Raw genomic sequence first — 56,683 nt, 5'->3', positions numbered from 1 at the left:
ACTTCGAACCCCTCGGGCTGGTGCATACGTACTACGCTACGACCGAAGCCATCGGCGGGCGGGGCTACCTGGCGGCACCGCACGACAACCTCAGCCCGCTCAATCTGGTGTTCCGGTACACCCAACAGCCTACCTATCCCGACACCATTACCAACATTTCGCGCCTGCCGTTCACAGGCGTGGTCTCGGCGGCTTACATGGCGGGCGGAATCGTGTCGAGTGTCGACGATCTGCTGACCTGGGGGGCAAGCCTTTACAGCGGACAGGTCACGTCGCGGGCGGTGCTGGATACCATGTTGCAGTCCATTCCCATTGCCGACTCGGCCGATGCGGTGGGGCGTCGCATGGGCTACGGCATCATCAGCGACGAGCGGATCAACCGGGGAAATGCCTATTTCGTGGGGCACGGCGGCACCTCACCGGGCTACCGGGCCCTTTTGCAGTACGCCCCGGCAGAGCAACTGACGATGGCGGTGCTGGCGAACGACGGCGGGGTCGATGCCTTTGCCGTGGGCCGTCGCCTGTACGAAGTGCTTTACGGTGTGCCCACGGCTGCTGAGGAGCTACGTGCCGACCTCGGGCAACTCACGGCCGTGCCGAATCCGGCGACCGATCAACTCCGCTTTTCTTTTACCCTGCCGCACCGCATGCCGGTTTCGCTGGTGTTGTACGACGCCCGGGGCGCGCAGGTCAGGGTGCTTTACGAGGGAGAAACACAGGCGGCGCAGGTGCAGCTTGCAGTACAGGCGCTGCCCGCGGGCATTTACGTCAGTCGGCTACAGACACCGGAGGGCGGGCTGATGCGGCGGGTCGTGGTGCAGTAGTCGCAGTGGCCGCCAGCAAGCCCAGCATCAACAGTACACATGTACGGCGCAGAAGCATACGAAACGCGTTAGATAACAGAGGTTCAGCGAATCCCTGAACATACAGAATTCTGACGTTTGTCGAAGCAGAGGCCCCCGTTGCCCGAACCTGCACCCCGGCTTGTGCGTACCCTTAGAGGCAGACCGTGTAGCATCTGCACATTCATTCACTTAAACCAACTGCATTCCATGGGATTATTCAGCTTCATTAAAGACGCCGGAGAGAAGATTTTCGGCTCGAAAGAAAAAGAAGAAGCCAAAGCCAAACTCGAGGCCGAAGCCAAAGAAGCCAACGAAAACGCCGTCAAGGCGCAGGTCGCCGCCAACTACGTCCGGAAATTCGGGCTGGAAGTCAACGGACTGGCCATCACGGTCGATGGCGAAAAAGCCACTGTAAAAGGCGAGGCCAAAGATCAGGCCACGAAAGAGCGGGTAGTGCTGGCCGTCGGCAACCTGGACGGCATTGCCCAGGTCGATGACCAAATGACCGTGGCGACTCCGCCCGAACCGGAAGCGCAGTTCTATACCGTCGAAAAGGGCGACACGCTGAGCAAAATTGCCAAGCAATACTACGGCAACGCCAATGCCTACATGAAGATTTTCGATGCCAACAAACCCATGTTGAAAGACCCCGATAAGATCTATCCCGGACAAAAACTCCGTATTCCGGCGGCGCAGTAAGGCCTAGGCGGCCACCCGGCGCATACGCAATAAGGCATGTGCCGGGTGGCCGATTTTTCGCCGTGGCTGCGGTTTCCGGAAATGCAGCCCTCGCAGGTAATCATGTCCATTGCGTGGTGTGCCCGGGCACCGGTGCGTCTGCACCGTTGCATTCGTGGTCGGGCGGTCGCCTTGAGTATGCACGGCGTTGCTGGCCTTCTGTTTTCCCGTAGCGTCGTGGTGGGAAAACCGGGATGATAACATAGCTCTGTCATCGAAACGTATCGAGTTTTCCACAAATCGGTAAGAATGCTGGGAGATCCGACCAACTCTTTTAAAATTTTGTTTGGTCTAAGTAAATTTTTGCGAAAATATATTTTAATATTCTCGCTTGGGATGTAGCTTCACCACGAACCTGCATCGACGCTGCCACCCGCCACCCTAGTTCTTCGATCTTATCATCTCAACATGTTACAAGAAGCCAATCTAGATGTTGCCTTTGCTAACTACCCGCAGGTCAATGGGCAGTTGGACGAAGTTTTTTCGCCGGACCGGAAAATCAAAAAGCACTACGAGCGGGTGTTTAACCACCTGTCGCAGTTCTCGTTACAGGAATTTCGTGATCTGAACGAATACGCCAAAAAGTCGTCGTTCGATCAGGGCATTACCTTCAACGTCTATTCCGACAAGGCACAAGGCGTGGAGCGGATTTTTCCGTTCGATCTGTTTCCGCGCGTCATTCCGGCGAAAGAGTGGGAGCACATCGAAAAGGGGTTGATTCAACGGAACCGGGCATTGAACCTGTTTTTGCAGGACATTTACAACGAAAAGAAAATTCTGAAGGACGACATCGTTCCGAAAGAACTCATCTTTTCTTCGAAGAACTACTCCAAAGAGATGGTCGATTTCGTGCCCTACGGCGGCGTGTACGCGCACATTTCGGGGACGGACGTGATTCGGCACAGCGACGGCGAGTACTACGTGCTGGAGGATAACATTCGCGTGCCGTCGGGGGTGAGCTACGTGCTGTCGAACCGCATGGCGACCAAGCGCATCCTGTCGAACCTGTTTTTCGAAAGCGCCGTGCAACCGGTGGTCGACTATTCGGAGGCCCTCTCGCAGGTGCTGAAGAGTGTCGCGCCGCAGGGGGTGGAAGAGCCCGTCTGCGTGGTGCTGACGCCGGGCGTGTATAACTCGGCGTATTACGAACACTCGCTGCTGGCCATGCTGATGGGCATGCAACTGGTAGAAGGGCGCGACCTGTTTGTGGACAAGAACTTCGTCTATATGAAGACGATCCACGGGCCGCAGAAGGTCGACGTGATTTACCGCCGCATCGACGACGTCTTTATCGATCCGCTGGTGTTCCGCCCCGATTCCGTGCTGGGCATTCCCGGCCTGATGGCGGCTTACCGCGAAGGCAACGTGGTGCTGGCCAACGCACCGGGCACGGGCGTCGCCGACGACAAAGCGGTCTACACCTACGTCCCCGAAATTATCCGCTACTACCTGGCCGAAGAGCCGATCCTGAAAAACGTGACGACCTACCGTTGCGACCGGGAGGACGACTTTAAGTACGTGATGGAAAACCTGGACAAGTTGGTGGTGAAACCGGTGGACGAGTCGGGCGGGTACGGTATCTTTATCGGCTCCCGGGCACCGGCCGAAGAACGCGAGAAATTCCGGGAGATCGTTAAGGCTCAGCGGCGTAAGTACATCGCGCAGCCGGTCATGTCGCTGTCGACCCACGCTACCTTCATCGAGGAGAGCGGTGGGTTCGAGCCGCGCCACATCGACCTGCGCACGTTTTCGCTGACGGGCCTCAACAAAGAGTACGTTTGCAAAGGCGGCCTGACGCGCGTAGCCTTGCGGCGGGGCGAATTGGTGGTCAACTCCTCGCAGGGCGGCGGCTCCAAAGACACCTGGGTGTTGCAGGACTAAGAAGCTGAAGGAGGGAGCGGCGTCGCGCGGGAGATAACCTTGGAAGGCGCCCGTGCACTCTTGAATGGGGCAGAGGGGCGTTTTCCGCGCGCTGTACGCGCATCCTGCCCCGGCGGGAAGTTCGACGTGAACGCTACGGCCCTTGTGGAGAAGTCGGAATGCTTCCCTTAAAAAGGACCTGATGCACCGTACAACCCTGCAACCGGACAACGCAATCGCTCCTGAACTCCTAACTTGCAACACAATGTTTTCGCCAATAACCGCTTTCAACGCTTAACTTTCCCAACCTGCAACTGCCAACCCAATCACTTCCCATTACGTTAACGCATGCTTGCACGAACCGCAAATAGCCTCTTCTGGATGGGGCGCTATGTAGAAAGAATTGAACACCTGTCTCGCTATATCAACGCACAGTACCTTTCTTCGTCCGATACGCCCGGCTCTCCGGATAAATCGCTCATGCTGGAGTCCATGCTGTACATGGCCTACGCGACCGCGAGTTTCAATGCGTACAGCGACACGCGTTCGGCCGACCGGGTCATTTTCTTCCTGACGCTGGAGCCGAATAACCCGGCCTCCATTCTCAACTACGTGGGGGCGGTGCGCGAAAACGCACGGGGCGTACGCGACCACATCACGACCGAGTTGTGGGAGAGCGTCAACCGCTATTACCACGACGTCAATACGTACACAAAAGAGCGCATTTCGCGGAAAGGGCCGTACGAATTCTGCAAAAGCACGATGGACACGACCATGCTGATCAAAGGCGTGGCCGACAGTACGCTGCTGCGCAACGAAGTGTGGTCGATGTTCCGGGCGGGGACCCACCTGGAGCGGGCGTTGCAGATCACCCAGATTTTACGCTCGAAACTGAACGACGCCAGCAAAACGCAGGGCACCATTGCCGAGTCGATGAACGGGCAGCACTGGACGGCCCTGTTGCGCAGCGCGGGGAGCCTGGACATGAGCCGCCACTATTACGGCACCACGCCCAACCAGGAAAAAGCCTACGACTTTCTGGTGCTGAACCGCAAATCGCCCAAGTCGGTGCTCTACAACCTGGAGCGGATTCGCTTCGACCTGGAAATCATCAGCGGCAACCGGCCCATCGTGCCCGAGTCGGTGGAATTTAGTGCCGGGAAGCTGGCCTCTAAAATCAGCTTTCTGACGGTGAAAGAGATTCTGAATGAAGGCTCCTCTTTTTTCGATCATCTTATCGATGAGCTGGTCGCAATCGGAGCACAACTTGAACAACAATACCTGACTTTTTAATGGTCACTTACCACATCAGTTACGAGGCCGAAAACCACTACGACCAGGTGGTGCAAGAGGCATTATTTTCTTTTCTAGTCATTCCCTGTTACGACATTACGCAGCAGGTGGTCGCCGAGCGAATCGAGAACTCGCTGGACATTCCGATGTACCGCAGCAAAAATGTGTTTGGTTTCGAAACCCTCAATTGCCGGGTGGCGCAGCCTTTCTCCGATTTCAAACTTCAGGTGACCTGCACGGTGTCGAAAGACGAGAAGCGCATCGTCCTGACGGGCGAGGAGAGCCTGCCGCTCGAAGAAGAACGGAAGATCTGGCAGTCGAGCGACTTTGTGGTCGACCATTACCTCTACATTCACCAGTCGGACCTGACGCACCTGGCGGCCGATCAAATTCCCCCGTCGTTTCTGTACCAGGGCCACCAGGGCCTGTTCGAGTTTGCCACCGCGCTGAATCAGGGCGTCTACGGCATGATGGAGTACGCCCCCGGGGCCACTACCGCGCAGACCAAAGCCACCGATCTGCTGACGCAGCCCACGGGCGTCTGTCAGGACTACGCGCACCTGATGCTGGGCCTGTTGCGCCACAATCAGATTCCGTGCCGGTACGTGTCGGGGTACCTGAATCAGGGGCAGGATTTTCTGGGCTCGGCCCAGATGCACGCCTGGGTAGAAGTGCGCATTCCGAAACTGGGGTGGGTGGGCTTCGATCCGACCAACAACCGCATGGCCGACGAGAACCACATCAAAGTGGCCGACGGCATCGACTACAGCGATTGCAGTCCCCTCCGCGGCTACATCAAACCGCCGGGCTCCAACAAAACCGAACACACCGTGCAGGTCGTCGTGCAGCAGTAACGCCGGGGCGGGGCGGTAGCCAATCCGCGCGCACGACGTCGGATTTTTCACAACTCTTTGGGTACGAAAGGAGTATACCTTAACAGAGGCGGCGCTGGTCGTGGCCTCGTATACTTTTTTGTCAATACAACCCTACGTACCATGTCACTGGAAAGAACCACACGCAATAATCCGTCGGAACCTGGCAAAGCCAACCCTTCGGATGCCGGAAAGTCGAAAGCTTCGGTGAAAGAGGCGCCCGATCAGCAGGAGCTGGAGCGGGAAGAAGAGATTCGCGAGAAGTTTATGGACGATCGCGGGGAGGTTGTGCCAGACGCCAAGCGGGGCAGCAATCCCAATCGCAATACCGACAAGCCTGATCTGAACAAACCGGCTTACAACTAACGAAGGGAAGCGGCACCGCCCCACGGCGTGTCTTTTCTCGAAAGCTTACTCCGGCCGCCGAACAGGCCAGGCCGGTTTTCAAGAGCGCGTCATGCGCTCTTTTTTTGTCTAATTTGCGCGCGTTTATGAATTCATTCGCGTTGATTACCGGGGCCAGCCACGGCATTGGCCTGGCGATGGCCCACGAATGCGCCCGGCGTGGCCTCCACCTGTTGCTGGTCGCCCTGCCCGGCTCCGAACTCGAAGACGCCACCGCCGAACTACGGGCCGCATTTCCACACCTCACCGTCCACGGTTTCGGCATCGACCTGACCGAGCCCGACGCGCCCAGCCGGGTGCTGGCGTGGTATCGGTCGCTGGACGTGCCGCTGCAAGTGCTGATCAACAACGCGGGCACCGGCACCGGGGGGCGGTTTGAGCGGATCGACTGGAAACGCTACGAAAACATCATGCGGCTGAACAACCAGGCGTTGGTTGGCATGTGCTACCAGTTTCTGCCCGAATTGCAAACGCAGTCGGAAGCTTACCTGCTGAACATGAGCAGCCTGGAAGCCTTTCTGCCGCTGCCGTACAAAGCGGTGTATGCAGGCTCCAAAAACTTCGTTTACGGCTTTACGCTGGCGCTGCGGGAGGAACTGAAAACGAGCTCGGTGAGTGCGACGGTCATCTGCCCGGGATCGGTGCTGACCAACGAAGAGGGGCTGGAGCGCATCAAAGCCCACGGAGCCCACGCCCGCATCATGGTCATGATGCCCGACGAAGTGGCGCGCATCGCCATCCGCGGTCTGTTCAAAAAACGGAGCGTGATTGTGCCGGGCCTGTTGAACCGTTCGTTTGCCCGCCTGGGACGCGTCATGCCGACCTCCACCAAAATGCGCATCCTCGAACGCCTCTTCCGGGTGTATCAGGAACATTGACCCATGCCTCGATATCCTCTTGGGTATCAGGACCGTACAACCAGCCAGAAAAGCGTTTTTCAACCAAACTACTTTTTACAATGGCTACGAACGTGAACAAATCGGCCGTGGCGCACGCCAGGCAGTTGATTCGGCAGGGACAGGTGGAGAAGGGCCATGGCGACTGGAGCGCTCATCAGCCGTCGACCGATCAGGAAAATACGTTCATTGATCGCGAAGGGATGGAGGCGTTCGGAAAATGGTACCTCGGCATCGAGACCGATCAGGCCGACCAGAACAAAGGACATTATAAATTTCCGTACGGTGATTTCAAGCGTGTGCACCGGGGCGGGCTGATTGCGGCCAAGCAACGGGCTGCGCAGAACCATTACGACGACATCGAAAAGGCCGCCGACAAGCTGATCGCACTGATCGGGGAGTGAGGCACCGCCGGGGCGGCCGTTTATGTGCATGAAACACCTCCTGATCGACCTGTACAAAACAAGGGATCTTTATTCCGGACTCGGGCAGTTTTCACTGAATTTTGTGCGTGCCCTGCGTGCTGCCGCCCCGGCCGACCTGCACGTTACCTTACTGGTGCCGCCCGGCTTTCCGCCTGCGGAGGCTGGGCCTTTTGATGTCTTACAGGCCAGCTGGCAGCACCGCTACGTGCCGGCGTGGACGCGTCGCTTCGACGGATGGCACAGCCTGCACCAGTTTCCGTCGCATCGGCCTTCGGGCAAAAGCCGGGCGATGCTGACCGTGCACGATCTTCATTTCCTGCTGGAAAAAACGCCTGCCAAAGCGGCGAAGTACCTGGCGCGACTCCAGCGAAACGTGGACCGGGCCGCGGTAATCACGGCCATTTCCGAGTATACCAAAGGCTTGATGGAGGAGCACCTGCACCTGCGAGGGAAGCCGGTACACACCATCCACAACGGGGTGGAACTGACGGATTATCCCGAAGCAACCCGTCCGTCGTTTGTCGACGACCGGAACTACTTTCTGGCCCTCGGGGTGTTCAAGCCGATGAAAAATTTCCATACGCTGGTGCCGATGATGCAGCATTTTCCGGACCATCGGTTGATTCTGGCGGGGAACCACGCGACCGACTACGGTGCGCAGGTGCGCCGGGAAGTCGAGGCCCTGGGGTTGAGCGACCGGGTGGTGTTGCCGGGCACCGTCAGCGATTCGGAAAAGTATTGGCTCTACACGCACGGCGAGGCGCTGTTGTTTCCCTCCCTGGCCGAAGGATTCGGGCTGCCCGCCATCGAAGCGATGAAAGCCGGCCTGCCGGTATTTCTCAGCCGGGCGACCAGCCTGCCGGAAATCGGTGGGGACGTGGCGTTTTATTTCGAGGCGTGGGAGCCGGAAGCAATGGCGGCCCTGATCCGCGAGAAACTGTCCTCAGTCCGGCACGACCGTGCGGCGTATGCACAACGGCTGCGCGCTCGTGCCGACCGTTTCGGGTGGGAGGCCTGCCTGCACCAGTACCTGGACCTGTACCGCACGGAGCTGTGAGGCCTAGCGTGTTGCGCCGTCCTGCTTTTGCATCCTAGCCAAAAGTTTGGCATTTTTCAGTTTTGTCGAGTGTATGACCGAAGAAGCGAGAATGAAGTTTGCCGAGGAGGCAGGGCTGTTGTTTGAAAACGCAGGACTGACGCGCATGGCCGGGCGCCTGTACGGATACCTGCTGGTGGCCGAACAGGAACAGGTGTCGTTCAACGCACTGATCCAGAAACTTCAGGCCAGCAAAAGCTCCATCAGTCTGAGCACGCGCATGTTGCAACAGGCCATGTTTATCGAAGCGGTTACTCTGCCCGGCGACCGCAAAACCTACTTTCGGGTGCGTAGCAACTTTATGGAGATGTTTCAGAAAAGCGCCGCCGAAACCGCCCGGTTCAAATCCCTGTTCGGCCGTGCCCTGGAACTGCGAGTCGATGCCACCGACGACGTGGGAAAGTACCTGAAAGAGGCCCATCATTTCTACAGTTGGATCGAAAACCAGATGCCCGACCTGATCGAACGGTGGAAGCGGGAACGCGAGCGGCTCTAAAATTTTTTAGTTTCATTGGTTCGATACTTGCGAAACTAAAGAAACTGCCTTACGTTTGTTTCGTCCTCATCGGCTTCCTATCTTGATCCGAACCCGAGGCCGACCTCTGATCCCCACGGCCATGCTGTACCGACGCTGGTTTCTTGTTGCGACTTTCCTGACCGTCTTCGTCTGTTTGGCTCCGCTGCGCGCGCAGGAGGCGAACCGCGCTCCGGATACGCTGTACACGCTCGACGACTGCCTGCGGTACGGACTGGCGCATCAGCCCGCCTTGCAGCAGCAACAGCTTCAACTGGAACGGACGCAGCTGGCCCGCAACCGGGCGCTGGCCCAGTGGCTGCCTGAAGTCGCGGCGAAGGCCTCGGCCGACCATTATTTCAAAATTCCGGTACAGGTATTTCCGGCCGAAGCCTTCGGCGGAGAACCGGGTACGTTCGTCACCATTCCGGTGGGAATTCCCTGGACGGCCAGCGGCGAAATCAACGCGAACCTGAGCCTGTTCAATCCGGCCCACTGGCAGGAAGCCCGCGCACAGGCGCTGGCGTTACAAATCGGCGTCGCTTCGCTCGATTCCGTACGCAGTGGCGTGCTGCGCGCCATCACCGAAGCGTATCGCCTCACGCTGGTACAACGGCAGGAGCGGGCCTTTGCGCGGGAGAACCGCGCGCTCTATGATTCGCTGCGTACCATTGCCGAAAGTCGCTACCAGAACGGGGCCATAGAACAGATGGACCTGAACCGTGTGGTATCGACCGCCCTGACGGCAGAAGATGCCGCCCGGCAAAGCGAACAGGCCTACCGCCGTCAACTGCTGCAACTGAAATTCTGGATGGGGCTGCCGCCCGAAACGCCGCTTGCGTTGGCCGAAACCGAAACGGCCCTTGCGGCAACGACCACGGCGGATTTTCAGGTCACACAACACCCGGCTTACCGTGCGTACGAACGCCAGCTGCAACGCGCCCAGCTGGCACGCCGCCACGCCCAATTGCTGCGCCTGCCGACGCTATCGCTTTATGGCAGCTACCGCCGTCAGACGTTTCGCAACGAATTCGATATTTTCAGCGATGAGGCGCAGTGGTACAACGTGGGGTTGGTGGGCGGTTCGGTGATAGTACCGCTTTTCCAGCGCTGGGAGATCAACCGCAGTGCCGCCGAAGCGCGGGTGGCCCAGCAGCAGGCCCGGCTGGCGTTGCAACAGTTCGAACTGGCGCAGGCGCACCACCACGCTACTCTCCAAACCGCCCTGGCACAGCAGGCGGCCCAGGTGCAAAGCGCGCAAAAGAACCTGACGTTGCTGCAAGAAAACCAGGAGATCGCCCGCTACAAATTTGAAGAAGGGTTTTACAGCACGGCCGATCTGAAAGCTACCCAGCGCGATCTGCTGGAAGCCCAGCGCGCCTACCTGCAAATGCTGGCGGTTTACTACCGCTCCCTGACGGAATGGGAGTACCTGACCGGTCAGTTGACACCTCCGGAAATCCGCTAATGGCCCGACCATGACAAACCGTATGTTTCGTTCTTCGTCCCGCTGGTGGTGGGGCAGCCTGCTGGCACTCGCCGCGTGTCGCAACGGCCAGGAAACGTCCCACCCGGCGTACAAGACCCTCACCGAAGCGGTCTATGCTTCGGCTACGCTCCGGCCGGTCGATGCCTATCAGGTCTATGCCCCCGTCAGTGGCATTCTGGATCGGAAAGAGGTACAGGTGGGCGATACGGTGCGCAGCGGAGAGGTGATGTTCGTGATCCGGAGCGAAGCCTCCGACGTACGGAGTCAACAGGCCAATCTGCAATTGGAAAGCGCACGCCGTGCCGCCACGCCCGGTTCGCCACAACTGACCGAACTGGAACTGGGGGTAGAAAATGCCCGGCAGCGTTACCGTGCCGACTCGTTGCAGTTGGTGCGCCAGCAGAACCTGTGGGACCACAACGCCACTTCGCGGCAAGCCCTGGAGCAGGCGCAACTGGCCGCCCAAACCTCGCAGAATCAGTACCAGGCCGCGGTGCAACGGCTGGAAGCGCAGCGCCGCGACTTGCAGCAACGGGTGCAGGACGCGCAGGCGCACTACCGCCTGACGTCGACCGAGCGGGGCGATGCCCTCGTGACCAGCCGCCTCGACGGACGGGTGTACCGCGTGTTTGTGGAAACCGGCGAACTGGTCGGTCCGCAACAGGCCATCGCGACGGTGGGCGACCGCGAACGGTTCCTCCTGGAAATGCTGGTCGACGAGCGGGACATTTCGCGGGTGCAGGTGGGGCAGCCGGTCCTGTTCACCACCGACATCTACGGCGACTCCGTCTTTCGGGCCGAAGTCACCAAGATTTACCCCGCCCTCAATGCCGAAAGCCGCACCTTTCGGGTCGACGCCGCGTTGCCCGCTGTCGCGGATCAGATCTACGCCGGGGCCTCGGCCGAAGCCAACATCATCATTCAGCAGAAGTCGCGTGCGCTGGTCATTCCCCGGTCGCTTCTGTTGGCGGGCGACAGTGTCCGCGTGGTCCGCGACGGCGAAGAACAAAAGGTGAAAGTGCAGACCGGCATTCAAAATTTGGAGCTGGTGGAAATCACCGCCGGGCTCGATACCACAAGCCAACTGGTGATGCCCAAAGAAGAGTAAGAGAAGGTTGAAAGTCAAAGATTTCAGGTCTCAAATCGCAGATCGCAGGTCCTTTGAATTGTCATCTCGAGTGATAGCGATCGGAGCGGAGATCTTCGGGCTTTTGAGACGAGATTTCTCCCGACGGTCGAAATGACAAGCGCAGAAACATCACCAATCCACTAATCCACCACGTCGCCACATCACCCATGAAAACGCTGTTTCTCATCGCCCGTACTCACCTGCTGTCGCGCCTGAAGCAGACCATCGTGGCCGTACTGGGCGTGACGTTCGGCATCGGGACGTTTATCTTCCTGATTTCGATCACCACGGGGAGCAACGATTTTTTTGTGGACGTGACGCTTAACAACTCGCCGCACATCCACATCTACAACGACATCCAGACGGATCGGGCGTCGGTGCTCGACCTGGCGCAGGAGGGGGAGGCGTATGCCAACGTGGTGCGGCACCAGCGCCCCCGTCAAACGAAGCCGAACCTGAAAGACGGCATGCGGATCGTGGAGCTGCTGCGGCAGGACCCGCGCGTCTACGACGTGGCGCCGCAGGTAAGTTCACAGGTGTTTTTTCAGTACGGACCGGTCAACATCAACGGGACGATTACGGGCGTGGAAGTGGAGGCCGAGAACCGGCTGTTCGACCTGGGCGAAAAGATCGTTGCGGGCGACATGAACGCGCTGCCCGCCGCTTACAACGGGGTGATCATGGGCAGCGGGTTGGCCAAAAAACTGAACGTAGGCGTCGGTGACCGGGTCAACATCACCACCCCGCGGGGCAGTACGCTGCTGCTGACGGTCGTCGCGCTGTTTCGTACGGGCCTGATCGACCTCGACAACCAGCAGAGCTACGCCACCCTGGCCACGGTGCAGAAGATCCTGGAAGAGCCAAACAGCTACATCACCGACATCAAGCTGAAGCTCAACGAGATGGACCGTGCCCGCACCATCGCCACCGAATACGCGCAGCAGTTCGGGTACACGGCCAAAGACTGGCAAACGGCCAACGCAGCGCTGGAAGCCAACCTGCGTGTCAACAACATCATCATTTACGGAGTCGTTGTTGCCATTTTGTTCGTGGCGGGTTTCGGCATCTTCAACATCCTGACGATGATGATTTACGAAAAAATGAAGGACATCGCGATTCTGAAAGCCATGGGTTTCTCGGGCGGCGACATCCGGCGCATTTTCCTGATCGAAGCCGTCAGCATCGGGATTGTCGGAGCCCTCTTCGGGCTGGTCTTCGGGTTTGTGTCGTCGTATGCCATGTCGCTCGTGCCGTTCGAAAACGACATTATGGTGCAAATGGATCACCTGCCCGTCAACTTCAAGCTCTCGTTCTACATCTCCGGGCTGGTTTTCGGCCTCCTCACAACGACCATCGCGGGCTACTCGCCCTCGCGCCGGGCCGCCCGTATCGATCCGGTAGAGATCATTCGAGGATGAGGAAATGGCGATGTAATGGTGTGGTGGATTAGTGGATTGGTGATGTTTCTGTGCTTGCCATCTCGACCATCGGGCTCGGGGTACGGTGCCCCGCTGGGTCTCGCCAGACCGGGTCTCGCCAGACCGGGACCCGTGCCAGATCTTGTTTCAAGTGTTAAAAAGATCTCTCCTTACGTCGAGATGATAAGGATGAGGCTGAAGATACGACCGGACCTGAGACCTGAAAATCCGAAACCAATGTGCAATCTGAAATTTGTCAATCTGTAATCCCATGATCCTCCAGGCGGAACATCTGAACAAGTATTTCTACGACCCGAAGAAATTTCAGGTGCTGAACGACATCACCTTCCGGGTGGAGCGGGGCGAGTTTGTCTCGATTACGGGGAAGTCAGGATGTGGGAAGTCGACGTTGCTGTACCTCCTCTCGACGATGGATACCGACTACGAAGGTCGGATCATCATCGATGATGTGCCCGTGACAGGGAAGAAGCAGAACGAACTGGCGCAGTTCCGCAACGAGCGGATCGGGTTCATTTTCCAGTTTCATTACCTCCTGCCCGAATTTACGGCCCTCGACAACGTGATGATTCCCGGTCTGAAGCTGGGCAAGTACAGCCGCAAGGAGGTGGAAGCGCATGCCTACCACCGGCTGGAGCAGCTCGGCGTGGCCGAACACGCAAAGAAACGGGCCAACAAACTATCGGGCGGGCAGCAGCAGCGTGTGGCCATTGCGCGGGCGCTGATCAACGAGCCGGCCATCATCATGGGCGATGAGCCGACCGGCAACCTCGACTCCGCCAATACAGAGATTGTTTTCGAGATTTTTCGCCGCCTGGCCGACGAGCAGCGCCAGACCATCATCACGGTGACGCACGACGAAGATTTTGCCCGCCGCTCCGACCGGATCATCGAAATGAAAGACGGCGCGATTGTGTCGTGAAAATACAACGTCAGAAGGCGGTAGGGAGCGACCTTTGCCCGCATCATGCTCCATGTAACTACCGCTATGCGTGCTTCTGTCAAGTTTCTGATCGTGGGATGGTTCACCCTGCTTTGGGGCAGGGCGGTTGCGCAAGAAATTGAGCAGCCTGCCCGCTTCCTTCCCCTGCGGATTTCGGTCTTCAACGAAACCACCCATCTGCCTTCGTTTTCCCGGCTCGGCCAGCATCTGAATCCCGGGGTGTTGGTCGGGAGTGAGATCCGCTATCGCGAAAGAAAACACCATGCCTGGGTGCAAACCTGGAACATCGGCTATGCTGCCCATCGGCAATTACACACGACGTTGCTGGTCACCAGCGAGTTTACCTACCGCCTGAAGGTCAGTCACTTCGTCGCCGATATCAAAGCCGGGCCAGGGTACCTGCTCCACCGTTCCTACCTACCCGTGTACCGTGCCTACGGAACGGGCTACGAAAAAGCCTCGGCGTACGAAAACCGACTGGCGCTGACCAGTGGCCTAAGTCTCGGGTACCGGTGGGCCGGGGTGACTCCTTTTGTTGGCTACAACGTGATGGTGGAAGCACCTTTCCTGCGTAATGCCTCTCTATTCCTGCCGCATCAGCTCTTGCTGTTGGGCATTGTATTTCCTGTTTTGTGATCGCACCGATGAAAAAATCAGCGTATGTTCCGCTTCTGTTCGCGCTTGGGATAGGAGCCTGTCAGGAACTCGAGGTGGAAGCACCTGCACTTCCGTGTGGTACCGGCTACGGCACCCATCCGAAGCACGCCACCTACCAGGCATATCTGGACACTTACCGTCAGGAGACGCAGGCACCGGGTGTGGTGCTCTTGGTCGCCCGACCCGATCAGCCGTTGTGGGTGGGCAGTAGCGGCCAGGCCAATCTGGCGCACCAGGCCCCTTTTTGTACGGAGACGCCCTTCCGGCTGGGGAGCATCACCAAAGTGTACGTAGCGACCCTGATCATGAAGCTCCAGGAAGAAGGCCAACTCGCATTGGACGACCCCCTGCACAACGTACTGCCCGAAGTCGCGACCCGGATTCCTTCGGCCGAAAAGATCACGGTACGGCACCTGCTGGGGCATACCTCGGGCCTGATCGATCCACCCAACCAAAGCCTGCAGTACCAGGCCGATATTGTAAACGACCCGACTTGGTTCGGCAATATGTCGACGACCGAGTTGCTGGAAAAATACGTGTACGGAAAGGCGTTGCTTTTTGAGCCGGGCACGGCCTACAGTTACTCCAATCCGGGCTACTGGCTGTTGGGCAAAATTGCGGAACGCGTGGGGCAAAAGCCGCTGGCCGACCTGCTGTCCGAAAAGATCTTCACGCCTCTGCACCTGACCCACACCTACCTGGAAAAGCATCATAATCCGGACGTGAGCCGTGGGTACGCGGCTTCGACCGGAAGTAAGGTGAAGGACGTAACGCCGTGGGACGAAGCCGAAGGCGACGGAAAAGCCGCGGGCGGCATGATCAGCACTGCCGAAGACCTCTACCGTTTCTACGACGCGCTGTTTTCGGGGGTGCTGGTGTCACCGGCGTCGGTGGAGGCGATGAAAACCCAGCAGCTTCCCGATTGCGACGGAGTCGACTGCGAGTACGGGCTGGGACTGGAAATCTGGCACCTCGGCAACCAGACCGGCTACGGCCACAACGGCGCGCTGATCGGCATCGAGGCCAACGCGCTCTATTTTCCCGAGCGGAATACGATGCTGGTGCTCTACAAAAATTTGGGAGGCGGGTCCGACAAGTCGTTCCTCGAAGACCTCCTGTAGGACACGGACCAGACGCTTCGTTAGGTCCTCAATTTAGGCCGCTGCACCCGCCCATTGCCGCGCTTGAGCGCGCTCTTCCGGCTCGAAAAATTTGACGTCGGCCGAAGTGAAGGGTTTCATCAGTTTCGTAAACCAGTCGTGCCACTTCTTGGCGCCGACCACGGCAATGCGTCGGAAGTCGCTCGCGTGCTTGGCATCGAATTGCAGGTCTTCCCAGATGCCGCCCGGCGTCCAGCCGTCGAACTCCTTGAACTCCCAGTAGAGGTTGGCTTCGCCGTAGGTCTCTATTTTATTTTCCAGCAAGGGCAACAGTTGTTCGTAGTCGTGTTGGTCGAGTTTGCCGCTGATTTGCAGGGCGAGCGTTTTATCGTTGGTGGTAGGCAGGGAAGTATACATCGTTAAAAAAATTTGTTTCTTACTTTGGGTACGCGCCGTACGGCGAGGCGTTTCATCAGGCTTCGCGCTGACGGCAGTCCTAATCCAATTTTAATATGATTCAGGTCGATCAATTGCGCTTTCGCTACCCCGGCGCCCCGGCCGACACGCTCCACGGCCTTTCGTTCGACATTGCGCCCGGCGAAATCTTTGGCTTTCTGGGGCCCAGCGGCAGCGGCAAAAGCACGACACAAAAGATTCTCTACAAACTTCTGGACGGGTACCAGGGTGAGGTCCGCATCGACGGGAAATCCTTACGACAGTGGGGGAAAGAATTTTACGAGTTCATCGGGGTGGGCTTCGAACTACCCAACCACTACGCGAAGCTGACGGCGCGCGAAAACCTCCGCTTTTTCGGAGCTTTCTACAGTAAAAAAGCCTACGACCCGATGGAGCTGCTGGCGCGGGTCGGGCTGGCTGACGATGCCGACAAGCGCGTATCGGACTTCTCGAAGGGGATGAAAATGCGCCTCAACTTCGTGCGGGCCTTGTTGCACGACCCGCAGGTGTTGTTTCTGGACGAGCCGACGTCGGGCCTCGATCCGGTCAACGCGCGGCTGATCAAGGACTGGATTCTCGACCTGAAAGGGCAGAGCAAAACCATTTTCGTGACCACTCACAGCATGTACGACGCCGATACGCTGTGCGACCGCGTGGCGCTGATCATCAGCGGGGAACTGATGGCAATGGACCGCCCCGAGGCGCTCAAGTACCAGTACGGACAACGGAAGGTGCGCGTGCAGGTCGACGGCGAGTCGGCACCGCGCGAGTTTGCGCTGGCCGACCTGGGGCAGAACGATCAGTTTCTGGCGATTCTGCAGCGCAACGGCATCAGGACGATCCACTCTGAAGAGGCTACGCTAGAAGATGTGTTCATCAAAATTACCGGCACGGCCCTGACATGACCGCCCACACGCCACCGCTGCTACCCCATCTGCTAAAGTGGGAATTGGTGCTGCTTCACCGGCAGCAGATGATCGTCATTTCCTTGGTGACCGCCGCCGTCTACCTCGGCCTGTTTTACCTGTTGCGCAACCTCGGCTCGCTCGACCGGGTGCTGGTGCTGATGATCTACAACGACCCGGTCATCATGAGTTACCTGTTCGCGGGGGTGTTGCTCTTGTTCGAGAAAAACGAGAATACGCTGGCCGCCTTAGCGGTTTCGCCGCTTCCGATGCGGCAGTACCTCTGGTCGAAAGGCGTGGCGCTGACCCTCGTGGCGACCGGCACGGCGCTGGTGATGGCCTGGGTGGGCCACGGCTTCCGGTTGCAGTACGTGCCGTTCCTGATCGGGATGATCGGCTCGTCGTTGCAGTTTGCCTGGGTGGGCTGCGCGATGGGGGCACGGGCGCGCGACTTCAGCCAGTTTCTGCTGCGTTCCATCGGCGGGATGATCGTGGGAGCGGTGCCGTTTCTGGCGCTGTTCGACGTGTGGGACCATCCCCTCGTCTACCTGCTGCCGACCTATCCGGGTGTGCTGCTGTTGCAAGCGGCGTTCGAACCGATCACCCTCGGGCAATGGCTTTACAGCCTCGTCTACCTGGGACTCGGGCTGGTGGGGGCTTATCGTTGGAGTCAACAAACCCTGCAAACCGTATGAACCGACTCCTGCTCCTCGGTGCCAACGACTTCCGGATGGTGTTTCGCGATCCGATGTTGCGTCTATTTCTGTTCCTGCCGCTGCTCATCGTGGGGGGAATCGGCTGGGCGTTACCGCCCGTCCTCGACCGCTTTCCCGTCCTCGGCGACTACGGCTACGTCATTCTGATGTGGGCCTGTATGCAAACGGCCACCATGTTCGGGTTCATCAACGGGTTTGTGTTTCTGGAAGAGAAAGACGACGGCGTCTTCACGGCGCTGCGCATTATGCCCATCTCGGCGGCGATGCTGCTGGGTTTTCGGATGGCGCTAGGCGTGGTGATGACCACGGCGGTCAACCTGATCCTGCTGCTGCTCAATCCCGTCCTGCCGCTCGATCCGCTCACGGGATGGCTCGTGGCATTTCAGTTCAGCCTGCTGGCCCCGCTGTTTGCGCTGCTGGTGGCGGTGTTTGCCAAAAACAAGGTGGAAGGGCTGGCGCAGTTCAAAATCTACAACCTGGTACTGAACCTGCCCATTCTGATCTACTTCCTGCCCTACGGAGCGCTGCACGCCTTCGCCGTGGTGCCGACCTACTGGAATTTCCGCACCGTCGAGGCCCTGCACGAGGGCGCCTCGTGGCTCTCGTTTTACGGCATCGGGCTGGCATTCTACGGAATCTACTTTGTGGGACTGATCAGGTTATTCGAACGGCGGGTGTTCTGAGGAGAGGTGCTGGGGCGTGACGGATTTTAGTGCGTTATGAACTTACAAAAGGCATTATTCCTATTTCTTCAAATGGTCATTAATCCACTTCGTGATCTCATCAAAAGAAGCATTACCCGAAGCAATGTTGATCACAAAATCGTATTTCTCATCCTCGCTGGCTTCGATATCTAGGCCATGCATCATTAACTGTAATCTCATAATCGTATACCCTATTCGCTTGTTTCCATCTTGAAACGGATGATTGTTGATGAGACTTTCAGCCAATGCGGCAGCCTGCTCTACCACCGAAGGATATAAAAGTTTTTGGTCAAACGTCTGATAAGGACGCTGAATCGCTGATTCCAAAAGAGCCCGATCCCGAATCCCTTTCGATCCTCCAAATTTTTCAATTAGTACTTCATGAATCCTGATTACTTCTGTGATACTGATCACTGAGCCAGTCGTTTAAGAAGTTCTTGATCTTCGTTGAGAATCTTCGCAAGATTCGTGGTCAACTTCACATGGTGAGCAGATTTATCAAGAACCCCCTTCAGGTAGATAAGTACCTCATCCGATACCTCATCAGGTAACCTATCGACTATCTTGTGTATCTCAGTTTTTACCTCTTCTTTGTTCATAAACTTTCCAGTACATTCTTTCGCTGAAAATACAATTTTTTAGCCATTCCGACGAGAGTTGATAAAGGTCTACGTTTCGCAGACGCTTGAAAAGTCAATCGGGGGAGAGTCCTCTAGCCATGCGAATCCGGCCGTTGAGGCGCGTAGACAAAAAGGAAGTTACGCTTTTTCACAGCTGTAGTAATGGTTTTCGCCCTCGTCGGCAAACTCGCCGACCACACGAATGCCGTGTTGTGCCAGTACGTCGCGGTACGTTTCCCTGCCCAGCGATGCGGACGGCCGCCCCGTCATCACATCTACCCATTCGACCGGCTGCGAGGGCGACGTGAACAGGAGTTTTCCGCCCGGCTTCAGGTGCCGGGCTATTTTTGCAAGCAGCGCAACTTGCGTCTCTGGAGGTAACAAAAACACCAACCCCCATGCGACGATCCCGTCGAAGATCAAGCCGTAAAACGAGGATGCTTCCACAGACTCACAGCGGATTTCGTGATGGGGAAAGTGCTTTCTGAATTGCGCGACCAGGGTAGGCGATGCATCAATGCCGTAGACGGTCAACTTCTGGTCGATCAAGGTTTTGGAGATCGGCATGCCGGAACCGCATCCCAGGTCCAGTACCGTAGCTCCGGCCGGGAACGAGGCGGCCCAGCTTTTTACTTCCGGCACGCCAATGCGGTTGGTGGCGTTTCCACGGACGTTGACAAACGCCCGCGCGACTTTCTCATACCCATTGGAAGAATCCATGCCTGTTTGCGTCTGGGCTTTTTTAGTGACGGGGAACGGTTCTATTGATGACAACAGGGACTGAGTCTTGTAGATTCCTTTCTGCTTTGCTCTCTTTTTGTCTGAATTTTAATGCTTCGGAATTTCGTTCATTTCGGTCAGGATGATGGGTGCCCCGTCGGTGACGATGAGGGTATGTTCGTGTTGCGCCATAAATCCACCCTTGTTGCCGACCATCGTCCAGCCGTCGCGTAGCGTCCTGGCGTATGTGGAGCGGGTCGAGATGAACGTCTCCACGGCGACCACCGAGTTTTTTTTGAAGCGCTGGCGGTTCGAGCGGTCAGGGTAGTTGGCAATTTCACTCGGCTCTTCGTGAAGACTCCGGCCGATGCCATGCCCGGTAAGGTTCTTGATGACGCGGTAACCGCGTTTCTTCGCTTCCGTTTCAATCAGCGCTCCGATGTGAGCGATGCGGACGCCACCTTTGATGTGGCTGATTGCCTTGTTCAAAATCGCGATGGAGGAGTCGACCAGTGCCTGATGACGATGGACGTCCTCTCCGAGAACGAAGGAAGCGCCGTTGTCGGACCAGAATCCATTGAGTTCCGCCGAGACATCGATGTTGATGAGGTCGCCTTCGCTTAAAATCCTTTTTTTCGAAGGGATGCCGTGGCAAAACTCTTCGCCGACACTGATGCAGGTCCACCCCGGGAATTGGTAGGTCTGGAACGGCGCGGAGGTTGCGCCGAAGCTCCTCAACAGGTCGGCCCCGTAGTCGTCAAGTTGTTTCGTGGACATGCCGGGTTGGGCGTAGCGCTTCATTTCTTTTAGGGTACAGGCGACCACGTCGCTTACCTTTTGCATCCCGATTACTTCCGCTTCTGTAGTGATTGACATAATTGGATTTTGTAGTTGAATCGTTACGCTTGCTATTGGCCAGCAATCATGCCTTCCAGTTCTTCTTGGTCTATGTCAGAGTCGTTCTTGAATTGAAGTAGTTCATCTAGCCACTCTTTCGCAAAATCTCTTTTTGCTATGCTGCTGGTTATCGGCCGATTGTAGGGCCTGTCGTCAAATGCGCTAATCAGTAAACTGTTCATCAGATCTACCGATATGTCTTTTTTTAAAGGATGAATTTTTCTGTTCTCTAAGCCTCTAAGTATACTCTCTTGTGTTGCCCGATCAGGAGTGATTTTGACTTTTTGAATGGCGTTTAGTACTAACACTGTGGGTTTGATATGCTCCAGTTCATAGGCCTGCATTCTACAATGCCCATCAATAATTACAAATGAGTCTAATGCGCTGATAAACCAGGCCAGCACAGGAGGACACGTTCCTTCTCTCACTTTTTTTCTCCACCATTTCGTTCTTCCGTTGTCTTCAGAAGGTTGACTTTTTAATGATAAAAGTGGGGAGGTATTTCTAAAATCCCAATCAATCCAAAGGGGTCTTTGCGGATAAAATACTTTCTCCGAATTAAATCTTTTCCAATGCTTTGAGCTGAAGGGAGAAACATGGCTCTCATCATGTAGAGCAACAGACAATTCCCATGTCCCATTGTAAAAAATGGTAGCGTTGGACTTGCTTAACGCATCTAGAAAAAACTTTCCCCAATACGTGAGCCTTTCTCGTTCGGTTTGATGTTCTAACGATCGTTCTACATCGTTTGAGGTTATCGGTGTTATGGGAGCTTCGACTTTGTTCCATTCAAATTGGTTTCGTAAGTACCAACAACCATAATAATCTGAAGCAACTCGGCCCCAGGCAATAGGCATGTTATCGTGCTGGATTTTAAATTTCAAACCACTGCCTGCCATGACTCGGATTGCTGGTTTGGTAGCTTCGCTGATCTCAATCTCTAATTGAGGCCATCTGTCTACATTAGTGTTGGTATCCTTCCAATAGAGCTTCATCGTAAGCACAACTTTTCGTTTCCACGTAAAAGTAACGCGTTGCCATTTGTCTTCGGTTGAACCCCACATGGTGTAACGAGTCTTTGTATAGAATAGGCACTCTTTCTGCTGACGAATTTCCTGAAAAAAGATACCCCCACACAAGAGGCGGACGGAAGCGCTCTTTCGTGGGGGCATATGCCTATGTTCTGAACAGACGGACGACGCGGCCACCGCCCGGTTCGTTCCGGTTTAGCGTGCGTATTGCGCTTCCGACACCTGTTCCATCCAGTCGACGACCTTGCCGTCCACTTCCTCCTGAATGGCGATGTGGCTCATGGCTTTAGTGGGGGAGGCGCCGTGCCAGTGTTTTTCATCCGGTGCAAACCAGACCACGTCGCCTGGACGAATCTCTTCGATGGGACCGCCTTCGCGCTGTACCCACCCCAGTCCCGACTGCACGATCAGCGTCTGTCCGGCCGGATGGGTATGCCAGGCGGTGCGGGCGCCCGGCTCAAACGTGACCAGCGCACCGGCAGCTTTGGTGGCTTCTTTTTTGGAGAATAGAGGATCGATGCGCACTGCACCCGTAAACCAGTCGTCCGGTCCTTTGACCGAGGGCTGTGCTCCGTTTCGGATAATTTCCATGATGGTAAAAAGTTGAAAGTTTCAGATAAGCGGCCTCAACCAGAAACGTAAGCTTCCCTGATCGAGGCCACTCTTATTTATTTGGCGTAGACCGGGAATTTGCTGGCCTCGCCGTAGTCTTTGATGGGTTCCAGGTTGATCAGGGTATGCATGTCCTCTTCGGAGATGACAAAATCGACCTCGGCGTTGGACCGCATGTGGTCCGGATTGGCCGTCTTAGGCAGGGGCAGAAGTCCCAGCTGCAGGTCATACCGAATGCCCAGTTGAGGTACCGAAACACCGTATTTTTTGGCGATTTCTTTTACCGCTTCGTTTTTCAGTAATTCCCCGTGCCCGATGGGCGAGTAGGCTTCCACCAGCATGCCGTTGTCCTGGCAGTGTTGAATCAGTTCGTGCGGGGTGTTGCTGATGTGCGCCAACACCTGATTGACCATGGGTTGGATGGTGCAGGACGACAGGATGTTGTCGACGTCCGCAATTTCAAAGTTGGAAAGCCCGATGGCCCGCAACTTTCCGGCCTGGTAGGCTTCTTCTAGTGCTCGCCACGCCTCCCGGTTACCTTCGAAGTACGGATCGCTGCCCTGGAACTCTTTCCACGGTTTCGGGCTGTGGATGATCATCAGGTCAATGTAGTCGAGTCCCAGTTTTTGGAGGGATTCATCGATGGCCGCCACGGCTTCTTTGTAGGATTTTATTTCGGCGGCCAGCTTGGTGGTTACGAACAACGCGTCTCGTTTCACCCCACTGGCGCGGAGGGCTTTGCCCACGCCGCTTTCGTTCTGATACGCCTGTGCGGTGTCGATGTGCCGATACCCCAGGGCAATGGCCCCTTTTACCGCCTCTACCACCGCCTCGTTATCGATCAACCAGGTCCCCAGACCTAGTTTGGGAATTTCCACGCCGTTGGAGAGCGTATAGTTCTCTTGTAATGTCATGATTGAAATTGTTTTTTTAGTTGACTAAAAAGTGGCCGCATCAATTACGTACCGATACCGGGCTTCTTTGTTCACCACCTTCGCCCATGCGTCGTTGATGTCTGCGGCCTTGATCACTTGAATCTCCGGCCGGATGCCGTTGTCGGCGCAGTAGTGCACCACTTCCTGCGTTTCGGGAATGCCGCCGATCAGCGACGAATTGAAGTGAACCCGGCTTGCCGCCAGGGCTAAATTGTTCAGAGTAATTTCGGACGCATTGGGCATGCCCACGAACGTGAAATGACCGAACGGTTTGACGCACGCCACATAGGGTGCTACGTTGAACTGATACGGAATGGTACAGATCAGGTAGTCGAGCGTTTTGCCATACGGTTGCAGGCTTTTGAACGACTCATCCACCACGATGACCTCTTTCGCGCCGAACGATTTGATGTCGTCTACCTTGTCTGGCGAGGTCGTAAACGCATAGACCTCCGCGCCTTTCGACACGGCAAGTTTAACGGCCAGGTGGCCTAGTCCGCCGATGCCCACCACGCCCACTTTGTCACCTACCTGGAAGTGCGCTTTCATCAGGGGCGAGTAGGTCGTGATGCCTGCGCACAGCAACGGCGCGGCTTCTGCGAAGCTGATGTGTTCCGGAATGTGGACCGCGAAATGGTCGCGTACCACCAGTTTGTTGGCATAGCCGCCCTGCGTGATGCCGGTAGGTTCAGCTTCTGCAGGAAACCCGTAGGTAAATTTGGTTTCACCACGGTCGCAATAATGCTCCTCGCCGTGGGTACAGCTTTCGCATTCCATGCAACTGTCGACCATGCAGCCGACCCCGGCGCGGTCGCCCACCTTGAACTTGGTGACGTTTTTGCCCACGGCCGACACGATGCCCACGATCTCGTGTCCCGGCACCTGAGGATACTGCTGTGGTCCCCAATGGCCTTTCTCCTGGTGGATGTCGGAGTGGCAAATGCTTGCGTATTTGATGTCGATCAAAATGTCGTCGTCGCCGACGGGTCTGCGCTCAAATTCCCAGGGACTCAAGGTTCCGGATTCGTCCAGGGCAGCGTAGCCTCTGGTTTTTATGTTCTTACTCATTGGTTTTGCGTTCGGATGGTGTGCAAAAAGGGGTAGCGTGGGCGTCAGAAGGATCCCTGTCCCGACGAGGGCCGATTGTTGCAGGAATTGCCTTCTGGATGAATTCAGGCTGGATGCTTCCATGATCTATGGCGTTCGTGTTACGTATGCGTTGTGTGCCCCGGTCCGGCTTTCGAAAGCGGCTCAGCCGCATTGGCCCTTCTCCCCGGAGGTATGCCCCGAGAGCCGAGGCTGTTGTCGCTTCAGAGCGGGGAAGTGGTCGTCTGCAAAAAGCGCCTGTCGGTGCCGGATGGAGCCACCGAACCGGTAAGTCGCCCCGGATTGCTTATTCCGATTTCCTTACAGGTAGCGTAAGAAAATCAAATAGAACAACTGGGACTTAGCCTATGAAAAAATTAGCTTTCTTTGCCGTTTCGGTGAATTAATTCGCAAAAGTGCCTGAATCCATCCGGAATGAAGTACTAAGATTCAAACCAAAATGTATGAAATTCAAACCAAGTAAAAAGTGGTAAACGCACCCCTTATGCGCTTACTCCGCGGCAGCGTACACCTCGTCCGTAACGGGCTCCATCCAGTCGACGATACCTTTATCGGTATTCGTAACGATGTAAAGTTGCTGCATGCCGGTGTCCGGACTCGCGCCGTGCCAGTGCCTCGTATTCGGCGGGCATTGCGCGACATCGCCCTTGCGGAGCGTTTCTCGCGGCTGACCTTCGATCTGGTGATAGCCCACCCCATCGGTGATGATCAGGATTTGCCCGCCCGGGTGGGTGTGCCAGTTGCTCCGCGCACCGGGTTCGAAGTAGACGTTCCCTACGACAGTGTTGTAGGTGGAATCGTTCGGCACCAGTCCGTAGTTCCAGGCTTTGCCGGTGAAGTTCTGCGTAGGTCCTTGCTCCCCTTTGGGGAAAATGGCTTCCGGCTGCGTGTCGCCCGCCGGAGATGTGCACCCGAGGGGCGCTAGAAACAAGAGCGTGAGAGAAGCAAGAAGGGCGGGGGTACTGCATTTTTGATTCATAATCCGGCTGATGTATGTGTAAACTGGTTTTTTCTACGTTACAGGGGGCTTGACCGACCCGCTGATTTTTGCGGGGGCATGAGCGGGCCTCTGTCATTACTCCAATGCCAGCGTAACCGGTACGTCTCCCGAACCCAGGGCGTCGGTCAGTCCCGTTACGTCGTCAAGCTTCCCGAGCCGCGTGTAGCGATACGATGTGGAAAAGGTTTGGTAAAACAGCACGACTGTATCATCGCCGTACAGCATTAGGTCGCCCGCTTGAATCGTACCGGGATGCGCGGCGTCGGTCGGCAGGGGAGCGGGGAGAGTACCGTACTTTTCGTTATGGTTCAGTTCGCGCATCGTGAGATGCAGCGGCAAGCGCGCTTTGAGGGTCGCAGTCGTGGCGTTGTCGTAGAGCGTGGCCGTAAACACAACCTTGCCTACCGTTATTTTCAGCTTCATGGTGTCCGTAGGGGGCGTTTGGTGTATAGCATCCGTCCCGTCGTAGTCCGTACAGTCCCCCAAGGGGACGCCGAACAAGCTGACAAAGAGGATCAGGAGGGCTTTCATGAGGCAGATTGCTCCGTGAGGTGTTTGAGTACCCGAGCCGGTACGCCCCCCACGACCGTATTGGCAGGGACATCTTTTGTAACGACCGCACCCGCCGCCACAACCGCATTTTCGCCGACCGTGACGCCGGGCAGAATGGTCGCGCCCGCCCCGATCCAGACATTTCGCTTGATGACCACGCGCTGAGGCACCAGCACTTTCCGGTTCGTGGGGTCCACCGGATGGTTCTCCGAGGTGAGGTTAACCCGGGGGCCGATCATCACCTCGTCTTCGATGGTGATGCCGCCCAGGTCCAGGAAAGAGCAGCCGTGGTTGATGAACACGTTCCGCCCCAGCTGAATAAAGCGCCCGAAGTTGGTGTGAAAGGGCACAAACAGGGTGGTACTGTCGTCTACTGGCGTGCCGATCAACTCGCTCAAACGCTTCCGGATCTGTTCAACGTTGGTAGAGGCATTGAGGGCCGCCGACAGGGCCATCGTTCGGGCAACGGCCTCTCCAATCCGCGTGTACTGCGGATCGTCCATCGGAATGGGAACGCCCGCCTGAAGGCGCTCAAAAATATCAGTCGTGTCCATACAGGTCTGGTGTTCGTCACATGATAGAAATACCCGGTGCCTTATCGGTACGCAGGCTTCTCCACAAAGGTGCTCGTTCAGACCGTGCGAGGGGTAAAGAAATTCAAATCAATGGATAAGAATTTCAAACGTGTTGGATGCGCAGGGCGGTGGGTGTGGTGCCGGTCAGGCGTTTGAAAAAGTTGTTGAAGTAGGTCGTGTACTCGAAACCGAGGGCGTAGGCAATGTCCGCCACGTTCCAGTCGGTGTGTTGCAGGAGGGCCTTGGCCTCGCTGGCCATGCGTTCGGTGATGTGGGCGGTAGTGGGCTTGCCGGTCACCTCCTTTACGGCCCGGTTGAGGGTATTGACGTGTACCGCCAGGTGTTGGGCATAGTCCTGGGCCGAGCGCAGTTGCAGCGGTTGGTCGGCACTTTCGATGGGAAACTGCCGCTCCAGCAGCTCCAGGAACACGGCCGTCAGGCGGGAGGCGGCGTTCTTGTGCTGGTCGTAGTGTTCGGAGGGCTCCATTTTCATCGCCTCGTGGAGAATCAGGTGGATGTAATTGCGGATCAGGTCGTCCTTAAACGAATAATCCGACTGCTGTTCCTCGATCATCTTCTCGAAAATGCCGTTGAGAAACAGGCGCTGCTGCTCGGTGATGTGTAGCACGGGCGTCCCACCCAACTTGAACAGCGGCGACTGTTGCAGGCTCTCGGAGCGCTCTGCCTGTTTCAGAAAATCTTCGGAGAAAAGGCACGTGTACCCCTTGTAGGTAGTCGAAAGCGTTTCCCAGGAGTAGGGAATGTGGGGGTTGCCGAAAAACAGAATGGTGCCGTCCATCTCGAAACTCCGGTCGGCGTAGTGGATGCTACTCTTCCCCGTCGTCAGGCAGATTTTGTAAAAATCCTTCCGGCTGTAGGTGCGCGTCGCGTTCCCGTCCGATTCAATCTGGAAGACTTTAAAGCCTTTTAACTTCAGTTCGTTGTTGAAGTCAGAAACCGAGCGTGCCATTTTGTTTTTCATTCTGCAAAATAAGAAAATCAAACGAAGATAATCGTAAGACCAATCATGAGCTCCGTTACGATGACCTACGCACAACGAACGTGTAGCTCCTGGTAAAGGAACATCGGCTGTTTTCCGTTGTACGAGCGATACACAAGACTCATGTTGCCCTAACTCATCCGTTCGCTTTTTACCCAATCTATCGTACCTTGTCCGCTCGAAACGACAACCAAGCGCTGTCGCTCCTGAGGGCCTGGGTCGTTTATAGTAGTGCGTGCTTGTATGCAACAACTCTTCCGTGAAGCCCATCGGGCCGACCTGCCACAACTCCACGAGGTACGTTGTTCGGTCAACGAAAATGTGCTGTCGAATCCGGCCCGGATCACGGATCAGGACTACGAAGCCTACCTGTGGATGCGTGGTAGGGGGTGGGTTTGCGAAGCAGATGGGCGGATCGTGGGTTTTGCTGTAGTCGACCTACAAGCGCACAACGTCTGGGCTTTGTTTGTCCGGCCCGCGTACGCAGGGCAGGGCATTGGCAAGCATCTACACCACCAGATGCTCGACTGGTACTTTCGGCACACTACGGTGCCGCTTTGGCTAAGTACCGCTCCGGGGACGCGTGCAGAGGCATTTTACCGTCGGCAGGGGTGGCACGACGTAGGCAGACATGGCGCGCACGAACTTAAGTTTGAGATGACGTTTGAGGCGTGGCAAACGCACAGGCGCTCCCCCGGAAAACCAATCCTTTCGCAAATCCCTACCCTTATGGCGAACGCTATTATCCCTTTGATGATCCTGGTGGCCGGGCCATACCGCTCCGGTACGAACGATGACCCGACCCTCATCGAAAAAAATGTACACCACATGGAAGAGACCGCCCTGGCCCTCTACCGGATGGGCCACCTGCCCGTGCTGGGCGAGTGGTTCGCGCTGCCGCTGATCAAGACGGCGGGTTCCACCGCCATGGGCGATGCCATCTGGAACGAGTTGTTTCATCCGGTGGCCATCCGGCTCATCGATAAGTGCGACGCCATTTTGCGCATCGGCGGGCCTTCGGGTGGAGCCGACGAAATGGTCCGCATCGGGCAGGAGCGGGGCAAGCGGATTTTGCACAGCCTCGACGAGCTGACCCCGGCATAAACCGAAGAAGGCGGTCTCTTTGTGGGGCAATTACTTGATCAGCGCGAAAATGTCGCCCACGGGAATCTGCTGCGCGTAGGTGTTGGCGTTCGTCTCCGAAACCTTCGTGAAGTTGAGCGTCAGCAGCGTTTGGTTGGACGGAATGCTGATGTTGATGGCGAGCGGGTCGGAGCCCTCTTCTTTTTCGTACATGCCTTTGTAGCCATCGACTTTAATCACCTTGTTTCCGGCGGCCACTGCGATCAGCGGACTGGCCAGGAAGGTGGTTACACCCGCCAGAAGGGGCGAGTCGTTCATCAGGTTCACTTCGATGCGTTCCGATTTGTCGGCCGATTCGTAGATGCGTTGAATGTAGATGCCCGTAAAACCGGCCGAGGTGTGGGAGTCCTGCGTCGTGACGGCCTGCAGATCGCCCAGCGCAGCGGGCAGCATTTCCAGAATCTGCTGACCGATGATTTTGTCGACTTCCGCCAGCGCCTGTTGCAGGGCCACGCGGGTGTTGTCCAGCTTCTTGCCGTTGTACTCCGTCTGCGCCGTTTTCAGGTAACGGTTGGCATCCTGGTTGGCCGTGGCGTTGCTGGTTTTGTCCATCAGAAGCGCTTCGAACGTGCTTAGCTGAAACGCTTCCATCGCCGCCATCACTTCGGCCTCGTCGCCGAAACCGTCGCATTCCAGCACAAAGGCCGACGACTGGGCAAACGGAATGCCCAGCCGGTACTCGTTGCCGCCGTCGAAAAACAGCGTGCCGCGGTTGCCCTGCACCGTGACCGATTTCTGGTTGTCGTCGTTGGTGGCGTAGTTTCCGCTCAGCATCATGCCGTAGGCACCCAGCGCCGAATTGTTTCCCACGGTCGCGGTGATTTGCCGGCTGCCCTTCTGGTACGTGCGGCTGATGACCAACCCCACGAAGCCAATGCCCGTGCTGACCACGCCGTCTTCGTCCGCTTCGTAGGCCAGGCCGCTGACCTGCGTGGGCATAGCTTCCAGAATCTGATAGCCGATTTCCAGCTCGACGCCGCGGGTCGCTTCTTTGATGTCGTAGCGCGCATTGGCGTACTGGCTGGCTTCCAGGGCGGTCAGGGCGTTGCTCAGGTTATCGGTAACGCTCGGGGGCGTCAACTTTTTCCCTTTGGTCGTGGAGGTGTTTTCGGACGATTCGGCGGGCGCATTTGTGTCGGATTCGTCTTCGCCCAGCATTTTGTCGACGATTTTTTTTTCGAGTCGGCGTTTCAGGGTGCCGAGTTGTGCGTGGGTCGTCGACGGAACAAGGAACAGCATCACGACGCACATCGCGAGAAATTGAGGTACTTTTTTCATGGGAGGGAGGTAATGATTAGGTAGATAATCCATTCCGGAAGTGCAGGAAAGAGGAGCTTGGAGGGCCTGCGCTTGCCAGCAGGCAAGTTAGGAAAAAGGGTGTTTCGTGGCAATATCAGCGGTTGCGTGCCCCACCGTATCCTCGTGCGACTGCCTGAAATTCAGTGCGATGGGCTCAGAAAAAGCGTTCGGTTAGGAGGTGAGATTCAGGTCGATTGTGTCGCAATTGGGCAGGAGGTGGCAGAACTACGAGAATCTCTGTACTTTGGCCCGCGCCTGACCCAAGGCGTTTTAACCCACCTCATGCCGTATACCGAATGAAACGCTACTTTTCCCTACTTTTTGGTTTGCTATTGACTACTTCGCACCTGATGAGCCAAGACCTGACACTCCCGCTGTGGACGGGCGCCATTCCCAACGCTAAAAAATCGAACGAAACCGAAAAGGTCGAGAAATCGGGCATCGCCTGGGTGACTCAGGTGCAGGAGCCAAACATCGCCGTCTACCTGCCTACCAAACAAAGTGCGACCGGGCGCGCTGTGGTGATCTGTCCCGGCGGCGGCTACGCCGGACTGGCCTACGACTGGGAAGGTACCGACATTGCCAAGTGGCTGAACGCCAAAGGCATCGCGGGCATCGTGCTGAAGTACCGACTGCCCAGTGACAAGACCAGCGAGGTGCGTTACAAAACACCGCTGATGGATGCAGAACGGGCCCTCCGCCTGACGCGGCAACACGCCAAGGAGTGGAACCTTGATCCCACCAAAGTCGGCATCATGGGCTTTTCGGCGGGAGGCCACCTGGCTTCTACCGTGGGGACGCACTTCGATCAGAATGCCTCGCCGGTGAAGGATGCTGCCGGGCAACTGAAATCACGCCCCGACTTCATGATCCTGATCTACCCGGTCATCACCATGAAAAAAACGTTGACGCACGGCGGCTCGCGCGATAACCTCCTGGGACCCAACCCCGACGAGGCGCTGGTTGAAACCTACTCGAACGAAATGCAGGTGAAAGACAACACCCCGCCGACGTTCCTCCTGCACTCTGCCGACGACGGCGCCGTGCCGGTCGAAAACAGTCTGATGATGTACCAGGCGCTCAAAGACAAAAAAGTCCCTGTCGAAATGCATCTGTTCCCCACGGGCGGGCACGGCTTCTCGCTGGCCATCGGGAAAGGGCACCTGCAAACCTGGCCGGAAGTGCTCTATGCCTGGCTCCAAAGCCTGGACGGTGAATGAGAACAGCGCCTGACGCGACCCATTCCCTTAATTCCAACCGGGTGCGACTGTACGAAACCGGGGCGGTGCTGGGGACGGCGCTCGGTAAGTTTGTGTTTCTGGATTACCTGCAATGGCGATTGGGGTTTGTGTTGGTCATCATCGTCGCCTGGACCGCGTACCTGTTATATCGCCGACAAAAGACGTCTGGTGTCCTCCGCCACTGGGGCTTCCGAACCGATAATTTGGGGGTGGTGCTCCGGCGCGTGCTGCCGTTCGGCCTGGCGGCAGTCGCTGCGTTTTTCATCGTGGGTTACGTTCGGGGCACGGTGCATCTGACGTGGCATGTCTTCCCCATTCTGGTGCTGTATCCGCTGTAGGGCACCATCCAGCAATTTTTGATCATTGGGTTGGTTGCCGGAAATGTACAGGACGTATACGGCGACCGACTTCCTCGCTGGAGGATTATCCTGGGAACGGCCGTGCTGTTTGGCGGGGTGCATTATCCGTCGGGGTGGCTGATGCTCGGCACGTTTGTGCTGGCCCTTTTTTACGGGTGGATTTACCTGCGCGAGCGCAACGTCTACGTGCTGGGCATCTTCCACGGCTGGCTCGGCGGTTTGTTTTACTACACCGTGCTGGACCGCGATCCGTTTCTGGAAACCTTCGGCAAACTAGTTGTGAGTCAGGGAATAAGCTCGCAAGCGTACATCGCACTGTGGCCGTAGATCGAGGGGTGTTCTGCCAATTTGTTCACCTGCGCAAAGCCGAGTTGATCGGCCAGCTTTTCCAGGCGGGCGAACGAGAGGGGATAGGGCACCCACCGGTTGGCATGCTCCGTGTCGTATTCTACCAACAGAAAGTGCCCCTGTGGCGTAAGGTGCGCCTGCGTACGCCGGAGAAATGCCGCCTGGTTGTGAACGTAATGCAGCGAATTGGCCATCAGTACACCTTCCAGGTCGGTCCAGAGCAACGGCTGGCGCACAAAATCCCGCTGAAGAAACTCCAGCGTCACCTCGCCCTCGGCAGAGGAACGCAGTGTTTGCCGCTCCTTGTCCACGCAGAAAATACGGCTCCCCGACGGAAGAAAAGAGGCCAGTGCCTGACTGAAAAGCCCGCTGCCGCAGCCCAGGTCGGCCCATTGTTGAGGAAAATCGGTTGGCAGGGTAGCGGAGGCAAGCAGGCGAATGGCTTCTTCGAGCGACATAAAAAAAGTGGATGCGTAGGTGCGAATCCCGAAAACTAAGCAAACCCCTGCGTATTGTTCCATTTTTTCTTTTTAAGGGGCAACTCGGAACAGAAGGGCGTAAGGGAAATATAACTCGCAGGACATCATCACGTTAAGAATAAAACGCTACTTTTCTTCTCACCTCAACCCGGCAATCCCATGCCCCAACGCATACAACTTCAGGTCAACGGCCAACGGCACGAGGCCGAACTGGAACCGGAAATGCCACTCCTCTACTTCCTACGCAACGAGTTGCAACTGAACGGACCGAAATACGGCTGTGGCCTGCAACAGTGCGGCTCTTGCATGGTACTGCTCGACGGCAAAGCGCAGCCCTCGTGTGTGCTGCCGGTGGTGGCGGCACAGCAACACAGCATCACGACCCTGGAAGGACTGGGCACCGCCGAGCGCATGAACAGAGTGCAACGGGCCTTTGTGGAAGAACAGGCGGCGCAGTGCGGCTACTGCCTCAACGGGATGATCATCTCGGCGCAGGCGCTCCTCGACGCAACGCCATCACCCTCGGAAGAGGAAATTAAAACGGCCCTGGCGCGGGTGTTGTGCCGCTGCGGTACGCATACGCGCATGATGCGGGCGGTGCAGCGGGCGGCCCGTCACCTTCAGTAAATCTTTTTTTCTGATGAAGCACGTTACTCCCTTTTCTGCCGTAGACCGGCGCACGTTTCTGCGGCAGTCGGGCTGTCTGGCCATCGGTTTCAGCCTGTTTCCTGCGAGTGCCTGTTCCTCCCACACGAACGAAGGCGATCAGACGCAGCAGGCGGAAACGTTGCAAGAAGAGCTCGCCGACGCCGATCACATCAACGCGTGGCTCCGGCTGCGCGAAGACAATTCCGTTACGGTCCTGACCGGAAAAATCGAGATCGGACAAGGAGTGCTCGTTGCCTTGCGTCAGATTGCGGCCGAAGAGCTAGACGTACCCCTGGCGCGGGTCGAGGTCGTGATGGCCGATACGGGACAAACCCCCGACGAGCGCTACACGGCCGGCAGTGCCTCCATCGAAAGCAGCGGCATGGCCATTCGGCAGGCGGCGGCCGAAGCACGGCAGCAACTTCTGGAACGGGCCGCCCAGCGATTCAACGTTCCGGTAGCGCAATTGTCGGTCACCGACGGCACGGTACGCGTCGCCCAGGGAACAGGCGAAGTGACGTACGGAGCCCTACTAGCTGGCGAACAGCTTACCGGCAAAATTTCGGGGAAGGCGCCGCTGAAAAATCCACAGACGTATCGGCTGGTCGGGACGCCGCAGCACCGCCCGGAAATCGTGGCGATGGCAACCGGCGCCCCGGGCTATGTCCACGACCTGCGCTTGCCCAACATGGTACACGCGCGCGTCCTGCGTCCGTCGGTCTACCGCGCCACATTGCAGTCGCTACTGGAAGACAAAATCAAGGCAATGCCGGGTGTGCTCCAACTGGTACGGGACGGAAACTTTGCGGCCGTTCTCGCCGAAGGCGAATACCAGGCCATTCGGGCGTGGCAGGTATTAAAGGCGGAAGCCACCTGGCAGGAACCGGAACCGTTGCCGGAGCAACAACACCTCTTTCGGGATATTCCAAACCGCGTCACGCGTTCCGAAACCGTAGAAAACGCCCCTGATCTGGACAAAGCGCTTGACCGGGCCACGACGCGCTGGGAAGCGACGTACGAACGACCTTACCACCTGCACGGCTCCATCGGTCCGTCGTGCGCGTTGGCTGAATGGAAAGACGAGCGTCTGACGGTCTGGACGCATTCGCAGGGCGTCTATCCTCTGCGCGATTCCATTGCTCAAATGCTGCAACTGCGCGAAGGTCAGGTCCGCGTGATCGGCGTGCGCGGTTCGGGCTGTTACGGCCACAACGGTGCCGACGACGTGGCGGCCGACGCGGCCCGCCTGGCGCTGGCGCTGCCCGGGCGTCCGGTGCGCGTGCAGTGGATGCGTGAAGACGAACACGGCTGGGAACCCTACGGTTCGGCGATGGTACTGCAACTGCGTGGCGGGCTGGACGCCACCGGGAAGATTGTCGCCTGGGAGACGCAACTCTGGACCGACGCACACAGCCACCGCCCCGGCGGCAACGCGGCCGAACTGCTGGCCGCGCAGTACCTGGAAAATGCCCATCTTCCCCCCGACGAAGGTGGTTACCTGGGCGGTGGCTACCGTAACGCCACGCCCTTTTACCAGATTCCGTCGGTACACATCGAAGCCCATCAGTTTGTCGGTCCGCTACGCGTCTCGGCATTGCGCAGCCTGGGGGCTTACGCCAACATCTTCGCCCTCGAATCGTTCATGGACGAACTGGCCGTGCGGGCCGGAGACGATCCGGTGGCCTTTCGGCTGCGGCATTTGCAGGACGAACGGGCGCGGGCCGTCATCGAGGAAGTGGCCCGGCAGGTACAGTGGCAGGCGCAACGCCCTGAACAGGGCAGGGGCTGGGGCGTTGCGTTTGCCCAGTATAAAAACCGGGCGGCTTACTTTGCCGTGGCGGCCGAAGTGGCCTACGATGCAGAAAAGCGCGACTTGCGGGTACTGCGGCTGGTCGGGGCCATCGATGCCGGGCAGGTGATCAACCCCGACGGCCTGAAAAACCAGACGGAAGGGGGCATGGTGCAGTCGACCAGCTGGACGACCTTGGAACAGGTCACCTGGAACGAGACCCGCATCACAAGCCGCGACTGGGAATCGTATCCCATCCTGCGCTTTCCGCACCTCCCCAAGGTGGACGTCACCGTACTGGACCGACCCGAACTGCCCCCGCTCGGCGCGGGCGAAGCCGCCCAGGGACCCACCGCCGCCGCCATTGCCAACGCCGTGTACCGCGCCACCGGCACACGCGTCCGCGAACTGCCCATCACGGCTGCCAGGTTGTGAGAAAAGATGCGCACAAGCCAGTGCGTAGAATGTCGGTTTTTTACAAGGGATTTTCTGCGCCCGTTCCGAAATTTAACACGCTCCTGGAGGTTCGTTCCTGAGACAACCCTCGGACACGGGTGCCGTCCATAGGTACCCGTGTCCGACGGCCCACTGCCTTGTATGCCTACTCAGATACAGGCGATTTCTGGCCTGCCTATGCTGTACTTCTCGGGTCGCTTTCTGCCACCGCCCGTGACCCTTTGGGGCCTCTTTTGCCACCAATCGTTTTCTTTTCTCCCCATCCTTATGAAAAAGCTCTTCTCTTTTCTCTTGTCAGGTGCTTTCGTTTTCGGCGTAGTCACTGCGACGTACGCCAACAACATTCAGGTTACCAACATTTCGCTCGAAAACCTGAACAATACCAACCAGACGGTCATGATCCAGTTCGATGTCAGTTGGGAAAATTCCTGGCGGGTCAGTGCCGGTCCGTCCAATTGGGATGCCGCCTGGCTGTTTGTGAAGTACCGCGCCAACAGCGGCGACTGGCAGCATGCCCTCCTGACCGGCACCGCACCGAATGTCGGCGGCGCTACGGTCTCCGTAGTGCCCGATAGCGTCGGGGCATTTCTGTACCGCAGCGGCAATGGCTCCGGCAACGTTGACTACACCGGCGTGCAACTGGAATGGGACTACGGCAGCGGCGGCGTGACGGAATCGGACGTGCTGGACGTGCAGGTCTTTGCTATCGAAATGGTCTACGTACCCCAGGGCGCTTTTTACGTCGGGGGCACCACGGGCAGTGAAGTGAATAAGTTCTACGCCGGAGGGGGGCTGTCGTCCGTCTCGTATCAGGTCACCTCCGAATCCGCCATTACCGTCGCAAATACGGCCGGAAACCTGTATTACGACGTAGAAAGCGGTAGCACCGGTGGCGACCAGACCGGTACGTTGGGTGCCGATTATCCCAAAGGATACGGGGCGTTCTATTGCATGAAGTACGAAACCTCGCAGGCGCAGTGGGTCGCGTTTTTCAATACACTGACCGCAGCGCAAAAGGCCAATCTGGACATTACCGGGGTAACTGGCAAGAACACAGATGCCGAATCGGTTCGCAACGGAGTCGCCTGGTCGGGAGGTTCGGCGAGTGCGACCACCACGTTCCCGGATGTGGCCGCCAATTACATCGCAAATCTCTACGTGGCGGCTTACCTGGACTGGGCAGGACTCCGACCCATGACCGAACTGGAATACGAAAAGGCGTGTCGGGGACCGGTGGCACCCAAAGCGGGCGAATTTGCGTGGGGTAGCGCCAACATCGGGACCGAAGCGTATACCCTGAGCAACCCGGGGCAACCGACGGAATGGATTACCAATCCCGCCGAAGGGGCCGGTAATGCTTGGTACCAATCGACATATGGTAGCACCTCAGGCCCGATACGGAACGGCATCTTTGCGGCTAGCGCGGTGCACAAGAACCGGGAAGAAACCGGGGGCAGCTACTACGGCATCATGGAGCTTACAGGAAACTTATACGAGCGGTGTATTTCTGTAGGGATTGTACAGGGGCGCGTCTTTACGGGACAGCATGGCAACGGAAGCCTGACCATCACGGGGAGTCACGACGTAGCTGCCTGGCCGGTTGGCAACGAAGGGATTGCCTACCGGGGCGGCTCTTACGCCAATGCATCGGAGTATTTGCGGCTTTCGGATCGTTACGATGCCGCTTCTGTCCTGACGGGTGGCAATTCGCGCATTGGGTTCCGAGGCGTGAGAACGGTTTTCTAAACGTCCGTTATGCAGGGATTCATACACTTGCTTTTGGGTCTGCTGTGGCTCATTCTCCCTGGCTTCGCGACGGCGCAGTTCGTGGGGAGCCAGGGCGACGGCGCAGCAGTGGCGCTTCGGGTCGGTGTGCAGTTGGATGGCACCGTCTATCCCGCCATCGTGCTGTACCAGGGAGGCGAGGGCGACGGCTTTTCTGCCCAACAGCGTGCAGCGGTGTTGAGCGGCGAAGCGCTGGTGGCATTTCGCGGTGGGCGTGGCGATGGGTTTACGGCGATGCAACAACCTGTGCTGGTAAATGGAGAAACGCTGGTCACCCTTTTCACCGGCGGCAATGGCGATGGATTTGCCCATCACCTGTCTCCGCTTCTCCTTGACGGCACCCAACTGGCGACGTTGTTTAGCGGCGGCGGGGGCGATGGGTTTTCTGTGTTCTCAGACCATGCGCTCCTCACCGGCGAGGCGTTTCTGGTGTACGTCGGCGGGGACGGCGATGGCTTTTCAAAAGAATATTCGGATGCGTTGGTGTTGACGGGCGAGGCGCTGGCGATGTTCCGGGGCCAGGGCGGCGACGGGTTTACGGCCACCCTTGCCAGCGAGCTGTACCTCGACGTGCTGCCCCTCCCGGTCGAGATCATCCACTTCGAAGCGCTGCAACAGGAACGCGCCGTGCTGCTGGTGTGGAACACCGCGTCCGAACAGAACAACGAGCGATTCGAGGTAGAACGCTCGGCTGATGGGTTTGCTTTTGCCAAGATCGACGAAGTGGCGGGTAGCGGCACCACGACCGCGCCGCAACAGTACCGGGTCGTCGACCCGCAACCGCTGACGGGCTGGAACTACTACCGCCTGCGGCAACTCGACTACGACGGAAGCGCGTCCTTCACCGACATCCGCTCCGTCCGTCTCGATCCGGCGCACGACGCCTTTGCCGTTACGATTTATCCCAATCCGAACCGCGACCGCCGGTTGCAGATCCGCCTGGAAGGCACCGAGGCCTCCACCGACGCCCTGTTGCACATCTACAATGCGGCGGGGGTGTTGCTGGACACGCGGGACATTCACGCAAACGAATCGCTGCAACTACCCTGGCAGTGGGCAGCGGGTACCTACTTTTTACAGATCACCACGGACGAAAAACAAATCACCAAAACGCTGATCATCGTGGATTGAACTTGACTCAGTTGAACGACTGCCGGAAGGCCAGTGGCGACAGCTGGGTCTTGTTTTTGAACAGCTTGCTGAACGACTGTGGGTACTCGAATCCCAACTGGTACGCGATTTCGCTGACCGACAGCGACGTGGTCGTGAGGGCGTCCTTCGCCTGTTCGATCAGCTTGTTGTGGATGTGCTGCTGCGTGTTCTGACCCGTCAGCGAGCGCAGCATGTCGCTCAGGTAATTCGGTGAGACGTGCAGTTGCTCGGAAAGGTACTGCACCGTCGGCAAGCCCCGCCGCCGCACCTGGTCACCGGCAAAGTAGTCGTCCAGGAGGGTTTCTAATTGCGCCAGCAGGTCGTGGTGCGCCGTTTTGCGCGTGAGGAACTGCCGATTGTAAAAGCGGTTGCAGTAATTGAGCAGCACTTCGACGTACGAAATAATCACGTCCTGGCTGAACGTATCGATCGGCGAGCGGTATTCCTGCGCAATCTGCTGCATGATGCCCGTCAGCACACCCTCTTCCTTCTCGGACAAGTGCAGCGCTTCGTGCACGGCGTAGGAGAAAAAGCCGTACTCCTTGATTTTTTTCGCCAGGGGGTAGGGTTGAATAAAGTCCGTGTGAAAAACGATCCAGTAACCGGACAGCTCCATGCACGGGTTGGGATCGACCGAAAGCACCTGTCCGGGAGAGAAAAACGTCATGACGCCGTGGTCGAAATCGTAATACTGCTGCCCGTATTTCAGTTGCCCGTCAAAATCTTTCTTGATGCAAACCGAATAAAAGCCGTAAGAAAAGGTCGGGTAAGGGATCGGCGTCGCGTCGCGCATGCATGCCATGTTGATGACGCTGATGAGCGGATGTTCGGGCTTCGGCAGGCTGAGCAGCCGGTGCAACTCCGCCACCGAGCGGATCGGGTACGGACTGCGGGTTGATTTTTTCATACGTTGAAAAAGAAGAACAGGGAAACACCCGGTTGAGTGCTTTCCTGTGGTCAAAATTACTGATCGATCCATTGCATCCCGGCTTCGTTGTAGCGCGCACCGGTCGAATGGCCCAGCGGCACGATCTCGTCCAGCCGGTCCAGTTCGGCGGGTGTCAGGATCACGTCGGCGGCCGCCAGGTTCTGCTCCACGTAGCGTCTCCGCTTCGTGCCGGGAATCGGCACCGCGCCTTTAGCGAGGGTCCAGGCCAGGGCCAGTTGCGCCGTGGTGATGCCTTTTTCCTGCGCCAGTTGTTCCATCGCCCGCAGCAGCACGAGGTTTTTGTAAAACTGCTCGCCCTGGAAGCGGGGAATGCCCCGCCGGAAATCGTCCTCGGCAAAATCGTCGGGGCTTTTCAGGTCGCCGGAGATAAACCCACGTCCGAGCGGCGAGTAGGCCACGAACCCGATGCCGAGTTCCTTCAGCGTGTCCAGAATCCCGACTTCTTCCACCGTCCGTTCGAACAGCGAATATTCCGTTTGGATGGCCGTCAGCGGATGCACCGCGTGAGCTTTGCGGATCGTCGCCGCCGACACCTCCGACAGCCCGAGGTAGCGCACCTTGCCTTCCCGGACCAGCTCGGCCATCGCCCCCACGGTTTCTTCGATGGGCGTGTTCGGGTCGAGGCGATGCAGGTAATAGAGGTCGATGTAGTCGGTTTTCAGGTTTCGCAGCGACCGTTCCGCCGCTTTTCTGACGTAGGCCGGCGTGCCGTTGAACTGCCAGGTCATCTGTTCCTGGTCGTCGATCTCAAAGCCAAATTTAGTCGCGATCACGTACTGGTCTCGCTTGCCCTTGCCCTGAATGGCTTTGGCAATCAGCCGTTCGTTTGCTAACGGGCCGTACAAGTCGGCGGTATCAAGAAAATTCCCACCCAGTTCCAGCGAACGGTGGATGGTGGCGATTGCTTCGCCTTCGTCGGCCTTGCCATAGGTATCAGCACCAGCCGTTTGGGTCATGCCCATGCAGCCCAGTCCCATCGGCGGCACCACGAGCCCCTGGCTGCCCAGTTTCGTTTTTTTGAGCGTTGTCATGTCTGTCGTCTTTGTGTGAATCAAAAAATGAACAACGCAAAGGTCTGTCAACCCAAAAAGGAAAAAGGAATCAAATCCCCGGGAGTTGTATCCAAAACGGGGCGGCGCATCAGAAACCCGCAACGGTGAAGGGTATAAGTGGGGCAGGGCGTTCACTTTCTGACAAAGAAGTATTTCTTCTTTCCGTTCACCTTAATCATTTCCACCATGCGAAAAGGGTTACCCTTGTTTCTCCTCCTCACGCTTCTGGCGTTTGCCACGCAGGCACAGCACCTGATCATCGAAGAAAATGCCGTGGGCTTCTGTTCTGTCGATGGCATCATTGAGTCGGGAACGGGCGGCTATACCGGCGACGGCTACGCCAATCCGGGCAACGGCATCGGCATCAACATTCTCTACAACGTGCAGGCGGATACGGCTGGAACCTACTCGCTCACGTGGCGCTACGCCAACGGTGGGGGCAGTGGCGATTTGTTTGCACAGGTGTGGGTCGCCGACGAAGCGGCGGTCGACAGCCTGAACTTTCGGCACACGGGGAGTTGGGCCAACTGGACCTATTCGGATACGGTGCGGGTGGCGTTGCAGGCGGGCGAGAACAAAATTCGGCTCGTGTCGCAATCGCCGAACGGCTTGCCCAATCTGGATCATTTTGCGGTGCTGAGTACCACAGCGCAGGGAGCCGCCTGTCTGCCGTCGTATTCGGTGACTCTGACACAGAACACGACGGAAGGAGGGACCATTTCGTACGAGCCGGTGCAGGCGTACTACGATGCCGGGACCGAAATTACCCTCCATGCCGAGGCCGCGCCGGGCTATTTCTTCCAGAGCTGGTCGGGCGACGTGACCAGTACCGAGGCCGACTACACGTTTGCCATCGGGCAAAATTCGGCCATCGAAGCGCTGTTCTTCACGGAAGGCACCGCAGCGTTCGAAGGCGTGTCGGGTTACGCTTCCGTGCAGGACGACGCGGGAACGCCCTATCTGCTGACGGGCGGTGGCGCCGGCCCGACCGTACAGGCCACGACGTTCGAGGAGCTGAAGCAGTATCTGGAAAGCAACGAACCCTATGTGATTGAAGTGGCAGGGCTGATCGTCGGGGCCGATCCGCAAACTGACGGACCGCAGGTATCGGTGAAGTCGGACAAAACGTTGCTCGGTACCTCGCCGGACGCGCGCCTGCAAAACGTCCGGCTGAAAGTAGGCGGTGCGCGGAACGTCGTCTTCAAGAAAATGAAGTTCTCGCTCGTGAAACGGTACGACGCCATGGAACTGAACGCTGCCCAGAACATCCTGATCGACAGTTGCGAATACTTTTCGGATCGTGAATCCGACCACGACAAAGATTACTATGACGGACTGCTCGACATCAAAAACGGGGCGCGGTTCATCACCGTCTCGCACACGGCCTTTCACGATCACCACAAGGCGATTCTGATCAGTTCGGGCGACGACAGCTACGGCGACACCACGATTCGAGTCACGTTCCACCACAATTACTTCTACAACATCAGCAGCCGGTTGCCGCTGCTCCGGTTCGGGCGGGCGCATATCTACAACAACTACTACCGCAACAACGACGGTGCGATCAACCCCCGACTGGGCGCGTGCGTACGGATCGAAAACAATTACTTCGAAAATACGCGGAAGGGCATCTTCATCGACCAGAGTAAGCCGGGCTATGCGTACCTGGCCGGGAACATCTGGGACGAAAGCGGGCAGGAGACCCTGGATTCCTGCGGCTTCACGGTGCCTTACCCGTACGAACTCGACGATGCGGAAGGGTTGCCCGCGCTGCTGGCTCCGCTGGCGACAGACACCGACGCGTGGCTCGACCAAGCGTCGCTGACCTATTTCCCCAACCCGGCCACCGAATCGACCCAACTTCGGTTCACCCTGACACAACCGACGGCGGTGGCGTTGCGCGTGTTCGATGCCCTCGGCAAAGAAATCATGCACCGGCAGACGCAACAGCTTTCGCCCGGTGAACAAACGCTGACGCTTCACACACGGGGCTGGACGCCAGGCATCTACGTCTTTCATCTGCAAACGCCCGCCGGCCTGACCACACGCAAATTGGTGGTGCAATAACACGTTGGTTTTCGGCGCGCGTACCTACGACGCAAGTAAAAGCCTCCGGTCCTGCCGGGGGCTTTTTTGTGCCCTAACGCGTCCCGTCTGGTACCGGGAATCGGGCTGGAAAAGAGCTACTTCAGGTTGCGGTTTAATAAAAAGTGAATACAAAATATCAGAATGCATAATAATCTTATGTATATTGGTGTTATGTATTCAAACGAACTGATCAAAGGGACTTTACAGCCCATCATTCTGCGGTTGCTGGAGCAACACGGACGGATGTACGGCTACGAGATTACACAGAAGGTGAAGGAACTGACACAGGGGAAAATCGAGATTACGGAAGGGGCCCTGTACCCGACGCTCCACAAACTGGAAGCCGACGGGATTTTACAAACCGAAAAGGTTTATCTTGGGAAGCGGGTGCGCAAGTACTACACCCTGACGTCGGCAGGCACCACGGTCGTGACCGAAAAAGTGGCGGAACTGCGGGATTTCATGGCTACGCTCCACGCCCTTCTCACCCCTAAGCCTTCTCATTAATGGAATTGTCTTCAGATCAGATCGATTTTATCGGCCGGGACGTACGCCGGCGGGGCATCGTACTCGACGACCTCGCCGAAAGCCTGGTCGATCACCTGTGCTGCACGCTGGAAAACGGAACGGAATCGGATTTCGACCGTGCCTACGCAGCGGCGCTGGAGGCGTTCGGGCAACGGGGCCTGGTGCAGGTGCAACGAGAAACGTTCGTATTCCTAATTCTTAAACGAAAAATTGCGATGAAAAAAGCCATGTATTTGCTGGGCTACCTTGCCACTTGCCTGACCATTATGGGCATGATGTTTAAACTCCTGCACTGGCCGGGCGCGAACGTCATGCTGGTAGTGGGTCTGCTGTTGCTGAGTTTCGGCTACTTGCCGCTGTACTTCTACGACCGCTACCAGCAGTCGAAAGCCGACCTGTTGCAGGAAGCGCATCGATCGTAGTCCGGCCGCCTCATATGCTGGCGTGACGCGCGAACCAGACCGTAGCTGTGCGCATTTGAAGTTGGTATGGTTACGGTTTTTGCTTGCCCCAGCGGGCCGTTCCATCCGCCTCCAACCCCGAAAAGACGAGGGTTTCCCGCTGGTTTTCCCAGTCGCGGCCCCGCGCCACGTACACCTTCGTGGTCCCGGCCGACGTGGTCAGGGTCAGCCACGGCGCTTCGTAGGTCCAGGCACTGCCCGTTTCGCCGTTGATCGTGCCGCCTGCCTCCAGCGTCAGGGTGACGGCCGTTTGCAAATCGGGTGAGGTCTGCTCTTCCGCGTAACCGGGCACCACCCGGTACCCGAAAGCGATCTGTTCCCAGTTTCCTGCCAGCTCACTCGTTTCGATGGCGGTTTGCGCCACGCCCGCGTACCGTTCCGGCGACACGACCGGCCAGCCGTCTTCCGTCCAGAATACCTTGCGGACGTGCAGCACCATGTAAAAGGCGTTCTCGACGGGGCGACCCTGGTGGGCCAGGTAATACTGCCCGTCACGGTGCCATACCGCGCAGTGCGACACGCCCTGCCAGCCCGGATGGCCTTCGAACTGGTACGGCGCGAGGATCATTGGCCCGTTGTCTTCTTCACCATTCAGGTCCACGCCATTGAAATCCAGAAAGGGCCCCTCGGGCGAATCGGCCCGCCCAACGCGCACGTTGTACTTGGTTTCCAGCCAGTCGTAGGCAATGAAGAGGTAGTATTTCTGCTGTTCGGGATGGTAAATAATCTCCGGTCCTTCGATGTTGCCGTTGATGCGGCCGCCCGTAAAGCCGCGCTGCGCAATGCGATGGCCCTTGTCGTTCTGCGTCTTGGCGAGGCCGGTTGCCGGGTCGAGTTCCACCACGTAAATGCCGTCGTAGGCGGAGCCGTAGTACATCCACTGCCGCCCGTCGGGGGCCGTCAGCACCGACGGATCAATGGCGTTGGTCATTGGTAGGGAAGTGCGTGAAGTGACCGCCAGCCCGCGCTCCGTCCAGGGACCTTCCGGCGAAGTGGCAGTCAGCAACCCGATGGCGCTCAATTTGTGCACTTCCGACGAAAGCGAGTAGTACAATCGGTATTCGCTGCCGACCTTCAGGATGTACGGTGCCCACAAACTCTGGAACGGTTCGGTGCCCTGCCCGCGGATGTAATTGGCGCCCTGCGGCGGCAATCCGTTCCACGCCCAGCCAACAAACTGCCACTCGATCAGGTCTTTCGACCGGCGGATCTGGAGGCCGAATCGCTCCGACGTGTTCCCGAACGAGGCGTCGGTGCTGTAACAGTAGAAGTACTCGCCGTCGTCGAGGATGGAGGGATCGTGCACGTTGTACGGCCCCCACTGGCGGTAAAACTGAAAGTCGACCAGGTTCGGATATGTGTCTGTGATGTCGTTGATGTCGAACGTATCGGGTGGCGGATTGGGCGTAGGTGTGGGTGTCGGCGCGGGCTCTTCCGGTTTACACGACCAGACCATCCCCAGCAAGAGCACAGAAATCCAGAAACGAAAGTAACGACTAAGCATAGCGGTGGGAAAGGGGTGAGGGCGGTTGAGACAGCACACGAACGACTCAACCGAACCGACTTATTTCAACTGTCCTTTGATCATCGTGAAGGAGTGAGCCGGGAACGTGTACGTCATCTTTTGTCCCTTGGCTTTGAGGTTGTCCTTCTTCACGGTTTTGACCGTCTCTTTGCCGAAATCGTTCTGTGCTTTCACGTCCGGGCCGTTCACCTCATACACCTCGAAATTGCCGGAGAAGTTGCCCTGTTGGGACAGGATGTCGGTCGTAATTGCTTTGTCTTTGTGGCGGTTCATCACGCACAGCACCACTTCGCCATCCTGATACGTAGCCGAAACATCGAGGTACGGCACGTCCGTTTGCGTGGTCGTCGATTCACCCAGCCCGATGAAAAACTCGTTGGTGTCGTACGTGTCGCAATCCACAAACACGTCGAGCGAGGTGCCCCTCACGTGGTTGGCGAACAATGCCAGCGGGTAGAAAATCGTCTGTTTGAACATGCCCTGTTCGTTCGTAAAGATCGGCGCGATCACGTTGACGAGTTGCGCCATGTTGGCCATCTTCACCACGTCGGCGTTGCGGACGAAGCCGTTCAGGAACCCGGCGATCACCAGCGCATCTTCCAGGTTGTAGTGCTCTTCCAGGGCGCGGGTGCCCTGCATCGACTCGTCGGTGCGGGCGCGGTACCAGACGTTGTATTCGTCCCAGGCGATGTAAATCGGGTCGCGGTCGCCGCGTTGGGCGCGGTCCATTTCCCGGTCGATCATCCCCTTCACCAGCTTGGTGCGTTGTTCCATCACCAGCGGCGTCGACAGAAAGTTATAGTAGTTGTCGCTCGGGTTGCCGACGTAGATGTGCAGCGCAATGTAGTCGACCACGTCGCGAAGCTCGTGCAGAATGGTAGCGTTCCACTCGTTCGGGTCGGCTTCGGGGCGGTAGTTCGACGAGCCGGCCGCAATTAGTTTGATATTGGGCGACGTCAGCTTCATCAGCTTGGCCGCCTCGCGTGCCTTTTTGCTGTAATCCTCTGCGTTCAGGTGGCCCATCTGCCAGAAGCCGTCCATCTCGTTGCCGAGGCTCCAGTAGGTGATGTTGTGCGGATCGGGATAGCCGTGCTTCTTGCGCAGTTCGGCGAAGTAGGGGCCTTCTTTCACGTTGCAGTATTCCACCCAGTGCTGCGCCTCTTCGATGGTGCCGGTGCCCATGTTGACCGAAAAGTAAGGCTCCGTGTTGATCATCTTGGTGTAGTCCATAAACTCGTTGGTGCCGAACTGGTTGGTTTCCAGCCGACTCCAGGCCAGTTCCATGCGGGGCGTCCGCTCCGGTCCCACGCCGTCGAGCCAATGGTAGTTGGAGACGAAGTTGCCGCCGGGATACCGGACGATGGTGGGACGGAGTTCTTTCACCGCCGCCAGTACGTCTTTCCGAAACCCTTGGTCGTCTGATAAGGGCGAGCCGGGTTCGTAAATGCCACCGTAGACGCAGCGGCCCAGGTGCTCTACGAAGTTGCCGTACAACAGCGGGCTCACTTCCCCAATGGTGCGGTCGGTATCGATCTTGATCCGCGCGTTTTGCGCGAACAGCGGGGGCGTAAGCAGGGAAACGGAAAAGAGAAAAACGGGAAGAAATCGGGAGTGGTTGTTCATAGGATTGCAAATGGCAGATTGCTGATTACAAATGGGTTGCAGGGTTAAAGGTTACAAGTTGCAGGTCCAATTATTTTGTCATCTCGACTGAAAGGAGAGATCTCTTTCCAAATGTTAGAAGATTTCTCCTGACGTCGAGATGACAGACATAGTGTAGTAAAAGAGAATACAGTAAGCTCCTTATTCACTGCCCGCGACGACAGGGGCCAGCGGCTTTTTCTTGAGTTCGGGCCAGCCGTCGGCCGACCAGGAGAGGGGATAGATCCGCAGCTTGGAGCGGCCTTTGTCGGCGGCATCGTAGCCGTGGAAAACCAGGTAGTCCGTTCCGTCGAAGGTGTAGACCGAGTTGTGCCCGACGCCGTACCAATCCTGATTGCCTTCCATCACCAGCGTGCCACCCCCCGCGATCAGCGGTTTGCCGTCCCGATCCACATAAGGGCCGGTCAGCGTATCCGACCGTCCCACCACCATTTTATAGGTACTGTTCTCGCCCCGGCAGCAATAGTCTGTCGAAACGAAAAGGTAGTAGTGTCCGTCCTTGCGAAACAGAAACGGCGCTTCGATGGCCCCGTTGCCCGGATCGCGCACGTCCAGTCCTGCGTCGCGCGGGCGACTGGCTAATGTGTACCAGACCTCGGACTCGGCGGGTTTCAGTAAATCGGGCTGCAACTGCACCAGCTTGATGCCCGACCAGAACGAGCCGAATGTCAGCCAAGGCGTGCCGTCCTCGTCCAGCATCAGGTTCGGGTCAATCGCATTCCACAGGTCCCGGCCGGGCACCGACTTCACCACGATCCCGTGATCGACCCATTTGAATTTCGGGTCCTGAGGGTGGAGGGTTTGATTGGTCACGACGCCGATGGCCGACGTGTTTTTGCCGAACGCCGAAACAGAGTAGTAGAGGTAATACTGGCCGTTGTGAAACGAGATGTCGGGAGCCCAGATGTGGTTGCGAAACTCCGGCACGACCGGATCGGTCCAGGTGGGTGCCTCCGGAAACACAGGTGCCTCGGCTTTCCAGTGCTCTAAGTCGGGCGACGACCAGACGGCGATGCCCCGGCCCGTACAAAACAGGTAATAGGTGTCGTCCTGCCGGATCATCACCGGATCGTGGACCGGAACTTTGTCGCCCGGCTGGGGCGGCGGTGGTTGCGCGTGCAACGCAGTGGCGACGCCCAGCCACAGCAGGCAGCCTTTCAAAAAGTAGGTTGGTTTCATCAATAGGGGGTAAAACGTTCGCAGGACGAGCCGGAGTCCGTCCTGCGAACACATGAGCAATTAGTAACTCGGATTCTGGTTCAGGTTCGGGTTGGCGTTCAACTCGCTCTGCGGAATCGGCAGGAATTCTTTGCCGGGCACCCAGTTGTTGAATTCGGGATCGTGCGCCCGCAGCATCGCCAGTTTGTCGGCGTCGTAGAGCCATCCCCACCGCAGAATGTCGTAGTAGCGAAGTCCTTCCAGCGCAAACTCCAGCGCCCGTTCGTGAGCCAGTTGCTCGCGCATTGCCTGTTGCCCCAGACCGGGTTGGGTAGTGGCCAGGTCGGGTAGGTGAGCGCGGTCGCGTACCTGCTGAATCAGCGGATAGGCATCGGCCGTGCGGCCCAGTTCGTTCAACGCTTCGGCGTACATCAGCAGCACGTCGGCGTAGCGCATCAGCCGGTAATTGATGCCCGACCGCCAGTCGTACTCGTTACCGCCCAGGTAGTCGGGCATGCCGTCGTTGGTAAACTTCCGTGGGTAGATGGCGCCGGGAGCCAGTGCCGGAATGGTGGTGCCGGCCCGCCCCAGCCAGGGGTTGCCGTAGATTGTGGTGTCGCCGCTGGCCGGATTGTAAAACGCGATGCTGGCCGAGGCACGCGGATCGAGCTGGTCGTCGGTGGTGCGTTCCTGTTGGTATTCCTGGTAGATCCAGGTGGTGGGCAGCACGTCGGAAAACCCGTAGCCGTCGGCCCCGTAGGTGATCGCCTGCGCGGAGGTCTGTCCCCAGGTGGGCGCGGGCTCGCCCTGCCAGCCGAGGTCGATGCCCCCGCCGGTTTCGCGCGAAAACTGGATCTCGAAAATCGACTCCACGTTGTTCTCGTTCAGGTACGTGAAGTTGTCGCGGTAGTTGGGAACCAGCTGGTAGACCCCGTACCCGATGATCTCGGCAAACTCGTCGGCGGCCCGTTGCCACTCCTGGTTGTAGAGGTACGCTTTGCCCAGAAATCCGGCGGCGGCGCCTTTGGTTGCGCGCCCGGCCTGCCCCTGGTCGGGACCGGTCAGGTTGGCGTAGGTGACCGGCAGGCGGTCTTTGGCCATCTGGAAATCGCTGTAAATCTGCGCCCAGATCTCTTCGTCCGACGCCTGCGACACGTTATAATTCTCGGGTTCCTGCAGGGTGGTGATGAGCGGGATGCTCTTGAACATCATCCGCATGTTGAAAAACGCCAGCCCGCGCAGAAAGTAGGCTTGCCCCAGCACGCGCTGTTTCAGGTCTTCCTCCATCTCGATGTCGGGCACGTAGGTCAGCACCTGGTTGGCCCGCCAGATGGCCTGGTAGTGGTTCGACCACATCCAGATTAGCGGTGCGGACGTGGCCGGGACGTTGAACGTCGAAATCTGCACGATGTCGATCCAGGGGCTGTCGCCCTTGTAGTCGTCGGCCCGGATGTCGACCGCCATCGGGAAAAAGCGCATGTAGGTGCCGTCCTGCGTAAAGGCGGCGTAGGCCGAACTCAGCCCCCGGATGGCCTCGTCTGACGTTTGCCAGAAACTTTCGGTGGTGGGCCGGTTGGGGTTGGTCAGTTCCAGTTGTTCTTCGCAACCGAACAGGAGTGCGGTGGTCAGAAAGAGTAAACCTTTTCGAAGATTCATGGTGGTTGGTATGCTTAAGACGCACAAGGGGCGTCGGAAGTGATCAATGGATTAAAACGTGAGTTGTGCACCCAGCATCAGCGTACGCGGCTTAGGGAACGAGCCCCAGTCGTAGCCGGGATTGAACACCCCCCCCGCGAAGTCAGGGTTGAACCCTTTGTAGGTCGTGAAGGTGTAGAGGTTCTGACAGGTGAAATACACCCGCGCCCGGTCGATCACGCCCAGCTGACTCAGCACCGCTTCCGGGAAATTGTAGCCCAGCGACACGGTGTTGACGCGCAGGTAGTTGCCGCTTTGCAGCCAACCGGCCCGATCGGAGTCGCGCATGTTGTTGTTGGGGTCGTTCAGCACCACCCGCGGAATGTCGGAATCGGGGTTGGCCGGCGTCCAGCGGTCGAGCATGTCGGTGTGGTAGTTGGTCATGCCCTGCACCTGCATCAGCGAGCGGTACAAGTTGTTGATCACCAGGTTCCCCGAACTGCCCGACGCAAAGAACGTGAAGTCGAAATTCTTGTACGCGGCCGAGAAATTGAACCCGTAGTACAGGTTGGGCAGGGCGCTGCCCAGGTAGGTGCGGTCTTCGTCGTTGATGATGCCGTTGGTGTCCAGGTCGGCAAAAATCAGGTCGCCGGGGGCGGTGTTGGCCGACTGAAACGCGTGGTTGTTGACTTCGTCCTGCGTCTGGAAAATGCCCAGCACTTGGTAGCCGTACTGCTGCCCGATTTCGCTCCCCACCTCGGTGATGGCCCCGGTACCGTAGATGGCCTGCCCGTTTTCGCCGAGCGAAAGCACTTTGTTGCTCAGCGTGTAGACGTTGGCCGAGGCCTCGAACGTAAAGTCGCCGGAGGTTTTGCGGTACGTACCCGTAAACTCGACGCCCGAGTTGCGCATGCTGGCCGCGTTGGTGGTCAGCACGTTGTCGATGGAGCCGACCGTGCCCGGAATCGGAATGGAGGTCAGCAGATCTTCACTTTTATTGTAGTAGTACTCGGCCGAGAAGTCGATCCGCCGGTTGAACAGCACGGCGTCCAGCCCTATGTTGCTCGTGATCTTCGATTCCCACTTGATGTTCGGATCGACCACCCGCGTCTGCGTGGCGCCCGGCGAAGTCACGTTGTTGAACGAGTAGCCGTGGTAGGGGTTGATAAAGCCCTGGAAGAGGTAGTCGCCGATCTCCTGGTTGCCCAGCACGCCGTAGCCGCCGCGCAGTTTCAGTTCGTTGATGAAGTCGGGCAGGTTCAGGAACGACTCGTTCTGGAGTTTCCAGGCCACCGCCACCGACGGAAAGTTCCCCCAGCGGTTGGTGGGACCGAAGCGCGAAGAACCGTCGCGCCGCAGCGTCGCCGTAATCAGGTAACGGTCGTCGTAGCTGAAGTTGACCCGCCCCAGAAACGACGCCAGCCGCGACTGGTTGTAGTAGCCCGACACGGCCTTGTCCTCACCGTTGTCCAGCACCGGAAAGTAAGGCTTGGTCAGGCGCTGGGCGTACCCGCGCAGGTAGTCGAACCGGAAGCTCTGGTAGGTCTGCCCGACCAGCACGTTCAGCGAGCTTTTTCCGAAGGTCTTGTCGTAGGTCAGCGTGTTTTCGACCAGCGCGGTCACGTAATCGCGGCGGATGTTGGTCAGGCGCGAAAAGGCGTTCTGGTAGAAATAGCCCAGGTCAAACTCCGGAATGAAGGTAAAGTCGCGCGCGTTGGTGCGGTCGTAGCTCAGGTTGAGGCGGTACTTCAGGTGATCCGTCGGTTTGTCGATCAGCTTCAGTTCGGTGTAGAAATTGGCAAACACACGATCCACGCCGGTTTTGCTGTCGACCAGGCTGTTTTGCCCGATCACGTTCAGCGTGATGGCTTCTTCGATGTCGGATGCCGAGCCACCGTAGCCGCCCAGGCGGTTGGGGTCGTAGACGGGCATGGTCGGAATGGCCTGGATCAGATCGACGATCTGCGGCGGCAGGGCTCCACCCGCGACGCCTTCCAGCCGGTTCAGCGTGTTTTCGTCCGAATGGGTGTAGTAGAACGATTCACCCACCTTGAGGATGCCTTTTTCGGTTTCGGAATTGACGCGGAACGAGTAGCGCTTGTAGTCCGGGCCTTTGCCCACCATCACGCCCACGTTATCGAAGTAATCGAGCGAAACGTTGTAGGACGAACTCTGGCCGCCGCCCGCGAAGCTCACGTTGTGGTTCTGGATGTGGCCGGTCTTCAGCCCTTCTTCCTGCCAGTCGGTGTCGACGTCGTTGATGAAGACGGGCGAAGTCGGGTCGTTGCCGCGCGCGGGCACGCTGCCCCCGTTGATGCGCATTTCGTTGTTGATGGCCTGGTATTGTTCGCGGTTGGTGACGGGGATGCGTTTGGGCACGTTCTGCGTGCCATAGTAGCCGTTGTAGGTGATGCTCAGCGGCTGGTCCTTCCGGCCCCGTTTGGTGGTGATGATCACGACGCCATTGGCGGCCCGCGATCCGTAAATCGCCCCGGCCGAGGCATCTTTCAGCACCTGAATGGATTCGATGTCGTTCGGGTTGAAATCGCGGATGCCGGTTTGCAGCGGCACGCCGTCCACCACGTAGAGCGGCTCGTTGTTGTTGAACGAACTGATGCCCCGGATGCGCACCGTTGCGCCCGCGCCGGGTTGCCCGTCGCTGGTTACCGAAACGCCCGCGGCCCGTCCCTGCAGCAACTGGCTGATGTCGTTGGTCGCTACCTTTTTGGCTTCGTCGGTTTGCACCAGGGCCACCGAGCCTGTCAGGTCGCTTTTGCGTTGGGTGCCGTAGCCGACCACCACCACTTCGCTCAGGCTCTGCACGTCCTCTTCCAGCGAGATGTCGACCGTCGAGCGCCCGTTGATCGGCACTTCGCGCGTGGCGTACCCGACAGAACTGACCACCAGCGTATCGGCCGAGCTCGGCGCGTTCAGGCTGTAATTTCCCTGAATGTCCGTCACCGTGCCGTTGTTGGTGCCCTTGACGATGATGCTCACGCCCGGCAGTTCTTCCCCGTTGGCGTCGGTCACTTTGCCCGATACTGGAAAGGCCTGGGGCGAGATCAGTTCCTCGACCGGCGGAATGTATTTGTTCTTGATGCGGCTGACGTGGATGGTGCCGTTGATGCGCTTGAAGCCCACTTGCGCCTTGAGCGAAATCTCTTCCAGCACCGTCCGCAGCGACTGGTTGTTGGCCACTACCGTGATGCGGGCCGATTCGTTGAAGGCACGGTGCGGATAGGCGAAACTAAAGTCCGTTTGCCCTTCGATGGCCTGAAACACGTCCACCAGCTTCTGGTTGTTCAGGTTCAGCGTGATGTAAATGTCGGCCAGCTTGCTTTGCTGCGATTGTGCGGTCGCATGGGTGTAGGTAGGGAGCGCGCACATCGCCGCGAGGTACAGCAGCAGGAGCGTAAAGCCCCGAGCGGTACGGAATCGTGTAGAGCGTTTTCTGTTCATAAAGTATAGGTTGTTGACAAGGGTAAACGAAGGTTGGTTGCGTGGGCGGAGGTGGTGCGCCGGCCGGATCTCAGGTCATTCGCGGGCGGCCGAGAGGTACACTTTCTGCTGGGCGATGCGGTACTGGAACGAGGCGGAATACGACATCCCCACCAGCACGTTTTCGAGCGACTCGTGGGTGAACCGGCCGCTGTAGGTGCCGCGCAGCCGGAAGCCGTCTTCCAGCACGAATTCCACGCCGTACCAGTTGGCCAGCGTCGGCAGCACTTCCTCGAAGGGCGTATGGTCGAAGATCAGGAGGCCGTCTTTCCAGCCGGTCATCGTTTCTACGTCGAACGTCGAGGTGGTCAGGTCGCCCGAGCTTTCGTCGTACGAACTCATCTCCGAGGGGTTGAGCAGGGCTGTCGCGCCCGTTTGCGTCGCGACTTCCACCTTGCCCGTTACCAGGGCAACGTGCTGATGCGGCTGGTCCGGATAAGCGTTGATGTCGAACGAGGTTCCCAACACGCGGGTCGAGAAATGCGGCGTCTCCACGATGAAAGGCGCCTGCGCGTTGTGCGCTACCTGAAAAAAGGCTTGTCCCGTCAAATACACCTTCCGCAACGTATCCGAAAACTGTTCGGGGTAGCGAAGCGTGCTGGACGCGTTGAGGCGAATCGTGGTGCCGTCGGCGAGTTGCAGCGTCATTTTCTGCCCGGGCCGCACCTCCTGCGTAATGTAAGCGACCGGCGCGGCGGCCTCTTCCGTCAGCAAGGTGTTCAGGTAAGGCCGCGCCAGGAAGAACCCTCCCAGGAGCAGGCACGCCGCCACCAGGGCAGACGCTACGTGGCGCAACGGGCGTACGCGACTCCGCCGGCGTTCGGCTGCCTGCCGTTCGGTGTGCAGCGGTGCGCTGCGCGTGGGGTGCTGTTTTTCGTGTTGCTGGTAGCGCTGGATATGTTCCAGTATCTGGCGGCTGCGCGCCTCAGGAATACGGTGCGTATCTTTCAGGCGAATTGCGCCCAGCAGCACCCGTGCTTCCTGCAACATTTCCCGTTTGTCGGGATGTTCACGCAGCCAGGCCTGCCACGTTTGTTCGGAGGCGGGCGTGGGGGCCATCACCCATTGCACGAACGATTCGTTCGTCAGGAAATCGGCCGTAGATGTTGGAAGGAATGCCATAGGAAAGCGCCGGAAAAGCGTACAATCCAGAAGAGGCAGGCCCGTTGAAAACGACCACAAAAAAAGTAGAAAAATTTTTCGGAAGACCGGGGGAGGGTGTCAGGAGACGGGAGAAACGGCGATTGCTCCTTTGTTTCGTGCCGCCGTGGACAATCCGCTACACGCCGATAAAAAGCAGCGCCACGCGGAGAAGTTCTTTGTGAGGCGAGAGGAGCGTGCCGAGCGAGTCGACCGCGCGGTAGAGCATCGTGCGGGCCGTTTTCGGATTGGCCAGGCCCATCACGTCGGCCACTTCGCGGTAGGAAAGGCCTTCGTAATAGAACAGCATGAGGATTTCGCGCTGCCGTTTGGGCAAGCGGTTGCAGGCGTTTTCGATCAGCCGTTTTTCGTCGAGCGTGTAGCGCGTCAGAAACTCCGGTTCGAGGGTAATCTGAAAGCCTTCCGCTTCGGGCATTTCTTCTTTCAGCACCCACTTCCGTTCGCGTTTCAGTTGCCGGAACAGCAATCGACGGAAACTAGCGTACAGGTAAAACTTGACCGAGACGGCGGCGTTGAGGGTGGTCCGGCTTTTGATCAGGGTAAAAAAGACTTCCTGCACCGTGTCGAGCACCAGTTCGTCTTGCGCGGTAAACTGCCGTCCGTAACTGTAAAGGCGGTCGGCGTAGCGCCGGTATAGCTCGCTCAGGGCCGCATCGCTTCCGTCGAGAAACGCCTGCCAGAGCTGGCACTCGGCCTGCGGCTCAACGCGGAGGGGAGACGAGCTTTCCATGAGGGTGGGAACAAGATCAGTACGGTTGGAGGACGGAAGCAACCTATCCATTTTTTTACATAAAACAAAAAAACACCCGAAAGGTTAAATCGAATTTTTGAGCAGAAAAAACCTTTGTTTCGGCGGGCAGGGGCTTTCTCAGCCAATCTTTCGTCGAGCGGGTAAATTTTTTTTATTGCACTTTTTTGAGTCGTTCGTTTGAGTGCTTGAGGGGCGTTCTTGCTGGCTTCTGGCCTTGTGAAAAGGATTGCACTTTGGCTTGCGCAATGCGTTTGCATTGGCAGAATCATAGCACAAAAGGAATACGATGCTGCCGCGCAAACGTCGCCGGACCGGGCGAAGATTCGTGAAAGCGATTTTTTCTTGCCAGATTTGAGGAACTACCAACACCTACTCATGAAAAACCACTACGTCATAGGAGTGGATTACGGCACCGATTCCGTGCGTTCCATGATTGTCGATACGCACAACGGTAACGTAGTTGGCTCCGCCGTGTACGAATACCCGCGCTGGAAACAAGGGTTGTATTGCGATGCCCCCCATTCGCAATTCCGCCAGCATCCCCTCGATTACCTGGAAGGACTCGAGTCGTCCATCACCGAGGCCCTCCGTCAGGCCCCGGCTGAGGTGGCCGAGCACATCATCGGCATTTCGGTCGACACGACGGGCTCTACGCCCGCGCCGGTCGATCGCCACGGTACGCCGCTGGCCCTGCTGCCCGAGTTTGCCGAGAATCCCAATGCCATGTTCATCCTCTGGAAAGACCACACGGCCAACCAGGAGGCAGAAGAGATCAACACGCTGGCCCACAACTGGAAAGTCGACTTTACGAAGTACGTCGGCGGCATCTACTCGTCCGAGTGGTTCTGGGCGAAGATTCTGCATACGCTGCGGGTCGACCCGGCCGTGCGCGAGAAGGCCTTTTCATGGATCGAACACTGCGACTGGGTGTCGGCCGTGCTAACGGGCCAGACCGATCCGCTCGCGTTGAAACGGTCGCGGTGCGCGGCCGGGCACAAAGCCATGTGGCACGAAGAGTTCGACGGCCTGCCGTCCGAAGAATTTCTGACCACCCTCGACCCGCTGTTGCGCGGTTTGCGCGGGCGACTCTATCGGGAAACGTATACGTCCGACCAACCCATGGGCACCATTTCGCCCGAATGGGCCGAAAAGCTGGGCATCTCTCCCGAGGCCGTCATTGGCGTTGGCGCCTTCGATGCGCACATGGGCGGGGTAGGCGCGCACATCGAGCCGTACGCGTTGGTGCGGGTGATGGGTACGTCGACCTGCGACATGCTCATTGCGCCGACCGACGAAGTGAAAGATACGCTGGTGCAGGGCATCTGCGGGCAGGTGGATGGCTCCATCATCCCCGGTATGCTGGGCATGGAGGCGGGTCAGTCGGCGTTCGGTGACGTGTATGCGTGGCTGCAACGGCTGGTGCTGGGGCCCGTCAACGACCTGATTGATGACGAAGCCACGAAGAAAAAACTGGCGAAGCAACTCATTCCGCACCTGGCCGACCAGGCGGCGCAGCTGCCGGTTACCGAAAACGATCCGGTCGCGCTCGACTGGTTCAACGGACGCCGCACGCCCGACGCCAACCATACGCTGAAAGGGGCGATGATGGGTCTGAACCTGGGCAGCGATACGGCGCGCGTGTTTAAAGCCCTGGTCGAAGCCACCGCGTTCGGTGCCAAAAGCATCGTCGACCGGTTTGTGGACGAGGGCGTGCCGATCCGGCAGGTGATCGGCATCGGGGGCGTGGCGAAAAAATCCCCGTTCGTGATGCAGACGCTGGCCGACGTGCTGAACATGCCCATCAAAATTGCCAGTGCCGACCAGGCCTGTGCGTTGGGCGCGGCCATGTGCGCGGCCGTGGCGGCGGGCGAATACGAAACAATGGAAGAAGCGCAACGGGCCATGTCGTCCGGCTTCGATGCCGTCTACGAGCCTCGCCCGGAACAGTCGGCGGTCTACCAGAAACTGTACGAGAAATACGTAGCCTT

At 57.9% G+C, this 56,683-nt stretch carries 54 protein-coding genes (2 of these 54 only partly in view); 31 read left to right on the top strand and 23 right to left on the bottom strand.

The window, feature by feature from the left end:
* From BLR44_RS24420 to BLR44_RS24340, 16 genes are all read left to right on the top strand, one after another.
* A protein-coding gene (locus BLR44_RS24420) for a serine hydrolase (protein ID WP_089687151.1) crosses the window boundary here: on the top strand, positions 1–824 show its 3' portion. The gene continues 658 nt to the left of window position 1, outside the view; the window shows 824 of its 1,482 coding nt (coding positions 659–1,482); the start codon falls outside the window, past its left edge; the stop codon is at positions 822–824.
* Positions 825–1,052: 228 nt separating this feature from the next.
* Entirely contained in the window at positions 1,053–1,544 is a 492-nt protein-coding gene (gene lysM / locus BLR44_RS24415; RefSeq protein ID WP_089687149.1) for a peptidoglycan-binding protein LysM, read from the top strand.
* Positions 1,545–1,991: 447 nt separating this feature from the next.
* Positions 1,992–3,464, top strand: a complete 1,473-nt coding sequence (locus BLR44_RS24405) for a circularly permuted type 2 ATP-grasp protein (RefSeq protein ID WP_089687146.1) — start codon at positions 1,992–1,994, stop codon at positions 3,462–3,464.
* A gap of 327 nt (positions 3,465–3,791) precedes the next feature.
* Entirely contained in the window at positions 3,792–4,736 is a 945-nt protein-coding gene (locus tag BLR44_RS24400) for an alpha-E domain-containing protein (protein ID WP_089687144.1), read from the top strand.
* Complete coding sequence (locus BLR44_RS24395) at positions 4,736–5,590, top strand: transglutaminase-like domain-containing protein (protein ID WP_143017454.1); 855 nt, start codon at positions 4,736–4,738, stop codon at positions 5,588–5,590. The genes BLR44_RS24400 and BLR44_RS24395 overlap by 1 nt, the downstream gene beginning before the upstream one ends.
* A gap of 141 nt (positions 5,591–5,731) precedes the next feature.
* Positions 5,732–5,974 carry a hypothetical protein gene (locus tag BLR44_RS24390; RefSeq protein WP_089687142.1) on the top strand — a complete coding sequence of 81 codons (243 nt, stop codon included), beginning with the start codon at positions 5,732–5,734 and terminating at the stop codon, positions 5,972–5,974.
* Between the two features lie 125 nt (positions 5,975–6,099).
* A complete protein-coding gene (locus tag BLR44_RS24385) occupies positions 6,100–6,891 on the top strand; it encodes an SDR family NAD(P)-dependent oxidoreductase (protein WP_143017453.1) in 792 nt (263 codons plus the stop codon).
* Between the two features lie 80 nt (positions 6,892–6,971).
* Positions 6,972–7,313: a hypothetical protein gene (locus BLR44_RS24380; RefSeq protein ID WP_089687139.1), complete on the top strand. Its 342-nt coding sequence runs from the start codon at positions 6,972–6,974 to the stop codon at positions 7,311–7,313.
* A gap of 28 nt (positions 7,314–7,341) precedes the next feature.
* Positions 7,342–8,391 carry a glycosyltransferase family 4 protein gene (locus BLR44_RS24375; protein WP_176956195.1) on the top strand — a complete coding sequence of 350 codons (1,050 nt, stop codon included), beginning with the start codon at positions 7,342–7,344 and terminating at the stop codon, positions 8,389–8,391.
* A 91-nt stretch (positions 8,392–8,482) separates the two neighbouring features.
* Positions 8,483–8,926 carry a GbsR/MarR family transcriptional regulator gene (locus tag BLR44_RS24370; protein ID WP_089687135.1) on the top strand — a complete coding sequence of 148 codons (444 nt, stop codon included), beginning with the start codon at positions 8,483–8,485 and terminating at the stop codon, positions 8,924–8,926.
* An 82-nt stretch (positions 8,927–9,008) separates the two neighbouring features.
* Positions 9,009–10,412, top strand: a complete 1,404-nt coding sequence (locus tag BLR44_RS24365) for a TolC family protein (RefSeq protein WP_143017451.1) — start codon at positions 9,009–9,011, stop codon at positions 10,410–10,412.
* Between the two features lie 22 nt (positions 10,413–10,434).
* Positions 10,435–11,541: an efflux RND transporter periplasmic adaptor subunit gene (locus tag BLR44_RS24360; protein ID WP_176956194.1), complete on the top strand. Its 1,107-nt coding sequence runs from the start codon at positions 10,435–10,437 to the stop codon at positions 11,539–11,541.
* 188 nt (positions 11,542–11,729) lie between these two features.
* On the top strand, positions 11,730–12,980 hold the full coding sequence (locus BLR44_RS24355; protein WP_089687129.1) for an ABC transporter permease: 1,251 nt from the start codon (positions 11,730–11,732) through the stop codon (positions 12,978–12,980).
* 271 nt (positions 12,981–13,251) lie between these two features.
* Positions 13,252–13,920 carry an ABC transporter ATP-binding protein gene (locus tag BLR44_RS24350; protein WP_089687127.1) on the top strand — a complete coding sequence of 223 codons (669 nt, stop codon included), beginning with the start codon at positions 13,252–13,254 and terminating at the stop codon, positions 13,918–13,920.
* Positions 13,921–13,986: 66 nt separating this feature from the next.
* Entirely contained in the window at positions 13,987–14,577 is a 591-nt protein-coding gene (locus tag BLR44_RS24345; RefSeq protein WP_089687124.1) for a hypothetical protein, read from the top strand.
* An 8-nt stretch (positions 14,578–14,585) separates the two neighbouring features.
* Positions 14,586–15,719 (top strand): serine hydrolase domain-containing protein, encoded by a 1,134-nt coding sequence (locus BLR44_RS24340; protein ID WP_089687121.1) that lies wholly within the window; start codon positions 14,586–14,588, stop codon positions 15,717–15,719.
* Positions 15,720–15,752: 33 nt separating this feature from the next.
* Here BLR44_RS24340 and BLR44_RS24335 read toward each other — a convergent pair whose 3' ends face one another.
* A complete protein-coding gene (locus tag BLR44_RS24335; RefSeq protein ID WP_089687119.1) occupies positions 15,753–16,115 on the bottom strand; it encodes a SpoIIAA family protein in 363 nt (120 codons plus the stop codon).
* 95 nt (positions 16,116–16,210) lie between these two features.
* Here BLR44_RS24335 and BLR44_RS24330 point away from each other — a divergent pair, with 95 nt between their 5' ends.
* The 3 genes from BLR44_RS24330 to BLR44_RS24320 are packed head-to-tail and all read left to right on the top strand — an operon-like array spanning position 16,211 to position 18,458.
* On the top strand, positions 16,211–17,059 hold the full coding sequence (locus tag BLR44_RS24330; RefSeq protein ID WP_089687116.1) for an ABC transporter ATP-binding protein: 849 nt from the start codon (positions 16,211–16,213) through the stop codon (positions 17,057–17,059).
* Complete coding sequence (locus tag BLR44_RS24325; RefSeq protein WP_089687115.1) at positions 17,056–17,754, top strand: fluoroquinolone export ABC transporter permease subunit; 699 nt, start codon at positions 17,056–17,058, stop codon at positions 17,752–17,754. The genes BLR44_RS24330 and BLR44_RS24325 overlap by 4 nt, the downstream gene beginning before the upstream one ends.
* A complete protein-coding gene (locus tag BLR44_RS24320) occupies positions 17,751–18,458 on the top strand; it encodes a hypothetical protein (RefSeq protein WP_089687112.1) in 708 nt (235 codons plus the stop codon). The genes BLR44_RS24325 and BLR44_RS24320 overlap by 4 nt, the downstream gene beginning before the upstream one ends.
* 60 nt (positions 18,459–18,518) lie before the next feature.
* On the opposite strand, the gene BLR44_RS24315 is transcribed toward BLR44_RS24320, so the two are convergent.
* The 11 genes from BLR44_RS24315 to BLR44_RS24260 all read right to left on the bottom strand — a co-directional run bounded on the left by BLR44_RS24315 (position 18,519) and on the right by BLR44_RS24260 (position 27,498).
* Positions 18,519–18,893 (bottom strand): type II toxin-antitoxin system death-on-curing family toxin, encoded by a 375-nt coding sequence (locus BLR44_RS24315; protein ID WP_089687110.1) that lies wholly within the window; start codon positions 18,891–18,893, stop codon positions 18,519–18,521.
* Between the two features lie 344 nt (positions 18,894–19,237).
* Positions 19,238–19,819: a class I SAM-dependent methyltransferase gene (locus tag BLR44_RS24305; RefSeq protein ID WP_089687106.1), complete on the bottom strand. Its 582-nt coding sequence runs from the start codon at positions 19,817–19,819 to the stop codon at positions 19,238–19,240.
* Positions 19,820–19,927: 108 nt separating this feature from the next.
* Positions 19,928–20,695, bottom strand: a complete 768-nt coding sequence (map, locus tag BLR44_RS24300) for a type I methionyl aminopeptidase (protein ID WP_089687104.1) — start codon at positions 20,693–20,695, stop codon at positions 19,928–19,930.
* A gap of 32 nt (positions 20,696–20,727) precedes the next feature.
* Positions 20,728–21,711 carry a hypothetical protein gene (locus BLR44_RS28715; protein ID WP_143017450.1) on the bottom strand — a complete coding sequence of 328 codons (984 nt, stop codon included), beginning with the start codon at positions 21,709–21,711 and terminating at the stop codon, positions 20,728–20,730.
* 231 nt (positions 21,712–21,942) lie between these two features.
* A complete protein-coding gene (locus BLR44_RS24290) occupies positions 21,943–22,338 on the bottom strand; it encodes a (R)-mandelonitrile lyase (protein ID WP_089687099.1) in 396 nt (131 codons plus the stop codon).
* Positions 22,339–22,415: 77 nt separating this feature from the next.
* The gene (locus BLR44_RS24285) at positions 22,416–23,273 is read right to left on the bottom strand and encodes an aldo/keto reductase (RefSeq protein ID WP_089687097.1); all 858 of its coding nucleotides are present in this window, start codon (positions 23,271–23,273) and stop codon (positions 22,416–22,418) included.
* 24 nt (positions 23,274–23,297) lie between these two features.
* Entirely contained in the window at positions 23,298–24,362 is a 1,065-nt protein-coding gene (locus BLR44_RS24280) for an NAD(P)-dependent alcohol dehydrogenase (RefSeq protein WP_245706161.1), read from the bottom strand.
* A gap of 529 nt (positions 24,363–24,891) precedes the next feature.
* The gene (locus BLR44_RS24275; protein WP_089687093.1) at positions 24,892–25,380 is read right to left on the bottom strand and encodes a cupin domain-containing protein; all 489 of its coding nucleotides are present in this window, start codon (positions 25,378–25,380) and stop codon (positions 24,892–24,894) included.
* A gap of 96 nt (positions 25,381–25,476) precedes the next feature.
* On the bottom strand, positions 25,477–25,824 hold the full coding sequence (locus tag BLR44_RS24270; protein ID WP_245706160.1) for a cyclophilin-like fold protein: 348 nt from the start codon (positions 25,822–25,824) through the stop codon (positions 25,477–25,479).
* A gap of 104 nt (positions 25,825–25,928) precedes the next feature.
* Positions 25,929–26,507, bottom strand: a complete 579-nt coding sequence (locus BLR44_RS24265) for a DapH/DapD/GlmU-related protein (RefSeq protein WP_218127175.1) — start codon at positions 26,505–26,507, stop codon at positions 25,929–25,931.
* A gap of 124 nt (positions 26,508–26,631) precedes the next feature.
* Entirely contained in the window at positions 26,632–27,498 is an 867-nt protein-coding gene (locus BLR44_RS24260; RefSeq protein WP_245706159.1) for a helix-turn-helix domain-containing protein, read from the bottom strand.
* A 273-nt stretch (positions 27,499–27,771) separates the two neighbouring features.
* On the opposite strand from BLR44_RS24260, the gene BLR44_RS29220 reads away from it, so the two are divergent.
* The gene (locus BLR44_RS29220; RefSeq protein ID WP_245706158.1) at positions 27,772–28,632 is read left to right on the top strand and encodes a GNAT family N-acetyltransferase; all 861 of its coding nucleotides are present in this window, start codon (positions 27,772–27,774) and stop codon (positions 28,630–28,632) included.
* Between the two features lie 30 nt (positions 28,633–28,662).
* Here BLR44_RS29220 and BLR44_RS24245 read toward each other — a convergent pair whose 3' ends face one another.
* On the bottom strand, positions 28,663–29,949 hold the full coding sequence (locus tag BLR44_RS24245; protein WP_143017449.1) for a hypothetical protein: 1,287 nt from the start codon (positions 29,947–29,949) through the stop codon (positions 28,663–28,665).
* A 317-nt stretch (positions 29,950–30,266) separates the two neighbouring features.
* Between BLR44_RS24245 and BLR44_RS24235 the strand changes: the two genes are divergently transcribed.
* From BLR44_RS24235 to BLR44_RS24225, 3 genes are read left to right on the top strand one after another with little or no spacing between them, the layout of a single operon-like run.
* On the top strand, positions 30,267–31,190 hold the full coding sequence (locus tag BLR44_RS24235) for an alpha/beta hydrolase (protein ID WP_089687084.1): 924 nt from the start codon (positions 30,267–30,269) through the stop codon (positions 31,188–31,190).
* A complete protein-coding gene (locus tag BLR44_RS24230; RefSeq protein WP_143017448.1) occupies positions 31,187–31,549 on the top strand; it encodes a hypothetical protein in 363 nt (120 codons plus the stop codon). Before BLR44_RS24235 ends, BLR44_RS24230 begins: the two co-directional genes overlap by 4 nt.
* Positions 31,550–31,567: 18 nt before the next feature.
* Positions 31,568–31,897, top strand: coding sequence for a CPBP family intramembrane glutamic endopeptidase (locus tag BLR44_RS24225; protein ID WP_176956193.1), 330 nt, complete (start codon positions 31,568–31,570; stop codon positions 31,895–31,897).
* Here the strand turns inward: BLR44_RS24225 and BLR44_RS24220 are convergent.
* Positions 31,855–32,376, bottom strand: a complete 522-nt coding sequence (locus tag BLR44_RS24220; protein ID WP_176956192.1) for a methyltransferase domain-containing protein — start codon at positions 32,374–32,376, stop codon at positions 31,855–31,857. The two genes, BLR44_RS24225 and BLR44_RS24220, sit on opposite strands and share 43 nt — an antisense overlap.
* Before the next feature lie 180 nt (positions 32,377–32,556).
* Between BLR44_RS24220 and BLR44_RS24215 the strand changes: the two genes are divergently transcribed.
* From BLR44_RS24215 to BLR44_RS24200, 4 genes are all read left to right on the top strand, one after another.
* Positions 32,557–33,024 (top strand): (2Fe-2S)-binding protein, encoded by a 468-nt coding sequence (locus tag BLR44_RS24215; protein WP_089687075.1) that lies wholly within the window; start codon positions 32,557–32,559, stop codon positions 33,022–33,024.
* Positions 33,025–33,037: 13 nt separating this feature from the next.
* Positions 33,038–35,269 (top strand): xanthine dehydrogenase family protein molybdopterin-binding subunit, encoded by a 2,232-nt coding sequence (locus BLR44_RS24210; RefSeq protein ID WP_089687073.1) that lies wholly within the window; start codon positions 33,038–33,040, stop codon positions 35,267–35,269.
* A 288-nt stretch (positions 35,270–35,557) separates the two neighbouring features.
* Complete coding sequence (locus BLR44_RS24205) at positions 35,558–37,036, top strand: SUMF1/EgtB/PvdO family nonheme iron enzyme (RefSeq protein WP_089687350.1); 1,479 nt, start codon at positions 35,558–35,560, stop codon at positions 37,034–37,036.
* Positions 37,037–37,045: 9 nt separating this feature from the next.
* On the top strand, positions 37,046–38,206 hold the full coding sequence (locus BLR44_RS24200; RefSeq protein ID WP_089687072.1) for a T9SS type A sorting domain-containing protein: 1,161 nt from the start codon (positions 37,046–37,048) through the stop codon (positions 38,204–38,206).
* Between the two features lie 7 nt (positions 38,207–38,213).
* On the opposite strand, the gene BLR44_RS24195 is transcribed toward BLR44_RS24200, so the two are convergent.
* Together BLR44_RS24195 and BLR44_RS24190 are read right to left on the bottom strand one after the other, a co-directional pair.
* Positions 38,214–39,134 (bottom strand): helix-turn-helix domain-containing protein, encoded by a 921-nt coding sequence (locus BLR44_RS24195; RefSeq protein WP_089687069.1) that lies wholly within the window; start codon positions 39,132–39,134, stop codon positions 38,214–38,216.
* Positions 39,135–39,190: 56 nt separating this feature from the next.
* On the bottom strand, positions 39,191–40,207 hold the full coding sequence (locus BLR44_RS24190) for an aldo/keto reductase (protein WP_089687067.1): 1,017 nt from the start codon (positions 40,205–40,207) through the stop codon (positions 39,191–39,193).
* Positions 40,208–40,414: 207 nt separating this feature from the next.
* On the opposite strand from BLR44_RS24190, the gene BLR44_RS24185 reads away from it, so the two are divergent.
* The 3 genes from BLR44_RS24185 to BLR44_RS29085 all read left to right on the top strand — a co-directional run bounded on the left by BLR44_RS24185 (position 40,415) and on the right by BLR44_RS29085 (position 43,266).
* A complete protein-coding gene (locus BLR44_RS24185) occupies positions 40,415–42,295 on the top strand; it encodes a pectate lyase family protein (protein WP_143017447.1) in 1,881 nt (626 codons plus the stop codon).
* A 192-nt stretch (positions 42,296–42,487) separates the two neighbouring features.
* Positions 42,488–42,823 (top strand): PadR family transcriptional regulator, encoded by a 336-nt coding sequence (locus BLR44_RS24180; protein WP_089687062.1) that lies wholly within the window; start codon positions 42,488–42,490, stop codon positions 42,821–42,823.
* The gene (locus BLR44_RS29085; RefSeq protein ID WP_218127174.1) at positions 42,823–43,266 is read left to right on the top strand and encodes a GldL-related protein; all 444 of its coding nucleotides are present in this window, start codon (positions 42,823–42,825) and stop codon (positions 43,264–43,266) included. The genes BLR44_RS24180 and BLR44_RS29085 overlap by 1 nt, the downstream gene beginning before the upstream one ends.
* A 70-nt stretch (positions 43,267–43,336) precedes the next feature.
* On the opposite strand, the gene BLR44_RS24170 is transcribed toward BLR44_RS29085, so the two are convergent.
* From BLR44_RS24170 to BLR44_RS24140, 7 genes are all read right to left on the bottom strand, one after another.
* Positions 43,337–44,809, bottom strand: a complete 1,473-nt coding sequence (locus BLR44_RS24170; protein ID WP_089687060.1) for an arabinan endo-1,5-alpha-L-arabinosidase — start codon at positions 44,807–44,809, stop codon at positions 43,337–43,339.
* A gap of 60 nt (positions 44,810–44,869) precedes the next feature.
* Positions 44,870–46,453, bottom strand: a complete 1,584-nt coding sequence (locus tag BLR44_RS24165) for an alpha-N-arabinofuranosidase (protein WP_089687058.1) — start codon at positions 46,451–46,453, stop codon at positions 44,870–44,872.
* A 180-nt stretch (positions 46,454–46,633) separates the two neighbouring features.
* Positions 46,634–47,671, bottom strand: coding sequence for an arabinan endo-1,5-alpha-L-arabinosidase (locus tag BLR44_RS24160; RefSeq protein ID WP_089687346.1), 1,038 nt, complete (start codon positions 47,669–47,671; stop codon positions 46,634–46,636).
* A gap of 60 nt (positions 47,672–47,731) precedes the next feature.
* Positions 47,732–49,306: a RagB/SusD family nutrient uptake outer membrane protein gene (locus tag BLR44_RS24155; protein WP_089687056.1), complete on the bottom strand. Its 1,575-nt coding sequence runs from the start codon at positions 49,304–49,306 to the stop codon at positions 47,732–47,734.
* Between the two features lie 51 nt (positions 49,307–49,357).
* The gene (locus tag BLR44_RS24150; protein WP_089687054.1) at positions 49,358–52,744 is read right to left on the bottom strand and encodes a SusC/RagA family TonB-linked outer membrane protein; all 3,387 of its coding nucleotides are present in this window, start codon (positions 52,742–52,744) and stop codon (positions 49,358–49,360) included.
* Between the two features lie 75 nt (positions 52,745–52,819).
* On the bottom strand, positions 52,820–53,905 hold the full coding sequence (locus BLR44_RS24145) for a FecR family protein (protein WP_143017446.1): 1,086 nt from the start codon (positions 53,903–53,905) through the stop codon (positions 52,820–52,822).
* A 157-nt stretch (positions 53,906–54,062) separates the two neighbouring features.
* The gene (locus BLR44_RS24140) at positions 54,063–54,674 is read right to left on the bottom strand and encodes an RNA polymerase sigma factor (protein WP_176956191.1); all 612 of its coding nucleotides are present in this window, start codon (positions 54,672–54,674) and stop codon (positions 54,063–54,065) included.
* A gap of 396 nt (positions 54,675–55,070) precedes the next feature.
* On the opposite strand from BLR44_RS24140, the gene BLR44_RS24135 reads away from it, so the two are divergent.
* A protein-coding gene (locus tag BLR44_RS24135) for a ribulokinase (RefSeq protein ID WP_089687048.1) crosses the window boundary here: on the top strand, positions 55,071–56,683 show its 5' portion. It continues 22 nt past the right edge of the window; 1,613 of the gene's 1,635 nt are visible here — the first part of the coding sequence; its start codon is at positions 55,071–55,073; the stop codon falls past the right edge of the window.

This window comes from Catalinimonas alkaloidigena, from assembly GCF_900100765.1.
Classification (GTDB): Bacteria; Bacteroidota; Bacteroidia; order Cytophagales; family Flexibacteraceae; genus Mooreia; species Mooreia alkaloidigena.
Note: the sequence above shows the minus strand (reverse complement) of the source record. Positions and strands in the feature narration are given on the sequence as shown.

What these genes read in the sequence shown, in the direction of transcription:
- lysM (WP_089687149.1), top strand. Translation starts at nt 1,053, where the DNA reads ATGGGATTATTCAGCTTCATTAAAGACGCCGGAGAGAAGATTTTCGGC.
- BLR44_RS24405 (WP_089687146.1), top strand. Translation starts at nt 1,992, where the DNA reads ATGTTACAAGAAGCCAATCTAGATGTTGCCTTTGCTAACTACCCGCAG.
- BLR44_RS24400 (WP_089687144.1), top strand. Translation starts at nt 3,792, where the DNA reads ATGCTTGCACGAACCGCAAATAGCCTCTTCTGGATGGGGCGCTATGTA.
- BLR44_RS24395 (WP_143017454.1), top strand. Translation starts at nt 4,736, where the DNA reads ATGGTCACTTACCACATCAGTTACGAGGCCGAAAACCACTACGACCAG.
- BLR44_RS24390 (WP_089687142.1), top strand. Translation starts at nt 5,732, where the DNA reads ATGTCACTGGAAAGAACCACACGCAATAATCCGTCGGAACCTGGCAAA.
- BLR44_RS24385 (WP_143017453.1), top strand. Translation starts at nt 6,100, where the DNA reads ATGAATTCATTCGCGTTGATTACCGGGGCCAGCCACGGCATTGGCCTG.
- BLR44_RS24380 (WP_089687139.1), top strand. Translation starts at nt 6,972, where the DNA reads ATGGCTACGAACGTGAACAAATCGGCCGTGGCGCACGCCAGGCAGTTG.
- BLR44_RS24375 (WP_176956195.1), top strand. Translation starts at nt 7,342, where the DNA reads ATGAAACACCTCCTGATCGACCTGTACAAAACAAGGGATCTTTATTCC.
- BLR44_RS24370 (WP_089687135.1), top strand. Translation starts at nt 8,483, where the DNA reads ATGAAGTTTGCCGAGGAGGCAGGGCTGTTGTTTGAAAACGCAGGACTG.
- BLR44_RS24360 (WP_176956194.1), top strand. Translation starts at nt 10,435, where the DNA reads ATGTTTCGTTCTTCGTCCCGCTGGTGGTGGGGCAGCCTGCTGGCACTC.
- BLR44_RS24355 (WP_089687129.1), top strand. Translation starts at nt 11,730, where the DNA reads ATGAAAACGCTGTTTCTCATCGCCCGTACTCACCTGCTGTCGCGCCTG.
- BLR44_RS24350 (WP_089687127.1), top strand. Translation starts at nt 13,252, where the DNA reads ATGATCCTCCAGGCGGAACATCTGAACAAGTATTTCTACGACCCGAAG.
- BLR44_RS24345 (WP_089687124.1), top strand. Translation starts at nt 13,987, where the DNA reads ATGCGTGCTTCTGTCAAGTTTCTGATCGTGGGATGGTTCACCCTGCTT.
- BLR44_RS24340 (WP_089687121.1), top strand. Translation starts at nt 14,586, where the DNA reads ATGAAAAAATCAGCGTATGTTCCGCTTCTGTTCGCGCTTGGGATAGGA.
- BLR44_RS24335 (WP_089687119.1), bottom strand. Translation starts at nt 16,115, where the DNA reads ATGTATACTTCCCTGCCTACCACCAACGATAAAACGCTCGCCCTGCAA.
- BLR44_RS24330 (WP_089687116.1), top strand. Translation starts at nt 16,211, where the DNA reads ATGATTCAGGTCGATCAATTGCGCTTTCGCTACCCCGGCGCCCCGGCC.
- BLR44_RS24325 (WP_089687115.1), top strand. Translation starts at nt 17,056, where the DNA reads ATGACCGCCCACACGCCACCGCTGCTACCCCATCTGCTAAAGTGGGAA.
- BLR44_RS24320 (WP_089687112.1), top strand. Translation starts at nt 17,751, where the DNA reads ATGAACCGACTCCTGCTCCTCGGTGCCAACGACTTCCGGATGGTGTTT.
- BLR44_RS24305 (WP_089687106.1), bottom strand. Translation starts at nt 19,819, where the DNA reads ATGGATTCTTCCAATGGGTATGAGAAAGTCGCGCGGGCGTTTGTCAAC.
- map (WP_089687104.1), bottom strand. Translation starts at nt 20,695, where the DNA reads ATGTCAATCACTACAGAAGCGGAAGTAATCGGGATGCAAAAGGTAAGC.
- BLR44_RS28715 (WP_143017450.1), bottom strand. Translation starts at nt 21,711, where the DNA reads ATGAAGCTCTATTGGAAGGATACCAACACTAATGTAGACAGATGGCCT.
- BLR44_RS24290 (WP_089687099.1), bottom strand. Translation starts at nt 22,338, where the DNA reads ATGGAAATTATCCGAAACGGAGCACAGCCCTCGGTCAAAGGACCGGAC.
- BLR44_RS24285 (WP_089687097.1), bottom strand. Translation starts at nt 23,273, where the DNA reads ATGACATTACAAGAGAACTATACGCTCTCCAACGGCGTGGAAATTCCC.
- BLR44_RS24280 (WP_245706161.1), bottom strand. Translation starts at nt 24,362, where the DNA reads ATGAGTAAGAACATAAAAACCAGAGGCTACGCTGCCCTGGACGAATCC.
- BLR44_RS24275 (WP_089687093.1), bottom strand. Translation starts at nt 25,380, where the DNA reads ATGAATCAAAAATGCAGTACCCCCGCCCTTCTTGCTTCTCTCACGCTC.
- BLR44_RS24270 (WP_245706160.1), bottom strand. Translation starts at nt 25,824, where the DNA reads ATGAAGCTGAAAATAACGGTAGGCAAGGTTGTGTTTACGGCCACGCTC.
- BLR44_RS24265 (WP_218127175.1), bottom strand. Translation starts at nt 26,507, where the DNA reads ATGGACACGACTGATATTTTTGAGCGCCTTCAGGCGGGCGTTCCCATT.
- BLR44_RS24260 (WP_245706159.1), bottom strand. Translation starts at nt 27,498, where the DNA reads ATGGCACGCTCGGTTTCTGACTTCAACAACGAACTGAAGTTAAAAGGC.
- BLR44_RS29220 (WP_245706158.1), top strand. Translation starts at nt 27,772, where the DNA reads ATGCAACAACTCTTCCGTGAAGCCCATCGGGCCGACCTGCCACAACTC.
- BLR44_RS24245 (WP_143017449.1), bottom strand. Translation starts at nt 29,949, where the DNA reads ATGAAAAAAGTACCTCAATTTCTCGCGATGTGCGTCGTGATGCTGTTC.
- BLR44_RS24235 (WP_089687084.1), top strand. Translation starts at nt 30,267, where the DNA reads ATGAAACGCTACTTTTCCCTACTTTTTGGTTTGCTATTGACTACTTCG.
- BLR44_RS24230 (WP_143017448.1), top strand. Translation starts at nt 31,187, where the DNA reads ATGAGAACAGCGCCTGACGCGACCCATTCCCTTAATTCCAACCGGGTG.
- BLR44_RS24220 (WP_176956192.1), bottom strand. Translation starts at nt 32,376, where the DNA reads ATGTCGCTCGAAGAAGCCATTCGCCTGCTTGCCTCCGCTACCCTGCCA.
- BLR44_RS24215 (WP_089687075.1), top strand. Translation starts at nt 32,557, where the DNA reads ATGCCCCAACGCATACAACTTCAGGTCAACGGCCAACGGCACGAGGCC.
- BLR44_RS24210 (WP_089687073.1), top strand. Translation starts at nt 33,038, where the DNA reads ATGAAGCACGTTACTCCCTTTTCTGCCGTAGACCGGCGCACGTTTCTG.
- BLR44_RS24205 (WP_089687350.1), top strand. Translation starts at nt 35,558, where the DNA reads ATGAAAAAGCTCTTCTCTTTTCTCTTGTCAGGTGCTTTCGTTTTCGGC.
- BLR44_RS24200 (WP_089687072.1), top strand. Translation starts at nt 37,046, where the DNA reads ATGCAGGGATTCATACACTTGCTTTTGGGTCTGCTGTGGCTCATTCTC.
- BLR44_RS24195 (WP_089687069.1), bottom strand. Translation starts at nt 39,134, where the DNA reads ATGAAAAAATCAACCCGCAGTCCGTACCCGATCCGCTCGGTGGCGGAG.
- BLR44_RS24190 (WP_089687067.1), bottom strand. Translation starts at nt 40,207, where the DNA reads ATGACAACGCTCAAAAAAACGAAACTGGGCAGCCAGGGGCTCGTGGTG.
- BLR44_RS24185 (WP_143017447.1), top strand. Translation starts at nt 40,415, where the DNA reads ATGCGAAAAGGGTTACCCTTGTTTCTCCTCCTCACGCTTCTGGCGTTT.
- BLR44_RS24180 (WP_089687062.1), top strand. Translation starts at nt 42,488, where the DNA reads ATGTATTCAAACGAACTGATCAAAGGGACTTTACAGCCCATCATTCTG.
- BLR44_RS29085 (WP_218127174.1), top strand. Translation starts at nt 42,823, where the DNA reads ATGGAATTGTCTTCAGATCAGATCGATTTTATCGGCCGGGACGTACGC.
- BLR44_RS24170 (WP_089687060.1), bottom strand. Translation starts at nt 44,809, where the DNA reads ATGCTTAGTCGTTACTTTCGTTTCTGGATTTCTGTGCTCTTGCTGGGG.
- BLR44_RS24165 (WP_089687058.1), bottom strand. Translation starts at nt 46,453, where the DNA reads ATGAACAACCACTCCCGATTTCTTCCCGTTTTTCTCTTTTCCGTTTCC.
- BLR44_RS24160 (WP_089687346.1), bottom strand. Translation starts at nt 47,671, where the DNA reads ATGAAACCAACCTACTTTTTGAAAGGCTGCCTGCTGTGGCTGGGCGTC.
- BLR44_RS24155 (WP_089687056.1), bottom strand. Translation starts at nt 49,306, where the DNA reads ATGAATCTTCGAAAAGGTTTACTCTTTCTGACCACCGCACTCCTGTTC.
- BLR44_RS24150 (WP_089687054.1), bottom strand. Translation starts at nt 52,744, where the DNA reads ATGAACAGAAAACGCTCTACACGATTCCGTACCGCTCGGGGCTTTACG.
- BLR44_RS24145 (WP_143017446.1), bottom strand. Translation starts at nt 53,905, where the DNA reads ATGGCATTCCTTCCAACATCTACGGCCGATTTCCTGACGAACGAATCG.
- BLR44_RS24140 (WP_176956191.1), bottom strand. Translation starts at nt 54,674, where the DNA reads ATGGAAAGCTCGTCTCCCCTCCGCGTTGAGCCGCAGGCCGAGTGCCAG.